Consider the following 57,671-nt stretch of genomic DNA (forward strand, 5'->3'; position numbering starts at 1 on the left):
GAAACGCATAATAGCCTTGTGCATCTTCTTGGGAAATCGCTTCGAGCGTTTTGGTCAATTCGATAAGATCATTTGAAAATTCGATTGGTTCTTCTTTATTGAAATAGAGCTTCAACATAGGATCGACTTTTTCCATCGGAATGTAGTCATCCGGATCTTTCCCACAAAATTCAAATACTTCGCGATAGATTTCAGGCATCATCACGATCGTTGGCCCCACATCAAACGTGAACCCATCTTTTTTGATTTGGTTCATCTTACCACCAGGACCACTTTCTTTTTCGTACAATGTTACTTCATAGCCTAATTTTTGCAAGCGTACAGCTGCACTTAATCCCGCAACTCCTGCACCTGTTACAATGACTTTTTTCATGACATCCACCTACTCAATTCTTGTTCTATAAATTTTTATCATCTGATAAACTTTAGGATATCATTAAATTTGTTATGTCATAAAATAAAACGCTCAAATAACATATGTTACATTAAATTTTCTTCATTTTTCTTTGTTTTTAATTTATTTTTTATCATTTTTCACTCAGTATTATTTACGCGTGAAATATACGATCTAGATAGCCATTGTCAGCTAACCCCGAATAAACAGCCTTCAAAAGCCAATTCATTAAAAAAGCTATGACATCCGAAAATATTTTCATATTTTTAGATGTCACAGCTTTTTTGGTTGATTACTTTTATCACAACCTCAACTGTTTATTCAGTTTTATGTTGAAATTCATCTAATCGTGCACGAACTTCATCCGTAGATTTCGTGTTCATCAATTGCACACGTAAATCGTTGGCTCCTGGAAATCCTTTGACGTAGATTTTGAAGAAACGATGTAAGCCTGTGATCGAACGTGGGATCTCTTGTGCATAATGGTCTTGTAAATCTAGTTGTAAGCGCAGTAAGTCAATAAGTTCTTCTGCTGAATGCTCTCTTGGTTCTTTTTCAAAGGCAAATGGATTTTTAAAAATACCTCGGCCGATCATGATGCCATCTACACCATATTTTTCCGCTAATTCAAGCCCTGTTTGGCGGTCAGGGATGTCACCATTGATCGTCAACTTCGTTTGTGGGGCAATTTGATCACGCAAGGCAACGACTTCAGGAATCAGTTCCCAATGTGCCGCAACTTTACTCATTTCTTTGCGTGTTCGCAAATGAACAGAAAGATTCGCGATATCTTGCTTTAGTAAATGACTGATCCAATCAACCATTTCAGCTTGCTCTGTGTACCCAATACGTGTTTTTACACTTACAGGTAAACCTCCAGCTTTTGCAGCTTCGATCAATTCTGCAGCAACTTCAGGGCGTAGGATCAAGCCACTACCTTTTCCACGCTCTGCCACATTCGGTACCGGACAACCCATATTGAGGTCTATTCCTTTAAAACCCATTTCAGCTAGTTGAATACTCATCTCTCTGAAAAATTCCGGTTTATCCCCCCAGATATGTGCCACCATCGGCTGTTCATCTTCAGTAAATGTCAAACGTCCTTTAACACTCTCTTTGCCATCCGGATGACAAAAACTATCTGAATTAGTAAATTCGGTGAAATACACATCCGGCGCGCCGGCTTTTTGGACAACATGGCGAAAAACCACATCTGTCACATCTTCCATCGGTGCTAATACAAAAAAGGGCGTAGGTAGTTCAGCCCAAAAATTATTCTTCATCAAGTACACTCCATTTCGCTATATACAAAGTTCCATCAAAAAACATTGTTGCCATTATACAAGGAAAAAGAAAAAGAAGCAAAGTAGAGGTTGTGAAAGGAGCGATCAGCACTAAGGCATAAGACAGGAAAATCGAAAATGGTTGTTTCATTTTTGATTTTTCTGGCTTATGTCCGAAGTGTTGCTCCTTGAACACCGTTTATCTTAGGTTATGAGAAAGCCGGTCAGCTCCGAATAGTAAGGCGGAAATTGGGAAATAGCTTCTCATATTTTTCAATTTTCGCCTTACTATTGAAGGAGTTGGCTTACCTCGTTCGTTTAGCTTCTTAACCCTCTACCTTTATTAATCAAGTACCAACACGTTGAATACAGCACTACGATGAACAGTACAAGGATCGCAATCGAAATGACGATTGGCACATCTGTGGTGCCTAAGAAACCATAACGGAAACTTGAGATCATATAAACAATTGGATTTACTTTCGAGATGGCTTGCCAAATCGGTGGCAACATCGAAATTGAATAAAACACCCCGCCAAGATAAGTCAAAGGTTGTAACACAAACGTTGGTACAATAGACACATCATCATAAGATTGGGCGAAAATCCCATTGATCAAACCAGCAAGCGAGAATAAGATAGCGGTCATCAATAGTGTTAATACAACGATCGTCCATGAATAGACATGTAATGGTACAAAAAATAGAGAAATCATTGTGACTAATGCACCGACCAAGACACTCCGTCCCAACCCACCGATCACAAATCCCCAGATGATGACATGTGTTGGGACAGGGGCAACTAAAATCTCTTCGATATTCTTTTGGAATTTTTGTGAAAAGAACGAAGAAGAAACATTTGAATAAGAGCTTGTGATGGCGGACATCATGATCAATCCTGGAACAATAAATTCCATGTAGGAGAAACCACCCATATCACCGATTCGGCCACCGATCATTTTCCCAAAGATGATAAAATACAAAGACGTAGTGATCACTGGTGGTACTAGCGTTTGTACCCAGATACGCATATAGCGATTGGTTTCTTTGATTGCTAAACTTTTTAATGCAGTAAAATAAAGATTAAACATTTTTCTTCGTTGCCTCCATATGATAAGTTTCTTCCGTAATTTTCAAGAAAAGTTCTTCTAAGCGATTGGATTTATTGCGCATAGACAGGACTTTGATCCCTTGCGCACTTAACTGTTCAAAGATCCCATTCACTCCTTGATCACGCTCCACTTCAACCGCAAGTGTGCGTTCATCTTCTAAGATACTTGTATAGCCAATGATCTCTGGCTTTTTATCATAAGGTGCTAAGTCAAAGATAAACGTTTCAAATTGTAATTTGGAAAGCAAGGCTTTCATAGAGGTATTCTCAATCAGTTCACCCGATTGGATGATTCCAATATTTCGACAAAGCATTTCTGCTTCTTCCAAATAATGAGTCGTCAAAATGATCGTTGTTCCTGCGTTATTCAATTCACGTAGAAATTCCCACATTTCTCGTCTTAATTCAATATCGACACCCGCTGTGGGTTCATCTAGAATCAATAATTTGGGTTCGTGCATCAATGCACGGGCAATCATCAATCGTCGCTTCATCCCACCTGAAAGCATCCGCGCACGAACATTGCGTTTCTCCCACAAATTAGATTGTTTAAGGTATTTTTCACTACGTTTCAATGCTTCATTACGGGACACGCCATAGTAACCCGCCTGATTCACGACGATTTGTTGCACCGTTTCAAACGGATTGAAATTGAATTCTTGGGGCACTAAGCCGATTTGTTGTTTTGCTCGTACTAAATCTGTATCCAGATCATAGCCAAATACTTTCACTTTTCCCGATGTCTTATTCACTAATGAAGTGATAATCCCGATCGTTGTTGATTTCCCTGCGCCATTTGGTCCCAGTAGTGCATAAAAATCGCCTTCTTCAACCGTCAGATCGATGCCTCGGAGTGCTTCCACACCTGTCCCATATATTTTTCTTAACTCATTTATCTCAAGAGCATATGTCATTTTTTACTAACTCTCCTTATTTTGTCTGATTTACTATTTTAGCATGTAAAGAGGTTGTGAGAAAGCCGTTAAGCTCCGAATAGTAAGGCGGAAATTGAGAAAATAGTTTCTCATATTTTTTCAATTTTTGACTTACTATTGAAGGAGTTGGCTTTCGAACACCGTTTATCTAGGTTGTGAGAAAGCCGTTAAGCTCCATGCAATAAGATGAAAATGAAAAAACCACAAGTCCTTCCAGAAAATAATTCTGTCGTCTCTGTGGTTTTCACTATCAATGATGGTTTTTAACTAAATACTTTCAGTTTGGGCTTATTTCTTACTCCACTACCCGCCATTGACGATGTTGATCAAAAAAGGCAGCTTCTGCTTGAGCCTCTTTCACGATTGCTGTAGGATACTTCAACACATCTAACAAGGCGATGGCATTTCTTGTCTTTGCAGGCCCTTGTTTTAATTTAAAGTCAAAGCTGATTCCTTTTTCAGGAGTTACTTGCTCTTCAAAATGGACATTGGCACAATCTTTTTTCAAGATCTCAGTCAGTTCGATATCGTGTGTTGCGACAAAGGCTAAAGAAGGGTAGTCGCTCAACCAATTCACGATAGCTGCCGAAGACGCGATCCGTTCAATGGTGTTTGTCCCTTTCAAGATCTCATCGACAAAGCAATAGCAACGTTCTTTGGTTTCCACTTGCTGTAATAAGCGCTTGATCGATTTGATTTCTGAAACAAAGTAACTATCGCCTTCAAATAAATTATCTTCGATCGCCATCGAGGTCAAGACATGACCGGGTTGGATCGTGAAAGATTCGGCTAAAGTAGTTTGGATCGTTTGCGCTAAGATACAGTTGATGGCAATACTTTTGACGTACGTCGATTTTCCTGAAGCATTCGAGCCAGTGACCAATGTGTTCTGTTGCCAATCGATTGGATTGACGACTGCCTCTGCAATCAGAGGATGATACGTATCCTCTGCCATGATCCCGCCTTCTGCAAAGACTGGTTGACAAGAATAGGGCATGTAAGTGCGATAATTCAACACTGCCGCAGCTACTTCTAACTCTCCTAGTAATTGCCATAATTGAATCGCTTGTTCCGTTTTCTTTTCCAATCGACTAATGACAAAATGATACGAAATAAATGGCAACATGAACATCATATTCAAGTAGTCAAAAAACAACTCCGCTTCTGAGCCATTTTTCACTCGAAATGAAAAACCGAACTTAGGGATTTCTTTTAAAGGCTGAACATTTTTTTGTAACTCTGCTTGTAACGGTGTGGCAAACGTGGCAATTTTTTTCGCCGCAGAAATCGTAGAAACAAGATAGCCCATACTATTAAGTTCTGTTTCGAGCGTTTGCTTTTTTATCAAGTAATAAACCGTATTGAATAACACACTAATGATCGCGATATAAATGCCGATCACTTGTCCAAGTAAAAACAAGCCTAAACCAATGAGTGGTAACATGCCTAAAAAGGCAAATAGCCCAATATGACCAATTCTTTTGCTTTTGCCATCTGCTAAGTATTGTTTGGCAAAATTCCGGTCTTTTTTTCCAACTCGTGCAAATTGATATTGGATTTCTTCTCTCAACTTAGGATTTTCTTGGTAGAAAGTAATCAACTTTTCTAGACGCTGATCTTGTCCAAAATCAAAATTACGCAGTCGCTGATAAAGCGCTTCTGAACCCACACTTGAATACGTATGATTGACCGTTTCGAATACTTCAAACATATCTAGGTCATACCAAGTCAAGTCATCGACTTCACTGTCCCACGTACGAAACTTTTTTTCTGTCTGCCAAGCTTCTTTTAAGCTCTCTTCCTTATCAAATCGTACTTGATAGGGAAGCTTCCCCCATTTGTAACGGACATCTGCTCTTAATTTCTTTCGCGAATTGATTTCTAAGACAATTAAGATTCCAATGATGCCGACGATCAGGAGCATGATAAATTCTGTTTGACTCATAAATTTTCTCCAATCTATTGAATACTTTAAGTATAGCACTGATTGGAAACATAAATGGAGTTATAAAAAAACTATCCTTCTTTTTCGCCGTATTCATGTTGATTCTAGACACCAACTGATTCCATCGAAAAGTACCTTTTGATTTCCTTCATGTTGCAATCCTTCTGAAAAATGTGCAGGAGTCATACAAAAAACTTTACCTTTGCCATACAGATGTCGCCAAGCGGCGATTGATTCACCATAGTGAGAATAGCTGTGCATCAGAACTTCCGTTTCTCCTATAGCTACTTCAGTGAAATAGTGTTCGTCCCATATTTTGTAAGACTTACCGTTTGGTTCTCGATAGGTTACTTCTGTAGGTTTGGGATGATGAAGGAAGCGCCCCCGCAACATCTCACTAAAAGCAGAGTGGATCGGGTAGCTAGAAAGTCCTGAATGATAGGCAATCAGGCTTCCGCCACTCGCTACATACTCGGTGATCAACTGATCATATGTTTCATTTAACCAAAAAGCGTCATTTGTTTCGGGTGCTAACCGATTTTCCTTTGAAAGGAGGAATAAATCAGGTTGCTCATGTAATGCTTTGGTTAGTTGCTCGATCGTCCGATCAGTCATCTTTAGTTCTTGTGGGAAGTGCTTAGAGATCCCCTGAAAATAGTTGGCTAACGGATCATGCGGATGGTAAGAATCGCCTAACAACGTGATCATTTTTTTCACTAGGAACACACTCCTTTCACTTAGGTACTCGTTTATTATTTTTCATACATGTGACAAATTTCCTTTGTACATTCGTATACTTTACGATAACGCGCATACACCTTTTGGTAAACTTCCACTTGCTGCGGGTTCGGTTGCACAGGGGATTGGTAGGAAACAAAAACACTTGCACATTCGTTCAAATCAGTAAACCAGCCACAGCCTACTGCTGCTAACATAGCGGCACCAAGCCCAGGTCCTTGTTTGGTGGTTAAAGTAACGATTGGTCGATTGAAAATGTCCGCTTGCATTTGGAGCCACGTCTGATTTTTTGCGCCGCCACCGACTGATACGATTGTTTCGATTTTTTGTTGTGTCATCTCTTCCATGATCTCTTGGGAGTCCTTTAGAGAGAAGGTGATCCCTTCTAGCACGCTACGGGTAAAATGTTTCAACTCGTGTTGCGTATCTATCCCAATAAAGCTTCCTCTGATTTGGCTATCACTGTAAGGCGTCCGTTCCCCTACGATATAAGGAGTGAACAATAAGCCATTACTGCCTGCATCAACGCTTCCGATTTCTGATAGCAACTCGCTGAATGAACGATCAGGAGCAAAGCGCTGTTTGAACCAACTCAAGCTGTCGCCAGCTGCTAAGGTCACACCCATGGAATACGCGGCGCCTGAGGCATGTTGGAAGAGATGAAGCTTTCCTTGATAGTCTCTGTCCACATTCTTTTCGTATCGTAGGAATACTCCGCTTGTACCGATGGAACATAGTCCCAGACCTTCTTCTAAAATACCAGCGCCAACAGCGCCACAGGCATTGTCGGCACCGCCTGCGATTACTTTGACTGGCTTGGTAAAGCCGTATCTTTCTTTTCATTCCTCTCTCAATGTCCCCACCACTTCAGTAGAAGCCACTAAAGAAGGTAAGATGGCTGGGTCGATCCCAAATACTTCTAAGATTTCTTCGTCCCACTGCTTCGTTTCTTGATTCAGCAGTAGCGTTCCAGCCGCATCTGAATCGTCCATATGATACGAACCGGTCAACCAGAAACGCAAATAATCTTTCGGTAATTGTATGTGTTTAACCTTTTCCCAACTCGCTGGTTCGTGTTCTTGAACCCATAAGATTTTCGGTAGTGTAAATCCTTCTAAGGCTTTGTTTTTCGTGTGCTGTAACAACTTATCCCCCATTATTTCAGTGATTCGTTGACATTGTGCTGTCGTACGAACATCATTCCATAAAATAGCTGGTCTTACAACTTGATCTGCTTCATCCAAAAGAACTAAGCTGTGCATCTGTCCAGAAAAACTGATGCCTGCCAATTCCTCTTTAAGATCAGTCACTTCCTCTAATAATTCTTTCAATATTTGATCTGCTGCTTTGAGCCAATCCGCCGGTTGTTGCTCGCTATACCCCATCTGCGGATTGCTCATAGGGTAAGAAGCAACTGCTTCTGCCACTAACTTTCCTTTTCGATCAAACACTAGGCCCTTCAAGGCACTTGTTCCTAGATCTAAACCTAATACATACATGAATCGTTCCCCTTTCCGACAAAAACAAGCGAAAGAAACAGTCCGTTCCATCAAGACACCGCCTGTTCCTTTCCACTGATTACATACGCTTTTTATTCTGTTTCTTCTGTACTTTCTACCGAAGAATCTTCTACTGAGTCTGTTTTCACTTTACTTTTTTCTTTTCCATAATCTTCTAACTCTTCCGCTAACACATAGTTGACATCGATCGGAATCGTTGCGTCAATTGTTTCACCGTCGATTGCTTTCACTAAATTCTCGATCACTTGATAACCGATTTGGTACGCATCTTGGTCAACAATCGCTGTGATTCGTTCGTCCGCTACTCCGCTTAACCAAGTGTCCGTATAATCAAATCCATAATGAAGCACTTGTCCTGCTTTTCCTTGAGATTCTAACGCACTCATCACACCAACATTCGGCCCTTCTGAACCTAATGAAAAGACAGTGACTAAGTCTCTATTCGCCGCAATGTAGCCTTCTAATTGTTTTTTAGATTCTGATGGTTGATCATTGTCTTGAATCGTCGCTAAAAACTTAAAGTTCTCAGCATCTTTTCCATAGATCTCTGCAAAACCTTCTTTCAGTCCTTTTTCACGATCGATCATAGTTGGTTGTGCGACGTCCACACAAACGATTGCGATCGAACCGCCGGTAATGCCTTTTGCCTTCATTTCTTCAGCAGCACGTAACCCTAATTCTTTTCCAGCTGAGACATTGTCCGTACCGACGTAAGCTGTTCGATCTTCTGGATTTTCTAAATCGGCATCAAAGGTGATGACTGGAATATTTTTATCCATGGCTGCTTTGATTGGATCAACAAACGCTTTTTTCTCAATCGGTGCAATGGCGATTCCTGCTACGTTTTTGGCAACTGCTTCTCTGATAAAGCCGATATGTTTCTCTTTCTTACTTGGTTCAGCAGAAGGAGATGTTTTCGTGACCAATGTATAGCCCAATTCTTGTGCCGCATCTTCTGCTCCTTTTTTCATGGGGTTCCAATAAGCTCCGGTGTCTACGATTGGAATGAAATACAAGGTCTTTTCACTATCTGCATCCGCAGAATCACTCGTACTACATCCTGTACCAACTAATAATAACGCAACGAACATACTGATGACCCAAAATGATTTTTTTAACATGGTCTTTTCACTCCTTAGGTTGTAATTATGACTGGCGACTTGCTCGACGTTTCAAATAATCAATGATGATTGCTAAAATAATGACTAGACCGGTCACTGTATCTTGTAAAAATGAATTTACCCCCATCAATGTCAAGCCATTTTTAAATACTTGTAAGGTTAAGATACCTGCTACCGCTCCACCAATCGTGCCGATGCCACCGCTAAATGATGTACCACCCATGATAGCTGCCGCCATTGCGAACAAGTCTAAGCCATTCGCATCTTTGGAAGCGCCACCATTTAAATTTGAAACAATTAACAAACCAGCAATGGCTGCTAACATTCCTTCAATCATAAACATCTTGATGATATGTTTATCCGTATCGATACCGGATAATCTGGCTGCTTCTTGATTTGACCCTACCACATAGGTATATCTTCCTAGACGCGTATTTTTCATTATAAAAGCAAATACAATAATGATAATTAAAAAAATCAAGGCATTGCTTTTGAACATATCCGTGCCGATCGGCGTTTTCGCTAACCGATTGAACCACTCGTTTTCGGAACCGATAAATTGTTCGTCCGTGAAAAAGCCGAGCATCCCTTTGATGACATAACTTGTTCCTAACGTCAAAATAAATGAAGGCAAATCAAATTTCTTGATCAACAAAGCGTTCACCGCGCCTAACATTGCCCCTGTCAATAATGCCAGAAGCACAACGATTGGCGCAGGTATTCCTTGATTTGCCGCATATAAACCGAGCATTCCTGACGCCATTCCGACATAACCAATTGATAGATCCACATAGCCACAAATCAAAATCATCGCATAAGCAACAGTTAAAATGCCTACCGGTGGAATTTGTTGGAAGAAATTTTCAATATTGAATGTGCTTAAAAAATTCGCATTTGCAATTGAAAAATATAGGACTAAAGCAATTAACACTAAATAAACAGAGTAGTTCATAAAAAGTGACTTGATCGTTAACTTGTTTCGTTTTTCCATCGTTCTCTCCTTTGTTTACATATCCTCTAACTGAAGAATCGTTAATGCTCATTAAGCGTAGCATAGGTCATAATCAATTCTTGCGCCTCATCTTTTCTGCCCTGATACTCAGCGACGACGACTTCTCCTGTAATCTCACCTTCCCGAAAAACATGGATTCGATCGCAGATCCCTAATAATTCAGGGATTTCCGAAGAGACGATCAAAATCGTTTTCCCTTGGCGTGCCAACTCATTGATGATCGTATAGATTTCTGATTTTGCCCCCACATCAATACCTTTTGTCGGTTCATCAAAAATATATACTTGATTTGTTGTATTCAACCATTTTGCTAAAACGACTTTTTGCTGATTCCCACCAGAGAGACTGGCAACTGGACGCGCAATATCGCTGATCTTGATCTTCACGTCTTGTACAAACTGATGAGCCGTTTGATTAAGTGATTCATGTTTTAATACAAATCCACCTAGGTTCGTTATCGTGATATTGTCTTGGATCGAGAGACCAAGAAACAAGCCTTGATGTTTACGGTCTTCCGTTAGTAGTCCAATTCCTTGACGAATCGCATCCACCGGTGACTTGATCACTACCGGCTGGTTCGCCAATTTGATTTCACCAGATTTTGCTCGATCTGCACCGAAAATCAATCGCATCGTTTCGGTTCGACCACTTCCTACTAACCCCGCAAAGCCCAATACTTCCCCTCGTCTTGCCTGGAAGCTAACATTTTTCACCCGCCCAAAAGAATCAGAAAGATTCAAAACTTGTAAGTAAGTTTCTCCTAATTGGGTAGGTTGTTTCGGATACAGATCGTTGATTTCTCGCCCAACTAAGCGAGCGATGATCGCTTCTTCAGACAAGTTTTTCACTTCATCGGTCAAGATATATTCCCCGTCGCGCATGATCGTGATTCGTTCACCTAATTCAAAGATCTCTTTCATCCGATGAGAGATGTAAATACTTGATACACCTTTTTCCTTCAATCTGCGAATGATAATAAACAAAACTTCGACATCTTTTTCAGACAAAGAAGTCGTCGGCTCATCAAAAATGATCACTTTGGCATTCAAACTAAGCGCTCTGGCAATTTCAACTAATTGTTTATTGGCAGTAGACAGCGAAGCAACCAGTGTAGTAGGAGAAATCGCAGATCCCACTAGATTCAGCCATTGTTGCGTGTCTTCATATAATTTTTTGAAGTCAACAATTCCTAGCGCCTTATTCTTATAGGGCAAACGACCAATAAAAATATTTTCTGCCACAGACAAATCTTCTGCTAGATTCAATTCTTGATGAACAAAGGCAATCCCTAATTCTTGTGCGAAGTCAGGAGTCATTTTAGGGATTTCTTTCCCTTCAAATATGATTTCTCCTTCGTCCTTATCAATCAATCCCGCAAGAATGTTCATTAAAGTAGACTTACCGGCTCCGTTTTCTCCCATAAAAGCATGGATCTCGCCTTTATTTATCTCAAGTCTTGCTTTTTTCAAGACGTGGACAGGGCCAAAACTTTTTTCAATATTAGACATTGAAAATAAACGTTCTTTTTCCATGAAAGATCTCCCCTCTTACTCCTGAAGCGACCACACTGTCCTATTCACTTTGCTTTTCCCGATAATCAAAATAATCAAAAACAGCTGGCAAATCATATCCTGAGTAATCGATGTTGACCATTCCCACAAACGCACCCGTAAAAAATCCACCATGGGTTTGGTTGACATATTCATCGGATAGTACTTTTGCGTCTAACTGGATCGCTAATTCGATCCATGTTTTTCCGTCAAACGAATAAGCATATGTGTAAGTTTCTCTTCTGACGATCGTTTTGAAATAAACAACTGTTACATCCTCTGGAATTGGAATGACCTGTTCCTGCAAATAACTTTTGAATACGCCTTGATTATTCTCAGTGAGTTCAATGACACGACCTTTTTCTTCATGCCAAGTCACTTGGATCATTGACCAATGTTGCGAATTGTAATAATTCGTCAGCCCTGCCATTTGCTGGAAGGTCGTTGGCGAATAGCTCAATGCAGTTTCTGCTTCAAACTCAAATGCTTGCCAACGTCTAGCAACTAGGGAGTTTCCATGTGTATTGGCTAAACTTCCGGCACCTCGTAATGTCAGCTTTCCATCTTTCAAGATGCCGATGTCCTTCGTAAAAGGAACACGTACTGTTTGAAATTGTGGTGGCAGTTCGCTTTGTTCGAAGTTAGTCCTTTCTGGCAGTTTTTCATAAGGGTGAGGTGTCACTCCTTTAGGTGCTTCCACCTCCATGCTCCCTTGTTTTCCACCAACAATTTCTGGCCACAATTCTTTAGACCATGTCACTTTTTGGATCGCTGTTTCTCTGCCTAATGTACACCAGCCACGAGGATCATGGATGGATTCATTTTTGTGATGCCACGGTCGACCAGTCAAATGGGCAAAATACCATTCGCCTTCTGGTGTATCGACTAATGCACCATGCCCGCATTTTTGCAGTGGATTTTCTGGAGAGTCATAGGCAGTTAAAAAGGTCTCTGCTTGGCTTTCAAAAGCTTCTTCTAAAGTTTTTGACCGTGCCACTACTTCTTGGTGCGTATAGACGGTACCACCTTCTGCACAAAACAAATAATAATAACCAAATAACTTATACAGATGTGGGCCTTCCACTAATTTCACGTCAGTACCTTTCCAAATGATCTTACCTGTTTCCGGCAGTAGACGTTGCTCTTCTACTGAATATTCGGTGCATTTGATCCCATTAAATGGATGATGGTATTCGCGATGATCCCATTCCATTTGAACTAGGTATTTGCGGCCATCGTCATCATGGAAAAGAGAAGCATCGAAGCCGACACCGTTCAACCGGATCGGTTGACTCCATGGACCAGTGATCTCTTCTGCGGTAGTCAAATAATTTGTACAATCTTTGAACGCTCCATTGACCACTTTGACATCGGTATAAACTAACCAAAATTTCCCATCCGCATAAGAGAGATCGGGCGCCCAAATCCCTCCTGAATCTTCATTGCCCTTCATATCTAACATCTCGACAGAAGCCAATGGATGTGCCACTAAACGCCAATTCATCAAGTCCTGCGACTCATAGATCTGAACGCCTGGAAACCATTCAAACGTTGAGTTGGCAATGTAATATGTTTCTCCCACACGCACAATAGACGGATCAGCATGAAAACCTGTTAATACTGGATTTTTAATTTTCATCGTACACCTCACTCTATTTTTTTAGGAGAATCCCTTTCAACCATCCAAAGGAGTCAGTGACATCTATCCTTAGCTAACTGAATGAGACTCTCCATAAGTTGGATTAAACTAAATAATCATTCAAACAAGATTTGACATATTCGATATGGCTTGATTCCAGCTCGATATCTTTCAACTTCAATGCATAGTCAGTCAAACTTTCCAAATCTTCCTTGTCGTTGACAATGGATTCCCCAATGCCTTCTTGGAACGTAGCATAGCGTTTCTCTTTTAAGGTATCGAAGAAGCGATCCTCTTTTAATTTCGCTGCTGCCTTCAGCCCTCTAGCAAAGGTATCCATCCCTGCGATATGTGCTAAGAATAGATCTTCCATGGCAAAACTGGAACGACGGACTTTCGAATCAAAATTGATTCCTCCTGGTGCGATACCGCCATTTTCTAAGACACCATACATGGCCAATGTGACATCATAGACGTTCGTTGGGAACTCATCAGTATCCCAACCAAGCAACACATCTCCTTGATTCGCATCTAGGGAACCTAACGCGTTGTTGATCCGTGCTACTTCGATCTCATGTTCAAACGTATGCCCAGCTAACGTAGCATGATTGGCCTCTAGATTCAGTTTGAATTTCTCTTGTAAACCATATTTTTGAATAAATTGTAAAGCCGTTGCGGCATCAAAATCATATTGATGTTTACTTGGCTCCATTGGTTTTGGTTCAATCAAGAATTGTGGCGTATGACCGATTTTTTCACTATACGCGATCGCCATTTTGAACAAACGTGCAATATTATCTTGTTCAAACGCCATATCCGTATTCAACAACGTTTCATACCCTTCACGACCACCCCAGAATACATAATTTTGACCGTTGAGTTTTTTTGATATGTCTAAGCCTTTTTTGACTTGAGCAGCAGCATAGGCAAAGACATCCGCATGATTCGTTGAAGCTGCCCCATTCACGTAGCGTGGGTGGCTGAACATATTTGCAGTATTCCAAAGTAGTTTGATTCCCGTACGCTCCATCTGTTCCTTGATCAAATCTGTGATTTCATCTAAGTTTGCATAGAATTCTTCTAAACTATTCCCTTCAGGCGCGATATCGACATCATGGAAACAAAAATATTCGACACCTAATTTTTCTAAAATCTCAAAAAAGGCCGCTACTCGATTTTTTGCGGTTTCCATTTCAGTCGCACCTATCCACGTTCTTTGATTGACTGGTGAGCCGAATGGATCACTGCCATCTTGTGTCATGGTATGCCAGTAAGCAACAGCAAATCGTAAATGCTCCTTCATCGTTTGACCGGCAACTACCTCTTCTGGATTGAAATGGCGAAAAGCAAAGGGATTGGTTGTCGTTGTTCCTTCATATTGGATTTTTTCTATTTGTGGAAAATAGCTCATATCATATTCCTCCTAATTTATTCATTCTTTATTAGTTAGTTCATCTAACAAACTAACTTAACAAGCATATAGTATACGCTTTCATAATTATAGTCAAGTTATTTTTTTATTATTATCAAAGCATTTATATTCGAATGAAGTTAATTTATTTACTTTACAAAACGAAATAGCTATAGATAAATAACTAGAAAAATAATGAGATTACCAGTATACTTTAGAACGTATCCTCATTACATAATGAATAGGAAGTGATTTACTTTGAAAAATCCAACGTATACTCGACGGAGCCCAAATGAGTCTCTCTGTTTAGAATTGATTATGAATCAACCAGCTCTTTCTCGTGCAGAGCTTTCAGCCATAACTGGACTAACCAAAGCAACTGTGTCCTCCATTGTGAAAAAATTGATCGATGATCAACTAGTCATCGAGACCGGCATTGGAGAATCTAGTAATGTCGGTGGACGTAAACCGATCATTCTTCAATATAACGGAAAAGCTGGGCTCTCTATTTCCATTGACATCGGCTATAATTACATCCATGGTCTTCTTACTTATCTAGATGGGGAAGAGATCCAACATATCCAAAAAAAGCCAATCACATTAGATGAGGAAGCCATCCATCTATATCTTTCAGAAATCTTCACGTTATTTGAACAACATCTTCCGACGACAGAATATGGGATTATTGGGGTAGCAATTGCCGTGCATGGCCCTGTCTACCAAGGTGAGCCAATTTTTGGCCCTCATTACAATTTCGATCACATTCCTTTTCGTAAAATAGCTGAAAAACTGAGAAACTATCCTGTCTATTTAGAAAATGAAGCAAATCTTGCAGCTTTAGGTGAGTATAGCTTTACCTCAGATTCGGAAAATCTTGTCAGTATCAATATGCACAGCGGCATTGGTGCAGGAATCGTCAAAAATGGGAATTTAGAGGTTGGTGCACATGGTTTTGCTGGTGAAATCGGTCATCAGATCATCGTGATGGACGGTAAGGAATGTCGCTGTGGCAATCGAGGTTGTTTGGAAATGTACGCTGCCAACAAAGTCTGCTACGATCGATTTGCTCAGAAAAAAAAGTTGGACTATGTCAATGCCATCATCCTTCGAGAATATGTTCAAAACCAAGATCGTGATGCATTACAGGTCGTGGAGGAAAATATCAACTACTTGACGATCGGTATCAACAACTTGATCGCCCATTATGACCCATCGATCATTATTTTGAATAGCTCACTTTATCGCGAAATACCTGATATGATCGAACAATTAAAAGGGAATCTGCACAATCATTTTTCGAATCAATTAGTCGTCCGCAACAGTTCCTTGAACGAAAAAGCGACACTTCTAGGAGGATTGGTCTTAAATCTCCAACACTTTTTAGAAATCAAACACCTGAAATTAAAATAATCATGAATCAATAAAAAAATCTGCCAAACCGGAAATCATTGAATTCCAGTTTGGCAGATTTTATCTAAATAAAGTACTCGTATCTTTAACTTGAAATTTTAAATAGTAAAAGAACAAAAATACCTTCTACAATTGATCAAACACTTCAACAACATGTTCCACTGTAAACTGATAATTTTGGATGATCGTTTCCCCAGGTGCGCTCGCGCCGAAACGATCAATCGCAATGATTGCCCCTGCTGTCCCTGTATAGCGCTCCCAGCCAAATGAAGCAGCCATTTCGATAGAAACACGCTTCGTCACTGCTTTTGGCAAGACGCTTTCTTGATATTCCGCGGATTGTTGTTCAAACAAATCAAAACTTGGCATAGAAACCACTGAGACATCTTTTCCTTGTTCCGCCAATACTTTTTGCGCTTTAACAGCTAGATCCACTTCTGAACCTGTCGCTATCAAGATTCCTTCTGGTTGTTCCCCTTTAGCCGGAGACAAGACATAAGCACCTTTTTTAACCATATCATCCGCCACTTCTTTCGTTGTTGGAAGAACTGGTAGATTTTGACGACTCAAGACTAAGATCGTTGGTGTATCTGTAGATTCCATCGCAACTTTCCACGCCGCACGAGTTTCGTTCCCGTCCGCCGGACGTAAGACATGGACACCTGGCATACTTCTAACCGAAGCCAATTGTTCCACTGGCTCATGCGTCGGGCCATCTTCACCAACTGCTACAGAGTCATGGGTCAAGACATAAATGACTGGCGTGTTTTGGATCGCTGCTAAACGCACAGCTGGTCGCAAGTAATCCACAAAGACAAAGAATGTTCCCCCATAGATCCTGGTACCGCCATGCAATTGGATCCCGTTCATCGCTGATGCCATCGCAAACTCACGAACACCAAACCAAATGTTGCGGCCTTCATAGTGTTCAGGCGTGAAGTCTTTGTCTGCTGTGACCATCGTATTGTTTGATCCGGATAGATCGGCAGAACCACCCCAGAAACTTGGGATCGCTTTTGATAATGCTTGGATGACTTCTTTACTTGAGACACGACTGGCTTGGCTTTCGCCTTCATCGTATGTTGGAAGCTCTGCATCCCAATTCTCTGGTAATTTCCCAGCAAAGGCATCTTCGAATTGTTGCGCTAATTCTGGATACGCTGCTTTGTATGCTGCGAACATCTCACGCCAAGCATTTTCAGCTTTTTCACCTTCTTCAACCATCGTTTGACGGAAGCGTTCCACCACTTCTTCTGGTACGGTAAAGTCAGGGTATTCCCAACCATAGATCTCTTTGGCTTTTTGAATGCCTTCTAAGCCAAGTGGTGCGCCGTGGACCGCAGAAGTTCCTTGGTTTGGTGCACCAAATCCGATGACCGTTTTCACTTCGATCAATGTCGGTTTGTCTGTTTCGGCTTTCGCTTCTTCAATTGCTTTTGAGATGGCTTCTAAATCATTGCCGTCTTTGACCAAGAGATGTTGCCAACCGTAAGCTTCATACCGTGCGCCAACATTTTCAGTGAAGGCTTTTGAGGTTGGTCCATCTAAAGAAATATCGTTTGAATCGTATAAAACGATCAATTTACCAAGTTTCATATGACCAGCCATCGAACTTGCTTCTTGAGACACGCCTTCCATCAAGTCGCCATCGCCACATAACGCATAGGTATAATGATCAACGACGTTGAATTGATCTTTGTTATAGGTCGCAGCTAGATGCGCTTCTGCCATTGCCATCCCCACAGCCATCGCGATCCCCTGACCGAGAGGACCAGTCGTTGCTTCGACGCCGTCCGTATGGTTGACCTCAGGGTGTCCCGGTGTTTTTGAATCCCATTGACGGAATTGTTTCAAGTCATCAATCGTCACTTGGTACCCTGCTAAGTGCAACAAGCTGTACAACATCGCTGAACCATGTCCCACAGATAAGACAAAACGGTCACGGTCTGCCCAGTTTTTAGAAGTTTTCGGATTCACTTTCAAGTGTTTCGTCCAAAGGGCATAAGCCATTGGCGCGGCACCCATTGGTAACCCCGGATGTCCTGAATTTGCTTTTTGTACTGCATCAACACTCAATGTACGGATCGTATTCACACCAAGCTGATCTACTTTATCAAACAATATAATTCCTCCTTGTTCATTCCTATAAAATAATGTCCATTCTTTAAATTTCACTTTGAAAATAAGACAGAAGAATCAAAAATGAATGAGGCATTCTCGATTTTCCTGTCTTATTACTCGATGGTGACCGACTTTCTCACGACCTCTGATAAACGGTGTTCAAGGAGCAACACTTCGGTCATAAGTCAGAAACATCAAAAATGAAAAAGCCATTTTCGATGTTCCTGACTTATGCCTTAGTGCTGAACGCTCCTTTCACAACCTCTTTTTACCCGATCGTTTTCCCAGTCATTTCTTCATAATCGGTTTTCATGATTTCCCATGACTTTTCGATTTTTTCATCTAAACCAAACAAGCCACTACGACCAACGATATAAATATCTGGTCCTGCTGCATCGATTCGTTTGAAGGATTTACGGTTAGAAGAGCCGTCCATTTCAATCACATAATTATACCCTTTTTCTTCGCGGAGTTCGCGTAAAGCAACGATCTTATCCAGTGTACTTTCAATAAACCGTTGTCCAGCAAATCCTGGATCGATCGTCATGATCGTGATTTTATCGACCAATTCGATGTATGGGAAGATCGCTTCGATCGGTGTTTCTGGGTTCAAAACGACGCCAGCTTTTAACCCTGCATCATGGATTTGATCGATCAAACGAAAGGCTAAACCATCTAATAATTCGGCGTGCATACAGATCCATTCACACTTTTGCTCGATTAATTGATTCACCCAAAAACTTTGATCCTTGACCATTAAGTGCGCAGACATTGGTAGATTACTGATTTTACGTACCTCATCAATGAACCATGGAGATAATGTGATATTTGGTACATAATGACCATCCATGATATCGATATGGTAAGAATCGACATGATCATTTAAAAATTCGATTTGTTCTTTGAACTTATCTAAGTCCATCGTCATCAATGAAGGTGAAAATTCCACTTTTCCCATTTATTTGTTCCCTCCTTGAAAGCTTTCCCAGTCCGCCATGAATTGAGCAATCCCTTTATCTGTCAACGGATGGCTCCACAACGTCTGGTACAATGATGGCGGTACAGTAGCAATATGTGCACCAACTAAACTTGCTTTTTCCACATGTTCCGAATTGCGAACACTTGCTGCAATAATTTCTGTAGAAAACCCGTAAGTATCAAGTACTTCACGTAGTTTTGCGACAAGCTCGATCCCGCTCGTTCCGGTATCATCTAATCGTCCTAAAAATGGTGAAATAAATGTCGCACCTGCTTTTGCTGCTAGCAACCCTTGTGCCACAGAGAAAATCAATGTGACATTGGTCTTGATCCCCAATTTAGATAATTCGTTCGTCGCTTTCAATCCTTCTTCTGTCATAGGGATCTTGATCACAATGTTTTCCGCCCATTGGACGATTTCTTTCGCTTCTGCGACCATACCGTCTGCTTCCAAACTAGTCACTTCTGCTGAGACAGGACCGTCAACGATCGAACAGATTTCTTTGATGACTTCTTCAAACACGCGTCCTTCTTTGGCAATGATCGTCGGATTAGTTGTCACCCCATCGACTAAACCTAGCGCATTGATTTTTTTGATTGCTGTTACATCTGCTGTATCTAGAAAAAATTTCATCGATTTTGCCCCTCTTTTTTACGCACTTATTTTAAAAAATCTGAATATCATCTAAACTGATATCTTCTTCCTCTTTCTCTACTACTAAATCCATTTCTTCTTCCGGCACGTTCTTTTTGATCACAGCTAAAACGACGGCTGTAACTAAGACGTTCACTAAGATCGCGATCACACCTGCCCATGGTCGAGACATCGTTGGGATCATCAAGACACCACCGAAAGGAACCGTTGCATCCGCACCTAAGATCATCGTTGTTGCACCACCAGCAAATCCACCGATAGCTGTTGCGACTACGCCACGTACGATATCGTTCATAACTAAAGGAATCACACCTTCAACGATATTGATGACACCCATTGGTACGGCTGATTTCAATGTTTCTACTTCCACTTTTGTATAGATATTCTTGCGGAACATTTTGGCGATAAAATAAGCTAACCCGAAACCGATCGGTGTGGCTGTATTCACCAATTGCAATGCGGTGATTGGGCCATTCAACCCTTCCGCTTGCATCGTCAAAACAAAGGCAAATACGGTTTTGTTGATTGGACCACCGTAGTCGATCCCACTTAATAAGCCGATCACACCACCAAAAATCAATAAGGAAGAATTGCCTAATCCATCTAAGAAATTCGTTAATAATAGCGTTAATGCTGCGATTGGCGCGCCAATGATATACACCATGACCAAGCCACCAACAATTGAAGCAATAAATGGAATAATCAATGTTGGCATCAATCCTTTTGCCCATTTTGGTACTTTGACATGTTTTAAAATACCTAAAACCAGATACCCTGCTAAGTAACCACCTAAAATCCCACCGATAAAACCAGCACCAATTGCATTTGCTGTTAAACCAATAATGAAACCTGGTGCGATCCCTGGTTTAGCTGCAATAGAATAAGAAATCCCAGTAGCGATCACAACTGGTAATAATCCTAAACCAGCACCACCCATCGTTGCTAATGCATCCCAAATCGAAAACTCTCCTTGTACAAGTGTTCCTTGACTTGTTCCGCCAAATGCCATGCCGATTGCAATTAAGAATCCGGCACCGCATACGATTGGAATCAAATATGAAATCGCTGTCAATAAATGTCCTTTTAAATTTAACTTTTTAATTGCCTCCATTTTTTTGTCTCCCCCATTCTGGTAATTATTGTTGTACGACTACTTCTTCTACTTTTTCAATCAACTTACTCGGTGATTTTACAGCAACTTCTGTCGGTACTTGTACGATTCGTTTTCCTTCAAAACGTTCACGACCACTGATTTTGACATCTACAGCTAAAATCACGACATCTGCTTGACTGATTTGCTCTGCCGTCAATTCATTTTCGATCCCGATCGTTCCTTGTGTTTCTACATGGATCTCATGCCCTGCCTTTTTTGCGGCATTCTCCAACTTTTCTTGCGCAATGTACGTATGAGCGATACCCACCGTACATGCTGCTACTCCAACGATTTTCATTTTTTTCTTCCTCCTCACTCTCTAGCCAAATGCAGCAACTACTTCATCGATTTCTCTTGCAGCAATTAAACGTTCCACCACTTCATCATTTCCTAACTTACGGGCAAATAAGGACAACAATTTTAAATGTTTTTGCGCGCCCTCCGTATCGTCTCCGACTGCAAACAAGATGATCCCTTTCACGCCCTTACCATCTAATGTTTCCCAAGGGATTTCATTTTCGGTCACCCCGATCGCCACACCGACCTTCTTCACATACGCACTTTTTCCATGTGGAATAGCGATATAATTACCGATCCCTGTTTGACCTTGCGCTTCTCGCAAATAAATATCTTTCACAAATGCTTCGACATCCGTAATGTATTCTTGTTCATATAAGCGATTGGCTAATTCATACAAGACCTCATCTTTCGTTTTTCCGTTTAAGTTCGTTTTGATGATTGTTGGATCAATGATTTCTTTGATCTCCATTTTCCTCACTCCTCATTAGTTACTGACAACTTCCATTGCTTTTTCGATTAATTTGTTTGGTGATTTTACCGCGATCTCTGTTGGTACTTGGATGATTTTCTTTCCTTCGAAACGTTCCCGTCCACTGATCTTGACATCCACTGCTAGAATCACGATATCGGCTTGATCGATGGCTTCTTGTGGCAATTCATTTTCAATGCCGATCGTTCCTTGGGTTTCGACATGGATCTCATGACCCGCTTTTTTCGCTGCATTCTCTAATTTTTCTTGTGCAATATACGTATGGGCAATACCCACTGTACATGCTGCTACTCCAACGATTTTCATTATTGGTTCCTCCAATTTTTGATAGTATTTTTATCGTTCTGTGAAATTACCTGCTTTCAATTCATCTAGATAGTCAGGATCAGCCAGTTTTCGCATAAAATCAGCAAGCTGTCGTTTAACTGCCAGTGTTTCGTTTTCTGCTAGTAAGACAACGATGATCAATTCCACTTGTAAGATTCGTTCCGACCATTCAGTAATTGGCTGTTGGGGACGAATCACCCAGACCTGTGTTTTGGCTAACGCTGGATGTTCAAGATGAGGTAAAATCACGCCTTCCTCAATTTGGATATCTCCTACCGCTTCTCGTTGAAACAATGCCTGTTGGATCGCTTGTGCCTCTTCTTTTGAAGCAGGAAAGACATGTTGACTGACCCATTCATAGGTTTCTGCCTTTGACGTTAATGCAATCTGATCGAATGTTTCCACGAAATTATCTATCATGATAAATATCCTCGATTTTCTTTTGGATTCTTGACTGATCATCAGCGGTCAACATCGCACTAACGATCAGAGATTGAACAGGAAACGCTTCTTTCAACCCAACTGTCGTTAAAATCAACTCGATTCCTGGCGTCTTTTCTAACACCGATTGGTAATTTTTAGTACTGATCACATCTACGATTTCTAATTCCGGGAATTTTTTGGCTAACTTCACTTTCAATAATTCAGAAGTCCCTACGCCAGTTGTACACATGATCAGTGTTTGGATCGGAAATTGGTGCGTCTCGATGATTCGTGCAAAATACAAGGTGATAAACCCGATCTCATCAGGCGTGATTGTTGGTAGCTGAAACGTTTGACTCACCTGTTCAGACACTTCAGCGACAGCATTAAAAATCGTTTCATACGTTAATTGGATTTGATCCAACAAACTATTTTTCACTCTGATTTGATGACGCAATCGATTGATCAAGGGTTTGATATGATTAGCAAGATCTGTAAAAATCATCTCATTCGCTACATTGAGATTCAGCTTCTCACCAACTTGGTACAAATAATAAGAAGTAATCTCCAACACTTCTTCTGTAAACGTTTGCGTTTTAGCTTGGTTATTATCCGTTCTGGAAGAAAGTAAATATTGATAGAGATAGTAGATCTCACTTACTGGTAATTTCGTTTTCAAATACACTTCCACTTGGCGGATCACTTCGATGGCAATATCGCGAATCAAAGATTCATTATCTAAAACTTGTAATTGTTCCATCGTTAATTTTTCTCCAGTAGCTTGATAATTCGTTTTTCTTGCGCGGCGTACCGCAATGTATAGATGGGAGAAAATATTGATATTATATGGGTAAGGAATCGTGCCATTTAATTTCTTTTCAATCAGCTTGATCTGTTCGATGACAAAATTCGCATCGTAACGATTAAACGCAAATTCATCCGATAGAGCGATTTCATCAATATCGAAAATATTCAATCGTTGAATCAACTCAGTGATCGCTCGACGGATATTCTCTTCCTTTCCTTCGATGGCTAATGTCCGATTTTTGCGAATCAATTGCAGATCATACGCTGAAATCCGTTCCGCAATGATTTTTTCATCATTCGCGATCGCTGAATCACCAACATAATAGGTTTGATACAAATCAATGACTTTTAGTGCTTTAGGCGAGGATAATAATAATTCTTCCATCACATTATTTTGCCGTTCTGACGGTAGAACTTCCACAGAAGACACAATTGTTTGGTTCGTCTGTGCAATATATTTTTCATAATCAAGTTTGTACCCCCGACCCTTTTCAGACAAAATCAGTGGCCCATTCGGAAACTCATCATTTATTTTTTTAACCAAGCGGTAGACCGTCTTGGTAGAGGTACTCATTAACTCTGCCAACACTTCAGCAGTAACATAATCTCTTTGCTTTGATAAAAGAAGCGTTAATTTATTCCCTCGATCCATTTGACTAGTCATAGCTCTATCCCCCCTGTATCTTTATCATAAGCGATTTTTTTTATTCTGCTTCACTACATAATGTCCCTTGCAGCGGACAAAATGTATTCGGTTACACAAGGTTGTGAAAGAAGCGGTCAGCACTGAGTAATAAGACAGAAAAATCGAAAATGGCTTTTTCATTTTTGATTTTTTTGGCTTATTATTGAAGTGTTGCTTCTTGAACACCGTTTATCAGGTTGTGAGAAAGCCGTTCAGCTCCGAATAGTAAGGCGGAACGTGGGAAAATAGCTTTCCATATTTTTTCACGTTTCGACTTACTATTGAAGGAGCTGGATTTCGAACACCGTTTATCAGGTTGTGAAAGGATCGGTCAGCACTAAGGCATAAGTCAGGAACATCGAAAATGGCTCTTTCATTTTTGATGTTTCTGGCTTATGACCGAAGTGTTGCTCCTTGAACACCGTTTATCTAAGTTGTGAGAAAAGCGTTTTGATCTGAGCAGTAAGATGGGAAATCAGAAAATAGCTTTTCATATTTTTTGATTTTTCAGCTTACTGTTGAAGGTCAGCTTTTTTAAAAACTAAATAGTTACATTTTTTGATACTAAAGATAACTATATGAAAACATAACATTTTGATCATCAATTTTAAAGCGAACATCAAAAATATCCTTTTGAAATATTTTTGATAAGAGATTTTATTCCCCTCAATTGTCTTGATTTACTCGTGATTCCAACTTAAACCACTTGAACAACCTCACAGCCTTAAAATAACTATCACTATTAAATAAGATAACTTTCTTACCACAGCCATGATTAACAAATAAGTTAAACAAGTAGACACACAAATCACGTAATGTCTTTACTATCGGATAAACAAACTGTTACAGAGATAGCTTCCATGAAAATAAGGCGACATCCACAAAAATTCCAATGATTTTCGTGGATATCACCTTATTTATTGAGATTAAAACCTTCCGTCCCACCTCAATTTTTTGATTGTTAAATATAGATTTTTTTGAGAATCATCGCTTCCAATAGTAGTAGGAAACGGTATTTCTCATCAATTTGCTGGTACATCATTCAATGACCAATTAATGGTCGCTTGGTAAAGTTTTCCTACCGCTATTTTATCGCCATCGACCTTCAACTGCACATCTTCATAATTTAACTCCCAAGCACCTTGACCAGTTCCAGTCGCTGCATCCATGACAGAAACCGCAGCACCATCTTCTTGTAATGTAAAGTCAAGCGCTTGAGGTGCTTTTGCAGTATTCCCTGTCGTTGTGTTTAGAGTGCCTGCATGAAAACTGATACTTGCACCTTTTAAGAATGTACCGAACGGTGCCGTCTCCAAATCAGCCATTGTATCACTCGTAAATTGTTGTGACATTGATGCTGTAACGTGCCAACCTTTGTTTGTATATGATTCATCGGTGACTTTTAAACCCGTCTGTGTCTCACTGGCGTATGAGTGAGTTCCCGATTTCAATGTCTGTGTGCCAAACTCAACGGTTGGTACTTCATCAAGCGTTGGCATAGCTGGCGGCGCTGTGACATTTAGAGTAAAAGCTACCGTGCCTGCTTGGTAGTACTTATTCGCATCAGCGGCCAAAGCCTCACTCAAACTTCCATACGTGTTTCCATCAGGTGCTGTCACATCTTTGATTGTGACACCAGCAGGAAGTTCAGGTAACTGCTCACTAGGATCTTTGATGACTCCACCGGTGACACCTGTTTCAGTCGGAATCACAGGTAGATCAGGCACATTCGGTCTCGTACCATCCACATATTTATAGGAAAAACTAGCTGACGCAGCATCGCTAGCTAAATAGATAGTAAAATAATTCGCCCAGGGATTGTTGGCTATATCATCAAATGTTGAATTTGCGGCAACCGCTGAAGCAATATCCGGGTATGTCTTCCCACCTTGACCGTCAGGAGCCACGACGTGATCCAATTTGTACCCTGCTGGTACGCTTAACTTAGGTACCGTTGGGAATGTCGCACCATACTTATCGGTGAACGATGGCGGACTAGCCATAGGTAACTCTACCGCAGAGCCTGCTGTAAACGACAGAGTGGACGAAGGATGGCCACCAGGCAATCCCGTAATCGGGTCCGTTACGACCCCAGTTCCTGGTGTATCTTTTAGATAATAGGTTCTGAAATCCACTTTCTCATCAATAGGCGTATAATAAACATTGATTCCATTGGGATTAGCTTTGACATATTCGTCATAATTAGCAACCGTGATTGAACCCCCACTCAAAAAACTATACCCAGTAAAGGTTGGCGCCTGATAAGTAAAATTGTCCGAGGCGTTTGCTGAACCATTTGTTACACCAATCTTGTCACCCACATTCGCAGTGATTGTAGCTGCTTCTACCTTTTTGATTGGTTCATTCGTCGTTGCATCAATAAAATTCACTGGGAATGTGACTGTACCACGAGTCGCTATAAATGAAGCTCCTTTGGAAGCATTCCCACCTTGGATCACTCCAGTATTGTTACCTGTGATCGCCACGCTACCAAATGAAATGTTTTTTCTAATGGTGATTGTTCTTGAAATAGTTTTTGCACCGTATGCGCCATTATTGTTATAGCCAATGTCTGGCGTAGAAGTAAGCGACAGCTTGCCAGTATAAGTGCCATTTTTATTATCTACAATATCCGACCAATTCAGTGTTTGCGTTTCAGAACTCCAACGAGTCGTTCCAGACCCTTGGAATTGTAAGGGTGCAGACGCTTCTACCCATGGAATAGTAGAGGAACTTGATTGCTCGATGACACCATTTGCATCTGTTTTCCGAATCTCGATTTTATCCTGACCTTTATTGGTACCCGTTGGCCCATCAAATGCACTGTTGTACCAAATATCACGACCGACAAAAAAGCTATCTTTTAAGCCAACGATCCCTAACTTCTGTCCCGTTGCATTTGGTGCATTTTGCTTGATCATATCGTTATTTACCGGAGTTAAAAAGAAGCCCGAAGCATCCCCCATTTTCCAGATATCTGCTTTATCATACCAATAGGGCGTTTTGATTGTTAAAGGTTTAGAAAAATCAAGTGTTGCTCTGATCGATTGATACACCCATGAATTTTTAACTGACTTGGCCAACCATAAATAATTGTTTCCCGAAGGATCCCATTGCCACCACTTGCTATCCCCTGCTAACATCGTCCAGTTATTCGGATTTTGTTGAAAGGTGCTATCCAAAGTATGATTGCCAGTATCTGTATTTTTTCCGGGCGTCAATGTACTGGAAATAACTGTTGCCGCTTCAACTTGATCTCCAAAATAGTTGCTCAAAAAGGGCAATAGAGCAACGATACCGAACCCGCTAATAATTGTTGATATGATTGTTTTCTTTTTATTCATCCATTTTCTCTTCTTTCTTTTGAGGTGGTTGCGCACTTATAAGAAAAAGTACACCGTATCTTGTTGAAGACAGCACTTCTATTTTCACAGTCTATACATAATAAATAATTTTTTCTCGATTTATAGTAGCAAAAAAAGTAACAGCTATTGTTATGATTGTTTTGTAAAAAAATGAAAAAAATTCATGGTTATTCTCACGAACACTTTTCAATTAGAAAAAAGCATAAGAACGTTTTACAGCTATCTACGTTTTTTTAGTCATTTAATTTATTTAGTAGGTTTTCTCGTAATATATAGATATAATATTGAATAAGAAACGTTCCATTTTAATTTGTTCCAAACACAGTGGAGGTGAAGTCATGAGAGAATATTTTTTTAATTATAAAGAAAATGAAATTATCCAGTTTTTCCAATACTGTTATATAAATAAAAAAGACTATTATCCCAAAAAAAGTATTCAAGAAGCACTGAACATTTCAGAATACCGTTACAAAGCAATCGGCCACCGAGTAGAAGAAATAAAAGCACAGTATCCAACTTTTGACTTCAACTATGATAAACATGGCTTATCCATCCGTTTTTCAAAAGAATTTTTATTACTTAAAGTCTATATTCTGCTGTTTAAAGAAACTGTAGGATTTAAATTCTTACTCTCTATTTATAGAGAAGAATTTCAAAATTTATCCCATTTTTCTGAATCCGTTCATATGCACCAGCAAAGTGTGCTACCTAAACTGAAACCTGTACGAACGCTATTAGGTGAACATTCCCTTGAATATTTGTTGTTTAAGAAAAAAATCAGTGGGGAGGAATACCGTGTCCGTCATTTTTTCTTTGAACTCTTCTGGCATTTGCATGATGAAAGAGAGCCGATCATCCCTGAATATCCTGAAAGCTTCCAAGCACTTGCGACAATGATCCACGAATATTTACCCATGCATTCTCGCGAAGATATCCGTAAACTCTACTTATTTATGAAAATCACGCAACACCGAATAAATAATGGGCATACGATCACTAGCTTACCCACCACGATCAAAGAAGTTAGAAATCCTTTGATCACTTATGACGTTTTCAAACAACAACTACAATCAAAAGAAATAGCCGGTCGTTTTTTCAAAAAAACATTGAATGAAACAGAGCTCAATTACCTTTACTATGTGTTCACTGTCGTGCCGACTTATACTTATCATGAAAAGGACGAGTTGCCATCTTTTCGCGACTTTTATACAGAGGATTATCAAGAGCTCGAACGATCGATTTTTGATCAGCTATTTCAACAAACGGAACGACGATTGACAGGCCCACAGGAAAGTTTTCTCTCTCTCAACATGATTTATCGAGTGACCTATTTTCTCAGTTATGGAAGTGATAGCTACGTGCCGCCTTACTCTGACTTGGAGTACTTCTATTATGACGATCCAACAAAAGAGCATTATTTTAAAATCGTAGACAAGATTATTCCTCAACTTCCCTTAAAAGAAGAACAATGGCAACGGATCTTCAATAGCAAGTCCTTCCGTTTCTCGTTGTTCCAACTAGTATCGTGGGTCCTTGAAGAACAGCTAGATTCAGTGAGAGTAGCCATACTGACTAAATACGGTAAGCTCCATAAAACAGAACTTGTCCGTTACTTAACAAAACTGAATCCTAGACCCATCGACGTGGTGGAATACGATGAATGGCCCGAAATCATCTTTTGTGATTTTCCGTTAAAAGAAGGACAGGAAATCAATCCAAAAGCAGAAATTTATTTTATCGGTGTCAAACCAACTCCACTCCAGTGGCTCGAAATAGTGAACTTCGTTGATAATTTCCGTACGAAAAAACAATTTGGTCATTTAATCAAGGAATAAGCAGCAAAAATCCAAAAATATGAGAAGCTATTTTCGGTTTTTGCTGCTTATTCCTCGGAGTTGTGCGCTTCTGTCACACCCTCCTACTCTAGCTAAAATCTTGATGTTCAAAAATGACGATCAATTAACTGCTTATCAAACGAAAGGGCAGTAACGTTGATAATTTTTTGGAGAGTACTCAGTTACGTACGCCAGACGAAAATCAAGAATAACATAGCAACAAGAACTATAAGCAAAAGCGGCAGGATAAATTCAATAAGATATTGTTTATCCTTCGCTTGTTTGACGACTTCTGCCTCTTGTTCAAATGGTTCGATCAGTGCTTTTTCTTCATGCACTTTTTTGGCTTCTACGAATATACGGTAAGGTGTTTGCTCTTCTTGTCTACAAGTAACTAGAAAAAGAATCTCTGCGCCTCTATCAGCTAATTTGTCCACTTCTGTTTCTTTGATCAACGATGTTTTTTCCACCTTGTATTGATAGTAATCATTTAGATACTGGATATAAATCGAATCACCTTTCTTCAATTCTTCGATTCGAGCAAAAAGTAGCTGATAAGCGCCTGCGTGATGACCGATTAGTGTCAGTGAACCCAACTCTGGTTCACGCTGAGGAAACAAACTAACTACTCCATCAATCAGATGGTCTGTTGTCAAACCAAGAAATATCGGTTGTGAAATCTCTACTTTAGGAATAACGATTTGACCGATAGCAACGTCGCTTGTTTTTTGCGTCGCTCCAATGACATCTTGGATATTCAATGCTTTGACCTCTTCTGGTGGTGGAACATTTTCTGGCACCTGGTAGCGGATCGCTGTGCGCGCCAATTGTGAATGAGTCGCTATCAGAAAATATTTGGAGAAAGGAACAGCAACCAGGCTTACAGCAAGTAGTACTAAGATGCTGATCAGTATCTTCAATCTTTGACTGTTTGAACGACCTCTCCTTTTCCTCCAATCAGCCATCATAGTTCCCTTGATCCATCGAATATTTGATCCCTTCAAGAGATTTCTGTGTCAAGTGCGCGCTTTGTAATTTATCGGCTAGACCACCGTTCATCCACCCTTTTAGATCTTCCGTTCCTTTAAAGAAACTTGCTTTAAAACAAACTTTTATCATCAAACATCATCCCTGTTTTTATCGATTCATTCTTACTAGTAGCGCTTGATCTCTTTGGTGACGTAGCTTTCCCCGTCTAACCGTCCCATACCAAAGAGCATTTTTCCAGACAAAGCTGCTAGCATTATCCCCGTATTTGTTTTTCCCACTCTTGCGTCTTCACCCATTCCAGCGGTCGATTTGCTTCTCTTATTTAGGACCACACGCTCCACCGGATGAAAAAAATCCTCTTTTTTCACTACTTTTGTCTTATTCTCATGTTTCTTTGTAGATTCCTCTTGAGCTCGTGGCGCTTTTTTCTCTGCTTTTTCTTCTTTAGAAGAAGGCGTTGTTTCTTCATCTGGAAGCGACACACGTTCCGGATTTTTAGGAGAAACAGACTCTGAAGGATTGATTGGATTAAGTATCTCTTCCTCCGTTGCAGCAATCGTACGATCTCCATGAATAATAAGAGCAAAAAATAAACTGGCATAAAGATAGCTTTTACTAAATCTACGAAGAGATATTTTCTGAATTTTTCTCATGATTCTTCCCACACTTCTGTATTTTTACACTTACGATCAAATCACCTAATTTTTCCCAATCAGAAGCTGTAGGAGGAGATAACCAAATCACTTGATGTCGCTTACTTTGCAACTTCAACATATCTGAAATACAAATATCCGCTGTTTCCTCTGATTCTCCTACAAAAGATTCAATATTCAACTTACCAAAAGCCTCCACTTGTTCTTGAATGTAGCGGCTGTAACTTTCTCCAAAAGAAAAATCAATGGCGATCCTCACTTTTGGTGAAAGAAGTTCAATCGGTAAAGTTGCCAAAAAAAGAAAAATATATTCTTTTGCTAACTCATGGTAATTTGCTCGAACTGTCTCTGCACACCATTCCAACTCCAATAATTCTTGCACGATTCGATAAGCGAGCGCTTCAGCTAACTGATAGTTTTCTTTGATAAACGAAAAATGTTGAATCATTGAATTTTCAAAGTTTGTACGCTTCTGAAAAATCAGCTTGTTATGGATCAGCGAAAGCTCATCGATTACCTCACGCGTTTCACCCCATGAAACAACGTCTTGAAATTCTGCAATGACACTGCTGATCACTTTTTCATTGAGAGAGGTAATCACTTCTGTTTCTATCAGTCTACAAGACGACGACAAATTCTCACTGCCGATAAAATACAAAAGTTCGTAAATCTCTGCTTCTTGCAAATGTTGAAAATACGGACTTAAAACCGTCATGATCTTTTGTACCAGTCCTTCATTCTGCACAGTAGATACAGTTATTTCTCCTTGATGGCCAAAATAGTTGCGCACCTTCAAAACAAATAAGCGATATAATAGCTTTACCTGTTGTGAATTTGAAAGATCCTCTTCAAGAAAGTGCGTGATTTGGCGAAGCTGGTTGATGATTTCACTTAATTCTTCTTTCATGCTTTCAGTAAAAGGATAGGCATTTACTCCGTATAGCGTGTAATAATAGCCATATAAAAACGATTGAATATCTCTTTCTTTACCGATAAACTGACAACCGCTAGAAATCTCTATTGCAAAAATCTTCAACAGCTCATTTACTTTTGACATGATCTTATAAACCGTTGCTCTGGAAGCATATAATACGTCTTCTAAATCAAAGGTATTTTCCACTTGTTCCATAAGTACAGCCTTTATCAAAGGAGTCAAGGTACTTCGACTCGCATAACAACTGATCAAACAAGAGATATTCGCAAATGTTTTCCGCGTATATTTCACAGTTTTCGGTTTTACTCCGGTTTCTATGAGGAACTGATCCGTCAAATCAAACTCTTTCAAATCCTCTTGGACATCTTTTATACAACTTTCAAGCTCATATCTATTCATCTTCAGTTCCTCCATCACAGTCGCTTGTAACAGAGGAATAGAAGCATTGGCATCTAAATAAAAGAGTAATTTCAGTCTGCCTATTGATTTTTTATCTAGAAATTCCAACATCATTTTGTATCACCATTTTCTAATTGACAGCATTGATTTACGGCAATGAGATTTTATCTTCTTCGTCTTCTTCCTTCTTTTTGCGTCGTTTCCATAAAATAAAGAATAAGATGAAGGCAAGCAACGCTAGAAGGATGCCCCCAATCAAGAAGTAAATCCAAGTATTATCTTTTTCGATCGTCACATCTTTTGCATTTAATTCTTTCGCTTTTTCAGCAGTAATCGTAAAATCTTTTTCAAAATGCCATTTGTAGAGATAATGAACGTCCGTTTCTTTGCCTTCTTGATCTTTTTCTGTTTGGACATACTCTCCACTAGGATCTTTTTGCCCATACACATCCATGGCTAAATGGTACGTCCCCGCCTTCATCGGTTTGGATGGATTACCACTATCCAACATCCCTTGATTACTGATTGCAATAGGGTAATCAAAGTTGGTATTTGGCGCCATTTGCATCATTTCTTTGACTGAAGTGAACGTCATACTTGGATCATCGATGTTGGTAACTGTTGCGTCCACTTTCATTTGATTCAAATAACCCATTTCTGAATTTTGAAGATTCGTATTGATGACATTCCGAGCATTGACTTGAGAAGGAGTCACATGATTCAAAGTTAATGAGGGCGCAACTTTTGTTTTTGTTTGTTGCAGCAATAGTGCTTCTACGTAACTAAATTCGTTTTTTAGAGAAACCCCTTTTTTATCTTTTGAAGAAGAGTCCGTTTCAGAAGATTTTTGCTTGAACGTCAAGCCACCCGCGATTACACCATCAAATGTTTCAGATGGCATCGTTACCTCGATGGCTACGTCTGTTTGAGAGTTTGGCTGTAAGACTACTTCCTTCGGCATCTTTACATGATCCGCTAAATCAAACTTTAACGTTTTATCTATTTTGTTTTCACTTGGACTGTATTCCACTACACCATTGATATTGGTCGTTGCACTTGCTACATTTGCTTCAACCGTCACCACTTTATCTGTTGAATTGTCCAGTAATACATGGATTGTCTGTTTCTGTCCAGGTGTCATCAATAAATCAAAATAAGAGACCTCTTCTGCTTGGTTTTCCGGTAAGATGGGTGTCATTGAGAATTGAAACTCATTTGCCTTGACGACTTTACTACCTATCACCATCGTCATTACCATTACGAACGTCATTAAATAAAATTTTGCCCTTTTCACCATTGCTGTTCTCTCCTTAATTTCTATAAATAGAAAAGCTGTGTCAAAAGCTTGCCCAACATTCGGATAAGCCTTTGACACATTCTCTTCTTTTTGAAGCTGAATTTTTCCAACAATGCCTTGTTCAAAAAGTGATAAGGACAACGAAAAAAGTGGGGGGATTCTCGAGTTCATCGTTCACTTTCCAAAGTCGAACATTTCTGGTTTAACATGTGTGTGTGTAAATTTGTTAGTTAGCTGGTGTATCACTTAATGACCAAGTCATTGTTGCTTTATAGTCACTTGCTAACTTTGTTGACGCACCTGGAACTTCTAATTTTACAGATGAATCTTTTGTTGTATCTGAACCAAAGTCTACTAAGCTTGTTCCAGCACCATTTCCATCAGTTGCTCCCATAACTACGTCTGATTGTACATTTGGATCTAACGTTGTAATTGCTTTTACTTTATCAGCAGGTGTTTTAGATGCTGAAACAATCGATGCATTAGTCAAATAAACTTTAGCGCCCTCTAAAATCTCACCTGCTTTACCAGCAGTAGCCGCATCTGTTGAAGCAAAATCACTTACTTTGACTGTTAAACCCCATCCAGCTAATGAACCACGATTATCGGTTACTTGAACGTAGTTTGGTCCAGTTTTGGCATTTCCAGCTGCATCTTTGTATTTTTGAGCGGCTGCATTGTAAACTTTGTCTACAGATGTGATCTCTTGTGTACCAAAATCAAATGATGAAGCAAAGTCAATCGATAATGGTCCTGGCGTACCTGGAACGACTGGGATAGTTGGATCAGGATTTTCAGGAATGACCGGCTGAGTTGGGTTCAATGGATCAATTGGGTCAGTTACACTAGCTGATGGAGTATATTTGATTGAACCATACGCACCATATGATGCTACTTCGTCTGCTGATACTGTTGTAGCCACGCCAGTTGCGATCATTGTTGCTAGTAAAGCTGTAGTATATAATGTGATTTTTTTCATGTGAATTTTCTCCTTTAAGTTGACGATATTGTTATTTGTTTGTTGGCAGATCTGAAAGAATCCAGACCAAATTTGTTTGATAGCTCACTGGATCTTTAGGTGTCGCTCCAGGAACAAACAATTGAATGGCAGAAGTAAAGGTTGTATTTACTTCCTCTCCTTCAATTATTTCCTTTTTTTCGAATAAATCTGTCATATCTCCCCAGCGTGTAACCCATGTTCCAGCGCCTTGATCAATCTCAGCGCTAGTGATCATACTTTCTTGATTCGGAACCATTCCTAGTACTTCATAAGCAGTAGGTTGCGGGGAATTGCTGTTACTTACCAGCTTGGGTTTCAGAAAAAACAAGGTTGCCCCAGTTAGTTCTTTGTATTGTGTAGCCTCTTCTGCACGGAACTGGTGGGTTTCTTTTACCTTTAGCGTCCAGCCAGCCAATGTTCCACGATTATCTGTCACTTGAACAAAGTTCGGTGTGATCAAGCTAGGATCATTGAAGTACCTTTGCGCTTGCGCAGCATAATACTCGTCTTTATTGGAAATCTTATTTATCCCAAAATCCAAACTACTAGCAAAATCAATCGATAACGCGCCTCCGGTCCCAGGCTCAGGTCTAGAGCCATCAGGATTCATCGGATCAACTGGAATCTCTGGATTGGTAGGATCTACAGGAAGTGTCGGTTCTTTTGATGATCGGAATTTTACCGCATCATACCCTCCTATATCATCGTGCTGCTCTGCATAAACCATTTGACAGCATAGAGCAATAAACAATGTGGAAAGTACGCTTGCTAATAAAAACTTCTTCATCTAATCCTCCTTCCTTAGAAAATATCTGAATGTATTTAGTTTGCTGGAGTGTCGGATAGTGTCCAATTAAGATTAGTCGTATAAGTCCCCGCTTTTTTCACTGTTGCACCTGGTACACATAACGTAATTGGTGATTTTGTTGCTACAGCATCTCCAGTTGTCGCTGTTGAATCATAATCAGTTGGTTTACCTAGACCATAGATCCAAGTACCCATCCCTTGATTTTTATCCGCAGATACAATCACTGTAGCCGCAGTAGAAACATTGTACATACCTGTATTTACTTCTTCAGGATAAATCGATGAATCCGTTCCTTTTTCTGTGTTCACATGACCACCACTAAAGGCTAGTTGTGCGCCTGTCAAGTAATCCCCCACTTCAGCGCTACCTTCATCGGTCACCGTTGGATCGACAGTATCTAAATGGAACTGTGAATCTGTCGCAACTGACAATGTCCATCCCGCAAAATTCCCACGTGTATCAGTTACCTGTACATAGTTCTCAGCAGTCTTTCCACTAGCAAATGCTTGAGGATGTGCATAATAAGTCTCTTCTTTTGATGAAATGGATTGTTTACCAAAAGCTAAAGATGAAGCAAAGTCAATTGATAATGGGCCACCTGTACCAGGTCCCGGAGGATTTGTCGGATCAGTTGGATCAATCGGTACTACCGGAATGCTTGTATCTGGATCTTCCGGATCAACCGGAGGTGTAACGGTCGTTCCTTGTTTGAATTCGACTGAAGATTTTGAATCATACTGTCCAGCAGTAGCTGCACCGACCAGCGTTGTGCCATATGTAGAAATGATCCCAACGCCAACAATAATTGCTAAAGAATATTTTTTAATATTTTTCATTTTTGATTTTTATATTCCTTTCTTTTTTGGTTAATTAATATTTTTATTTAATCTCAATTTCAGGTATAAAATGATGCTTGCTACTATCGTGATCAAAGATAAAAGATACATCCCCTCGTTAGAAGCATCACCAGCAGCCGGTATTTTCGTTTGTTCATCAGGAGATGTCGAAAGAATTTGTTTCTCATCTTCTGTTAAATCATTCGAATCAGGGAAAGTCTTCTTTTCATATTTACCATAAAAGCCTGTCTCCCCATAACTTCCATAATGTTGACTATCTGCTCGACCAATGGTTACGTTACTAGTCAGTAATAGCAAAATCAAAACCAAAGAAGCGACTCTTTTTCGTCTCCCTATAAACAGCTTCTTCTACCTCCTTTTTTAGAACTGCGTTTATCATACCTTCCTCTATTTTTCACTTCATCTTATTTTTATTTCAGTTCCTGAAAAAAAATTAAACAACAAGATACACTCGTGAAAATCCTTGGAAAAATATACAACATTTTATCGATCCATTCTTATATAAAATTTGAAAAAAAATATAAAATAACCATTTTAGTTGTATAATCAAGTTAATAACTATAGTTTTTTTATAAATTAAATAATTTTAAAACACTTATAAACAAAGCTTAATTGGTATTGTCCAATTTCATATTATTAAAAAAGCAGTGAGTATAGATTAGAAAAAATAATTAAAATAATGAAAAAAAGAATGGAAAAATTAATTTTTATCAACTGTATAGATAACTGTTGATAGAAAAAAATTCTTCCATTAAATGATGTTTTTTGTGGGAAATGGTGGGGATTTGTGAATGAGTGATTTTTGTTTATGAGTCGTAAAAAATAGAAACATAGGTACGGTATTTGTTTGCTATGATATTCTAAAAAAGGAACTATGTCCACTTTCAATAGTCATTAACTTTTGTTTTTATCATAAGCTATACCATTATTTAACTCATTAAAAATACCGTTCGTTATATTAACTATAAAAATATTATTCACACATTAGTATCTAATTTGATACCTGTACCCTATATATGTAACCGCTATCCAACGAACGACCAAGTAAAAATATTGATACCATTTGGGAGGAAAGAATAGTGTTAGATAAGGATTTTCTTTTTGAAAAATATCAAGAAAAAATACATTGCGTGCAAACGAGACACGAACCTTTAACCACATTGAAAGAACTAGTTAATGTAACAGAGGCCCCTATTTCCATTATTTATAAAGAACATCTTGAAATGTTAAAGCTCAATGTCCTTCACTCGATCTATGATCGAAAAGAAAAAACGATCGAATTTCAGCTATTTTATGTAGCAGACAATTCAAAAAGCAACATCTATTATCAGTCTTATGCAAAAAATCCAATCACACTCCCTGGATTAAAGAAAGAAACAATTTATATTATCTTCGAGGAGTCACTCGGGATTATGGAAACAAATTGCAATTTATTAGCTATCGACTTTAGAATACAACAAGGGATCGAACAAGAACATTTAGATACTAGAGATATTTATTTTTTAGACTATGTTTCAAACTTTGAGAATCGCTCTCTTTTTGAATGATTTAAAGAATAAAAAACCAGAGCATACCTAGCACTATAAAGGTTCTTGTGTACGTTAAAATATTACTCGGCACTACTCGAATGTTTTATAACTGACATGAATCCGTAACCATCCCGATTACGAGACTTAACTTTTTCTGACGCGATTTGCTTCAAACGTCTATTCGTTGTCGTGATATACATCTACTGCTTTCCTTTATACTCAAGAATCTTAGTTAGGATATTCAGCAGATCATTACTAAAAGAAAGTCTTTTCAACTCATGATAATAGAATTCTTTCACCGCCATTTCAGCTCATTTGGCGGTGAAAAACAAATGATGGCGGAGCAATCCGATAAATATAGCCTACATTCTTTAACTTGACTAAATCTTTTTTGCAGTCGCTTCCTTCTGCTTCGATTGATTCTCGATGAAATTTTCCCAATTTGAACTCACCAACTTTACTTATATAAGAGCCCCCCCCCAAAAAAAAACGCTTCGCAAAGTAAATTGCGAAACGCCTTGAAATGTTGATATAAAGATATATTAACGTTTTGAGAACTGTGAAGCTTTACGGGCTTTCTTAAGACCTAGTTCGATTATTTGAACCTTAAATATTCTTTAAAAACCTTTTAGTATCAATGTTTCGGATGATTTTCAGCTACAAATATTTCATTGATTTTCAGAATAATTGAACACATTGGTGTCAATTTTTTTACAAAAACATGCGAACCGAAATAGAATACTCGCTTATTTAGCGTGACTTAAAATAATTATTGAAATTATATATCTTTTAGCTTATCAATATAGAAATTTTTAGATTTGAGTGTATCAGCTTTGATATCATTTATAATTAATTTTAAAAGCGAATTACAGATCGTTCTTAGCTTACTAATTTCGTATATTCCCAATTTATCTATTTCAGATTTTTTAAAATCAAACGGATGAATTATATAGTCGTTAAAATAGAGTTCAGTTATTTTATTTATAGTGTCGTTTTCTATGTTAGGAAACCTTAAGATATCCCAGTACTGAACAGCAAAACTCCCACCTTGTCCACCTACTGATAATTTATCCATTATACCTCTTTTTTTCATATAATTTAGAAACGTACTTATTAAAATAGTATTTTTCAAATTTACATTTCCTTTATCGAGTGGAGTTATAATTATTCCGTGAATATTAGTTGTAAATCTTAAAGAATTGTCACATATTGCAAATGTTTTGCCTACATTTCCCTCAGCTGAAAACAGAATATCATTCTCCTCTAAAAACCAAACTTTCCCAGCTGCTCCTAAAAAGACAGTTTTATCAATATATCCATAGTCAGAGATATCACTAGGATATATTAGCAAAGAATAATTAGGTTGAAATACTTCCGTTTTTATTGATCTTCCTAAATCTCTTTTTTGTAGTGATGGACCTCGTTTAATTCTATATCCCAATTCTTCCAAAGTCTTATTACCAGCAGGAAATTGTTCAATTTTGCTAAAGAAGCTCTGCACCTCTTCAGAATAAAAACCTGCATCAATTCTTTTAGCCGATAACAGATTAGAAGCTTTTATAAAAGGTTTTTCTACAAAAATTGTTTCTAATTCTTTATCAAAAATACTAAAAATTTCTTCTTGGATTTTTTGAGCTCGTCTTTCGGAAAAAATAATGTTTTTTGTCAAGTTTTCAATTATCTGTATGACCCAATAATCATCTTCTTCAGGAAATGGTATATAACATTCTAATAAATTAGAACCTGAGTGTCTTATGGTTGAACCTTTTGGAGTTATTGAATCTAATTGAATATTAAAATAGCTATCCTTTAAAAAAGAAAGTAAATAGTATTTATTAATGTTACTTTTCACGTTCAATTTTATCATACCTGATGATAGTAGACATGAACAATTATCATCATTAAAGAAAATAGCACTATCTCCGATATTAGCATCTGTAGCGACAATTACATCATCATCTTGCAACAATTGATTTTCATTGTAAGATATTTTATTTTCATTTAAAAAAAACGATTTTTGAACTTGAACAGTATAATTTAATTTATCAATACAACTATTACGTACGAATTTTACATTAGAAACTAGATCTTTAAGATAAGAAGACCCTCCTGGCTCTGTTCCTCTAACAAAAGGAATAGTTTCCAATAAATCTTGAATTTTAATTGTACGTTTAGCCCGGACACCAATTTTTTTATAATTATTCGGAGATAAATTTGTTTTGCCCTTTACTATATCACTTATCTTTATCTCTTTAGGAATTATAATATCTTCCATTATATCACCTCAATCCAGAAAACAATCTCTCAATTCATCTTCTTGTAGCATACACCATTCACGAAATTCATCAATAATTTTAGTGAAATCTTCATTTAAAACATTTTCACCAGTTTCAGTATCTATAATAGTTTCAAATGTTTGTGGATTTAATTTATAATCATTTTCAAATATTACATTTCTACTTGCGGTTCTTTTGGTATATCCAACGTTTTTAACTTCTCTAACAAAAACAGAATAATCATCATTTTTTAAATGTTCTATGGTATTTCTACCTATATTCCTCGGCTTATATCCAATAATTATTGTCGTATTTACACCCGTCTCAGCAAATATATTTGCTGGTAAATCAACGAGTGCTACTATACGAATTTGATTTAATAGCCATTCTCTCGCAAACTCAAAGCTTTTATTTGACGCAATACTGTTACTCAAAACTATACCAAATCGTCCACCATGTTTTATTGAGCGCACAGCATTTTCAAGAAATACAACCCCTAGATCTAGTCCATCTTTAGGATTAGTTTCTATATATTTATCATAGGTCTCATAAAATTTAGCTACACGTAAATCATCATATTTCTTAAAGTCCAGATTTCTGCCCTTGCCAAATGGAGGATTTGTTAATATAACATCATATTTCATCAACTCTGTTCCATCTGGTCTGTTATCCCAATTTCCACTTAGATTATAATCAGGGTTCAAAGCTATAATATCTCCACTAGTGGTTAATTTATGATCGATTGATCCTTTATCTTCTGCATAGAATATATTGGCATTCCCATCACCATTCAGGAGCATGTTAAGCTGCGCTAAAACTGTCATATTATAATCATTATCCAGACCATACAAGTTATTATCATTTAATCTCAAATCAGAATTTGCATAGCTAACTGATAAGAAGTCCGCAATCCCACAACAGGGATCACAAATTGTATCGCTGCGTTTAGGATTAACCATATCTACTAGAAAATTTATTATTGGTATCGGGGTTAGAAATTGTGCATTTTCTTCTTTTTTGAATCTAGTTGCGAAATTATAAAATACTAATTGATATAAATCACCACGGGCAGATTTAGTAAATGCATAACGCTGAAATTCTCTCACTATAGTTTGAGCTACACGTACATGACGTGTATTCGTCCACGTTATCTTTTCTTCAGCTAGAATATTTTTATACTGTCTTTTAGCATTAGTAAAAATAATCTTTAACCTATTAATAAATGTTTGAACTTCGGGATCAGAAATATTACCTCCTACCATTTCTTCATCCGGTGAAATATGAAAGTTTAATACTTGACCATATTTATCCGATTCGTGTTCGTCAAAAATCTTTACAGCAAGCAATTGAATTAACAACATATAACCTTCTTCGTTAAACAAACTATCTTCTGTTAACTGCCGTAAAATATTGTTCAAAGATTTTCTTAGATTTTCATCAGAGATTTTATCAACAATATCGAGATCTTCTATCTTCAAATTTTTCTTTTCAAGATCAACTCCGTTTACTTTTTTGTCCAGTTCAGCAAAACTTGGTATCATATAATATGGATCAGTTAATTCTAACTGATATTGTTCTAAAATACGTTGGCTATTGAGGAAATTCTTACTATTGTCATATCTTGTAATAATACCCGTTTGGTCTTTCTTGAAAAGATATAGTCTACCTTCATTGTAGTAAACTCCCATCACAAAAGAAGAATCTGATTCTTTAATTGTTGCTTTAATTTGAGAATTAAATACTTGGTCAATTGTTTTATCATTTTCTCTTTTAAATTCAATCATTACAACTGCTTTTTTACGTAGTTTATTTAAAGCATCTTGGTTTTTATTCATTCTGTATTCTTGATATAAAGCAAGCCAATCATTATCGTCAAAGATTACAGCATCAATTTTTATAGGTTGTGAATTTTTATTTCCTTTAGGGAAATATATTTCCGTTCCAATTAAATCTCTTTTATACAAACCTGAATCAATCAAGCCATATACAAATTCCCATTTATAAAATTGCTCATTTGGTTTACCGTGAATATCTTTAATCTCAATATTATCTTTAAAGCTCCCATCTTCTGTTACTAAAGAACGTTGAAGAAAACGCTTTGATAAATTTTCATTTCTAAATTTTAATCGTGATTCTGCAAAAGTTCCCATAAATCGAACGCCTCATTTTCTTTAATCTTAGTAATTAATATATTCTAATAATGTATTCACTCTTTACTTTTCTTGACTTCTTTCCATATTTTCCAAAGCGTATTCGCATGCTTGAATAACAAAACTCGAAAATGTTGCATCATTTTCTACAATTACTTCTTCAATTTTTTCTATAAGTGGTACAGGGAATCTAATCGTCTTGTTTTCTGTTTCTTTACGGTTAGGTTTAATTTTGAAATTACTCAATTAGCATTACCTCCTGACCTGATTAATTGTAATTTATTTTGCACAATAAATATGCATTGCATTTAGCATTGCGGAAAAACACTTATTATTGTTGGAATGACTACAATGGAAAGACAGAGAACTTGAAAGGAAAACAACGATGAAGAAAAAGCAAATCGCATTAGTAGTTGGAATTAGTTTAATATTATCGAGCTCATGTTCTACAAATAAGGATATCCGATATAAGACTTCATCAACTAGTGAACACTTACTAGAAGCTACTAGTAAATCAATTCAATCTACAATTGAATCAACACAATCAGAGAACATATCAGAAAAAAACTGATAACAACACAATTTGATGCATTACCAATAATGAAAAAAGCGTTTCACAAACTAAGTTGCGAAACGCTTGAAACGTCGATATATAGCGAATATTAACGTTTTGAGAATTGAGAAGCTTTACGAGCTTTCTTAAGACCTGGTTTTTTACGTTCAACCATACGTGCGTCACGTGTAAGTAACCCAGCGCGTTTAAGAGCTAAACGGAAGTCAGGATCAACTTCTAGTAATGCACGAGCGATTCCGTGACGGATAGCTCCTGATTGTCCCGCGTATCCTCCACCGTTTACGTTAACAAATACGTCATATGCGCCTTTTGTTTCAGTAACGCCGAAAGGTTGATTGATAACTTCACGCAAGTCAGCATGTGGAATATATTCTTCAACATCTTTTTTGTTGATAGTAATTTTACCAGTTCCTGGTACTAAGCGTACGCGAGCAACTGCATTTTTACGACGGCCTGTGCCGATATATTGAACTTGTGCCAATGAAATTCCCTCCTATTAGATTAAGTTTGTGATGTCTAAAACTTCTGGTTGTTGTGCTGCATGTGGATGTTCTGCTCCACCGTATACATTCAATTTTGTAAATTGTTTGCGGCCTAAAGTATTTTTAGGTAGCATGCCTTTTACAGAAGTTTCGATCAAACGACGAGAATTTTTAGCACGCAATTCACCAGCTGAGATTGATTTCAATCCTCCTGGGTAGTTGCTGTGACGGTAATAAATTTTATCAGTCGCTTTTTTACCTGTTAATTTCACTTTATCTGCATTGATAACAATGACGAAATCGCCAGTATCCAAATGAGGGGTGAAAGTTGGTTTATTTTTTCCACGTAGTACAGATGCAACAACTGTTGAAAGACGTCCCAATGGAACATCAGTTGCGTCTACTACATACCATTTACGTTCTACTTCGCCTGGTTTGGCCATATATGTTGTACGCACGTTAGTTTCCTCCAATTTAAGTTCTGATGTTTGACATACACTTCGAGTTTCCGGGGCTCTTTGTGGGGCAAACAATACCATTTAACATATTACCTGCAAATACAGATAATGTCAACGTTTTTCTGTGCTTCTGAAAAATTTAATTTCCTTTTCATTTTTATCTTTTCATCGTTTTAGTTTCTTTTAGACTAAGAAATCCACTTTGTATAAAAAGTTGTGTATTTACATTATTTTTGAATATTATTTTCATTTTATTTATTTTTATGTATATTTATTAAATTTATTGATTGCTTTTTTATTTTTATGGTGTTATCATTTGAAACATCTATTTTGAAAACACTTAAAAATAAAGGGGCGATTTTATGAAAGAAAAAATTATATTGGCTTACTCAGGTGGATTAGATACCTCTGTTGCAATCAAATGGTTGGCAAAAGATTATGAGGTGATTGCTTGTTGCCTAGATATCGGTGAAGGCAAAGATACAGCTTTTATTAAAGAAAAAGCACTTCAAGTTGGCGCAATTGCGTCTTATGCCATCGATGCCAAAGAGGAATTTGCTCAAGAATTTGCATTGATCGCGCTACAAGGTCATACGTTTTACGAGCAGTCTTACCCACTGGTTTCTGCGCTTTCTCGCCCCTTGATCGCAAAAAAATTAGTGGAATTAGCTCGAAAATCTGGTGCAACGACGATTGCTCATGGCTGTACAGGAAAAGGCAATGACCAAGTTCGTTTTGAAGTAACAATCAATGCCTTGGCACCTGAAATGAAAATCATTGCACCGGTTCGTCAATGGCAATGGTCTCGAGAAGAAGAAATCGCCTATGCGAAAGAAAATGATGTGCCGATCCCAGCAGATTTGGAGAATCCATATTCTATCGACCAAAACTTGTGGGGACGTGCTTGTGAGTGTGGTGTGTTAGAGGACCCTTGGGCGACTCCGCCAGCAGGTGCTTATGATATTACGACAGCCTTAGAGTATACACCAGATCAGCCGGATATTATTGAACTCACTTTTGAACAAGGCGTACCAGTTGTTTTGAATCAAGAAAGTTTACCTTTATCCGAATTGATCTTATCTTTGAATCAATTAGCCGGCAAGCATGGAATCGGACGGATTGATCATGTGGAGAATCGTCTGGTAGGGATCAAATCGCGGGAAGTGTATGAATGCCCTGGAGCGATCACTTTGATGCAGGCACACAAAGAGCTGGAAGATTTGACCTTCGTTCGTGAATTAGCACATTTCAAACCAATGATCGAGCAACAGTTGAGCCAAATGATTTATGATGGTCTCTGGTTCAATCCATTGACCGATGCGTTGATCTCTTTCTTGAAAGCAACCCAGACTGCAGTCAATGGGACGGTCCGCGTCAAACTTTTCAAAGGAAATGTCATCGTTGAAGGACGTAAATCAGCCAATAGTCTGTATAACGAAGAACTAGCAACGTATACTTCAGCGGATACCTTCGATCAACAAGCTGCTGTCGGTTTTATCAAGCTTTGGGGTCTGCCATCGAAAGTCTATGCGGAAGTTCAAACGAAGCAACAAACAGCCGTAGGATCAGAGTAGCGAGTAAAGCAATCAAAAGAAAAGTAAGGTAAAAGCTGAGTGCGAACTCAAACAGGACCTTTTACCTTCTTTTCTTTCATTCAAAACATAGGAGGAATCACATGGATAAACTTTGGGGTGGACGGTTTCAAGGAAAAAGTGAACAATGGATCGATGCATTCGGCGCCTCGATCTCCTTTGATCAAAAATTAGCTGAACAAGATATTTTAGGTAGTCTCGCTCATGTGAAAATGTTGGTCCATACTGGGATTTTGTCCGAGGAAGAAGCGCAACAGATCATCACTGGTTTGGAAAAACTGCAAACACGCTTAACGAATGGCACTTTGCATTTTTCGGTGGAAAATGAAGACATCCACTTGAATATTGAAAAATGCCTGCATGAGGAAATCGGACCTGTTGCCGGGAAACTACATACTGCTCGTAGCCGTAATGACCAAGTCGCAACAGACATGCACTTGTATCTAAAAGAAACGGTACTTGAACTGATCGACAAACTTCATTCGTTGCGCCAAACGTTCGTGGAAAAAGCAGCGGAGCATACGGCTACGATCATGCCAGGATATACTCATCTGCAACACGCCCAACCGATTTCCTTTGGCCATCATCTCTTAGCGTACTATCAGATGTTTACTCGTGACCATGAACGCTTCACAGAAAGCCTGAAACGAATCGATATTTCCCCATTAGGCAGTGCGGCATTAGCAGGTACGACATTCCCTATCGATCGTTCATTCACCGCGTCTGAATTAGGCTTTTCTGCTGTCTATGCAAACAGTCTTGATGCCGTCAGTGATCGTGATTTTATTCTAGAGTTTTTAAGTAATGCTTCATTATTGATGATGCACTTGTCTCGTTTTTGCGAAGAAATCATTTTTTGGTGTAGTTATGAATGTCAATATGTTGAACTTTCAGATACTTTTTCAACAGGCAGTTCGATCATGCCCCAAAAGAAAAACCCAGATATGGCAGAATTGATTCGTGGAAAAACAGGTCGTGTGTATGGCAATTTATTTGGTTTACTCACGTTGATGAAGGGCTTGCCCTTAGCCTATAACAAAGATTTCCAAGAGGATAAAGAAGGCATGTTCGATACGAGCGAAACGATTTTAGCTAGTCTCTCGATCATGGAAGGCATGGTCAAAACCATGGAAGTGAACAAAGCCCGAATGTATGCGGCCACACAAAAAGACTTCTCTAATGCGACTGAATTAGCTGATTATTTAGCAGCAAAAGGTTTACCTTTCCGTCAGGCACATGAAATTGTCGGCAAACTCGTCTTACAATGTACACAACAAGGTTGTTCATTACAAGACATCCCACTAACAGAATTCCAAGCAATCAGCCCGCTGATCAAAGCCGATATTTACGACACCTTACTTCCGGAAACTGCCGTAAAACGTCGCAATTCATTAGGTGGTACAGGTTTTGACCAAGTAGAAAGACAAATTGAACAAGCACTACATCAGTTGAAAATAGACAAGAACTAAAAGAACATCTTGCGACAATGTTTCCACACGTTGTCTCAAGATGTTCTTTTTTAGTTTACATTTTTCAAAAATATGTAAAAAAAGTTCAATCTTTCAAGAATAAACATGTCATACTTTAGTTTAAAAAACTTTTTCATACAGAAAGGAAAAACTATTATGCATTTCTTCCCCTTTGTCGATCCCAACCGTCGACCACAAGCAGAGATCAAAAAAATGACAGAAGAACTTACACAAAAATTTCATGCAATCGATCCAGATTTGACTTTGATACATAATGATAACTTTATTGATTATGGTCCAGAGGTCTTTCCACAACTTTCGTCGATTTACTGGGATCCTCGTGTGCCAAATCATCCGATGGAACATTTTGTGTATTCGGAGTATCGATTGAAATATCAATTTTATACGCTCTATTGTTTTACACCTTATGACGAACAAATTGATGAACATTACGGAAAAGTAAATCATTCGGATCGAAAAACGCTACAAGCAATTGACGATTTGATATTAACTGTTATTCACACTTATCAAGCAAAAAACTTATCTTACTGGAAGGATTTATTTCCAGAAGAACAATTCCAACAAACAATCGCATCTCATTATCAAAGAACTTCACAGATGATCGGTGAAGGTAGAAAAAGTAGTCGACTAATCACCTTCACTGACCCTAAGCATCGACCTTTGGCCGCTGTAGAAAAGAATACGGAATTTCTAGAAACTCAGTTAAATCAATTAGATTCTCGACTAACTGTGACCCATGATGATTCATTTATTGATTTTGGTCCAAGTGATGGATATTTTCTTGCTGAGTATCCTTATGATCCAGAGGAAGACGACCTAGACGACGATAGACGTGGTCTATCGGAGGAAGAATATGAGATTTGCTATGAAGATATTCCTCTATTTGGTTGTTCTCCCTATAACATAAGCTTTGGTATATATGGAGATTTTTACAGTAAATGGATGTTGAATATTGATTATCTTGATTTAAGAGAGCGATTGAATAACCCTACTTTAGCTATTATTCATCAATATCAGTTACATAATCTATATTACTGGCGTGATCATTATTCCACTGAAAAATTCCAATCTGAAGCCCTTGATTCCAAAGAACGCGGGCTACGACAAATCCACTCCTGAATATTCAAAAGGGTGTACTTAATGCTCAGTCAATTACAAAAAAATGACAGAAAGACTCTTGTAAAAAAATAATACCTTATCTATAGACTTAATTTAATTATTTCACAAAATATTTTTTTATTTTCGTTTAAAAATTTGCTAAAAACCCTCTAGATTAAGCTTTCTATAATAGCCTTAATATTTTATATAGTAGGTACCATAAATACACAAAAAAATTATTTAAGTGTGAACAGTTCTAAATTATCTGAAAAAGACTAATAACTCAATTTTTTTTAGAGTTATTAGTCTTTATTATTTTGTTGTAAATTATAAATATTTTCTAATCTCTTAACTCTAATTTATAATTGGATACGCTGTCACAACGTTTACCTTTCCATTTGCTTTTACATTCACATGTATTTTTATTTCAAAATTACCACTGCTTTCCTTTTCAATATAATCTTGTGGACCTGGAACATTTGTGACATTTTTCTCTACAATCCTTTCAACCTCACTAGTAATTTTTTCTGCATCCTAGTTATCTGGAAAAACGGTAGATCCTGCTCTCTTGAAATCTTTCCCATAACTCACATCGGATTTAAAAGGTTTTCCTTCCACCACCGTTCCTGTCGGTTTATAAACTACCCCACTTTCCGGATTATAAAAATCAGGATGTCGCGAATGAGCACCTGATATAGTCAATTTTCCATCTTTCCCCGGTCTTCCCTCTCCCGCCACATGTCGCAAGGCTTTACGGTTATAGTATTCGGTGGTTGGTAACTTCTCTACCAAGGCTTCATTTGGACAGCCTTTGGTGATTAGAGCCTTTTCCGCTTCCAATACGCGAGCGGCTTCGGCTTCTTCGACTTCAATTGCTGCTAGGATAACTTCTTCGGATTCAACTGCTTGTAAGACAGAAATCATTTCAGACCATGGTAAGCACATGGCGATGAGCAAGATATCCACTGGTTCGAGCTTCAATTGGGACTGCTTGATGACCCAGTCGGTATTTTCGTAATTTGGTAAGTGCTTCAATAAACTACCACCGACTTCAGAAATCGCTGCAATAGTGGTGTCATCTAAACTCTTTGGCAAAGAATTCGTGCGTTCTTCATCAAACAAGCCATCGGCTAACGCATAGTAGTTGCAATAGACACCGAAAAAGCTTTGCACTTTGCGTATCGTATAGATGACTTCTTGGTTAAAGCCGATGTCGATTTGGTCTAAGGGAACAATTTCTTGCGTTCCCCGATACACAAACTCACCTTCCCGATCAATGACAACTTCTTTTTCATTGGCTTTCGCTGCAATCCGGAATAGATTAGTCTGAAACGTATCAGGTAATTGATCAATCAGCGCATTCCGTTCATCGATCATCTGACGCGTGATTTCTTTTCCGGTTTCATTGACGGAGTCAACATCTGTTGGTGCGACTGCCCCAAATTGGACGGACGAGTATTCTTTGACCACTTCCAGAGCTTTTTCAGGTGTGGAAATTTCTGCTAAAAATGTGTCGAAATCCGTTTCTAAAGGAATCGTGATGCCATGAACATCATATTGTGTATATAATTGTTGACGATGATCATAGGCGGTATAGCTCATGGTCACATTGACATAGGGCGTTCCTGGACCATTATATGGAGAAAAATTGATTTGTTTCAGGGCGCCGATCCGCGGAGGTAATTTTTCATTGCCCGGTAAGTATTCATTCAGTGAAGTATCTGGATAAACTAACAGACTTTGATTGTTTGTGCTTTTCGGCACGAATAATCTGCTCACACCGTCTGTACCAGTTCGCATCTCATATCCAGATAAGTCGGGGGTCGTTTCTATGTATTCGAGAAACTGATTTTGGACTGTAATCCAACTAGCCAGCTCGATTTTTGTTGTCGGGTAAATGTCAATCGGGTTTTCTGGGGAATCAATCGCATCATCGAGTAAGCTCATCGACTGCCTTAGGATACTTGTCGAAGTCAAACGGTACAATTGGCTGACTGCTGTTTCTTGGCTAGATTCTTTTAAGTAAGGTCGAGTAAATTCCGCAAAAGCGACGGCTTGGATGATCGGTGCAATTTTTGAACGAGAAAACCGAGTACTGAGGGGTAACGTACTTGGTCCTTCCATCAGATCCAAATAGTCCGCTAAGACTAAATTATCAAGCACTTTATGTTCGGCAGTCAGGGTGTCGGTGAAGCCTCGGAGTGTTGCCCATTCGCTCCACGATTTCTCCTCTTTTGCCTGCGACGTACCACTTAAATCAATCGTTTCAGCCGGACGCGAGATCGCTTCTTTGAAGGATCGATCACTCGCAAAGGCTAAGAGTGTCGGTTGGAAAACCGACGACAACAACATTACAACCATCAACAACGAGAACCATTTCTTTTTCCCATTCTCAGAAAATAAATTTCTGCTGTAATTAATAGAAAAAATAACACCCTGTCGAAACACGTCTCAAAGGATGTGTGTCAACAGGGTGTCTCTTATAGTTGTGATTCGCTTGTTTATGCGTCAATTCCTGGTGCTTTACCTAGATGTGCTTGTATCATCCAGATGCGTTTTTCTGTTGCTGCTTTAAAATCAATGAAGATATCTTGTGTTGGATCGTCGCCTTCTTCACCAGCAGCTTCAATTCCTTTTTGGAAAAGATCTGCTAAATAGCGGTAACCTGCGACTAATGTTTCTAAACGTTCTTCCATCGTGCGATCCCAACGACCAACTTCATCAGGGATTTTTGTGTTGTCTGCAAATTCACGTAACGTTGAATAAGGTGAACCATCTAATGTGATCAAACGTTCTGAGATTTCATCTAATTGTTCATTCAAGTCGTCCATGAAGCTGTCCATCATTGGATGCAATGTCAAGAATCCAGGACCTCTCATATACCAATGAGTTTGGTGGACGATCACCGACATTTGGCTTAAATCTGCTACTAATTGATTCAATACTTCTTTTGTTTGTTGAAATTTCATGTAATTCTGCCTCCTCGCATTTGCCTATATTAAAATCATAGTAAACTTTGAGGGAAAAGTACACTAAAATCCTTTAGATGAGAACGATTTTCATCCCCAGAGTAATGCTTTTTTTAAATAGCAAAAAATCCGCCAACCAAATAGAAAATATAACTAATGTCATCATTTACGATTCGCCTTCTTCATCTATCATCTCTATTGATAGATCCTCTCGTAGTTCCGCAAATAACTGAGAATAGCGGCTTAATTCTTGTTGTGTCGAAACAAACAAAGGATATATTTTGTTGTATATGCGGCTGGCTTTTTTCTGAACAGCCACTTGTTGTGCTAATTCAATATATGCGGAAGCTTCACCTAATGTTTCGATTCTGCCCTGACTCTGCCAACCTAATATGACTGCCCCTAACGCTGAGGCTTCTTTAACTTTTGGAAAACGGATAGGTTGTCCCAATACATCTGCCATGATCTGCCGAAATAACACTGATTGAGCAAAGCCACCAGTTGCACGTAACTCAATCACTTGATCGGGTGGACAGATACCTCGCAAAATTCGTTTGAGATTAAAACAAACCCCTTCCAGGACCGCTCGCATCATGTCTTTTTCTGTATGCCATCGTTGCAGACCAATAAAACTTCCAAATGCCTCCGCATCCCACAAAGGTGCTCGTTCACCCAATAAATACGGTTGAAAAATCAGCCCATTGGCGCCAGGCGGGACAAAAGCGATTTCTGAAAGGACTGCTTGATACGGATCTTCTCCTTGTTCCTTAGCTCGTTGAACGACATCTTGCATCAATGTATGGACCGCCCAATCAAAGATCCCTGCGCCATTACTTGTTGCTCCTCCGATGACCCAGTGTGTTTGATCCAAAACGTAACAAAAGGTTTCCATTGTTGGATGGAGCTTTGGGCGATTCGAAATAAATCGTAATGCGCCACTGGTACCGACAGTCAGCGCTGCCGTCGTCTCACCAAATGCACCTAAGCCTAAATTGGATAATGGCCCATCGGCTCCACCTAAAATAAATGGAATTTCTTGATCAAAATGAAATCTCGTACGAGCTTGTTCTGTTAATTTCGTGAACTGGGTAGTCGCAGGTGCTACTCTCGGTAATTGCTCTTCTTGTATCCCTAACTCTTCAAGAATAGGCTCTGACCATTGGAACCGGTGGATATCGAAGTACCCTGTGCCAGAAGCAGTACTATAATCACTGACTAATTCAGCAAACAGCTCATAAAAAAGATAGTCTTTGATCCCTACAAAATAAGCCGCTTGCTCAAATAAATCAGGAAATTCGTTTTTCAACCAATTGATTTTGATCAGTGGCGACATTGGATGGATCGGCGTACCCGTTCGTTCATAGATCACTCGACCTTTTTTAGTTGCTTTTAATTTTTCTGCTTCATTGACAGCACGAGTGTCTGCCCAAGTAAACATACGAGTTAAAGGTTTTTTATTTTTATCTAATAAAATCAAGCTGTGCATGGCTGTTGAAAATGAAATGAATTGGATTGTCTGTGCTGGCAATTGTTGGATCACTTCATTGATGACCGTATACACTGCATGGACGATCACTTCCTGATCTTGTTCAGCCATCCCTTGGATTTCTTGGATCAGCGGGTAATGAAAGTAGGCTGTAGCTACTTCTTCTGCTTGTTCATTGAATGCAACTGCTTTCGTTTGCGTAGTACCGATATCGACCCCGACTGCAATCATTATTTTTTCCACCTCTCTTCTCCTTTTTTGCGTATCTTAATCAAAAGGAGGTTGGTCTGATGTTTCTTTATTTTATCATTGGTTGTTGCTTTGGTTCTTTTTTGTGCTTGGTCGCACAACGCGTTCCTCAAGACCTTTCTATTATTTCCCCTCGTTCACATTGTGTCAACTGTCACCAAACATTGCGTTGGTATGAGTTGATTCCATTACTTTCGATCCTCATGCAACGATTTCGTTGCCGCTCTTGTCAGACCAAACTTTCACCCATGTATCCACTGGCCGAGTTGATCAGCGGTACGCTATTTATGTATGCAGGATGCTATTCGCCAGATACAGTTCATTTGATTTGGCTATTCACTGCTTTTTTATTTTCGTTGATGGATATTTTTTACCTTGCGATCGACACTCGCATTCTTTACTTCTCATGGACTTTCTTATGGGCCTACTGGGTGCTGACTGAGCAGTTTCACTTAGAAACCAGCTTTGCGTTCGGCTTGATCAGTTACGGTTTGCTGCGTTATGGGCAAGCTTATTTAGGGGCAGGTGATACGTTACTCTTACTTAGTTGGAGTGGTGGGTTAGCCTCCACACATTTTCTCATGCTTATGTTTATCGCCAGTTGTCTTGGTTTAAGTTATTTTTGTGTCACTGCTTTACTCCATAAGAAAAGAAAGCATCTCCCTTTTGTTCCTTTTCTGAGTATTGCCTTATGGTTGGTCCTCTATTTCCGCTAGTACACAAAAAAGAAGAAGCATCTAGAACAAAATGTCCGACCTTCCTCTTTTCTTATTACTTAAAATTCATATTTTCTAGTAACTTATACTGCTAGTCTTTCCAGTTTTTTCTAAGGAATCCCGCCCGACCAGAGCCTTCACGATACAACTGATAATGGATCTTGTTTTTCTTGTAGTAATCTTGATGATACTCCTCTGCGGGATAAAAGGTCGTACGAGGTTCGATCTTTGTGACGATCGGTTGATCGAAACGGCCACTTGCTTGTAACTGTTGTTTTGAGTTTTCTGCGGCTTCACGTTCTGCTTCATCACTATAATAAATGACCGGACGATAAGAGTCCCCACGATCAGCAAACTGCCCTAAAGCATCTGTCGGATCGGTCTGTTGCCAATAAATCTCGACCAATTGTGCATAGGTGATGATTTCAGGATCATATTCGATTTCTACCGCTTCAGTATGACCTGTTGTTCCAGTCGTCACTTGTTCGTAGGTTGGATTTGGTACATGTCCTCCAGTATAACCGGAAGTAACGGAGAGGATACCTGATTGTGTTTCAAACGGTTTGACCATACACCAAAAACAGCCACCTGCAAATACAGCTTTTTTCACTGCCATTTCTTATCAGCTCCTTTGGTTTTATCATACTCGTTTTCATTGAAATAAATAGTAATATGCTTGTTTTACCCCCTACCGGTATTTTTAGCCTATTTTTATTGTTTTTCTTTTATTATTTGAAAACTTGTGGATAAATTTTGGTACACATAATAATTATCCCCTGTGGATATCTATTGCCATTTCTTTTATCCACAGATCCCTTTTACTTTCTTGATTCTAGTTTATCCACAAAAAAAAGGTCAAGTCCCTCAAACAGGAACTTGACCTTCTTTATGTGAACTCATGGTTTATCGTGTTTGCTCGTTCATCGCATCTTCAGCAGCCATTTGTGCTTCGATGTCAGAAATGCTATACACGTTTTCACTTGCAACGCCAACTTCTTTTGGTTCCATGTTGCGGTAACGTGGCATACCAGTACCAGCTGGAATGATCTTACCGATGATAACATTTTCTTTCAAACCAAGAAGTGGATCTTTTTTGCCTCGGATCGCAGCATCAGTCAAGACACGAGTTGTTTCTTGGAAGGATGCAGCTGATAAGAAGCTGTTTGTTTCTAATGATGCTTTTGTGATACCTAGCAAGACTGGACGAGATGTCGCAGGAACGCCACCAGCAACTAACGTATTGTAGTTTTGGTCTTTGAAGTCTGCGATATCTAACAGTGTACCTGGCAAGATTTCTGTATCGCCTGGGTCCATGACGCGCACTTTACGAAGCATTTGGCGAACCATTACTTCGATATGTTTGTCGCCGATTTCTACCCCTTGCATACGGTAAACGCGTTGTACTTCACGTAATAGATAGTTTTCAACAGATAGAACGTCACGTACTTGCAACAATTGTTTTGGATCGATTGATCCTTCTGTCAATGGTGCACCACGATGGATCATATCGCCTTCAGCGACTTTCATACGTGCAGTGTAAGGCACTGTATACGTACGTGTATCTGTTTTCCCTTTGATTGTTACTTCTTTGGTACGTGTAGCAGGATCTTCAGAGATATCGATGACATCCCCTGTTACTTCAGTGATCACTGCTTGCCCTTTCGGATTACGTGCTTCAAAGATTTCTTGGACACGAGGAAGACCTTGAGTGATATCATCTCCGGCAACCCCACCCGTATGGAACGTACGCATTGTTAACTGAGTACCTGGTTCACCGATTGATTGAGCGGCGATCGTACCAACTGCTTCTCCGACTTCAACGTCAGAACCAGTTGCCAAGTTACGTCCGTAACAATGTTTGCAGACACCATGTTTTGTGTTACATGTGAAGACCGAACGGATCGTTACAGTTTCAACACCTGCATCAACGATTTGTTTTGCAACATCTTCAGAGATCAATTGATTTCCGGCGATGATCATTTCGTTGGTTTCAGGATGACGAACTTCTTTACGAGTGTAACGTCCAATCAAACGATCTTCAAGAGATTCGATGATTTCATTTCCTTCACGGATTGCTTGGATCTCAAGACCGCGGTCAGTGCCACAATCTTCTTCACGAATGATGACATCTTGGGCAACGTCAACTAAACGACGTGTCAAGTAACCAGAATCGGCTGTCTTCAAGGCTGTATCGGTCATTCCTTTACGAGCCCCGTGAGTTGAGATAAACATTTCCAAGACAGAAAGTCCTTCGCGGAAGTTCGAAATGATCGGCAATTCCATGATACGTCCATTCGGTGCGGCCATCAATCCACGCATACCAGCAAGCTGAGTAAAGTTGGAGATGTTACCACGGGCACCAGAATCTGACATCATGAAGATTGGGTTTTTCGCTTCCAAACCTTCCATCAGTTTTTGTTGGATGCTGTCTTTCGCAGAGTTCCAAACAGCGATTACTCGTTCATAACGCTCGTCGTCAGTGATCAAACCACGACGGAATTGCTTCGTGATCGACTCTACTTGTTTATGTGCTTCGTCAATGATCACTTGTTTTTCATTCAAGACACTGATGTCGGCAATCCCTACAGTGATACCTGCATGTGTTGAATGTTTGTATCCTAAGTCTTTCATACGGTCAAGCATCTTAGATGTTTCAGTTACTTTGAAACGTTTGAAGACTTCGGCGATGATGTTTCCTAAGTTTTTCTTCTTGAATGGTAAAACTAGTTCTTGTTCTTTGATGTGAGCAGGAATATCTGTTCCAGCTTCAACAAAGTATTTGTCCGGTGTTTGGACAGTCAAGTTGAAGTCAGTTGGTTCATTCAAGTAAGGGAATTCTGGTGGCATGATCTCGTTGAAGATGATCTTACCAACAGTCGTGATCATCGTGCGTTCTTTCTGCCATTCTGTAAATGGTTTGTCCCCTAATGTCGTTGGGTTCACACCAATACGTGAATGTAAATGAACGTAGCCATTACGCCATGCGATGACTGCTTCGTTTTGGTCTCTAAAGACCATTCCTTCGCCTTCACGACCTTCTTCTTCCATTGTTAGGTAGTAGTTTCCTAAAACCATATCCTGAGAAGGTGTAACAACTGGTTTACCATCTTTTGGATTCAAGATGTTTTGAGCAGCTAACATCAGCATACGTGCTTCTGCTTGTGCTTCTTCGTTCAACGGTACGTGAACGGCCATTTGGTCTCCATCGAAATCGGCATTGTATGCTTCACATACCAATGGATGCAAACGGATCGCACGACCTTGGACAAGAACTGGTTCAAATGCTTGGATACCTAATCTGTGAAGCGTAGGTGCCCGGTTCAATAGAACTGGATGTTCTTTAATGACGTCTTCTAAGACATCCCAAACTTCATCTTCTTGACGTTCGATTTTGCGTTTCGCATTTTTGATGTTTGAAGCAAGTTCACGTTGAACTAATTCGCGCATCACGAATGGTTTGAACAATTCGATCGCCATTTCTTTTGGTAATCCACATTGGTACATTTTCAAGAAAGGACCTACGACGATAACTGAACGACCAGAGTAGTCGACACGTTTACCAAGTAAGTTTTGACGGAAACGACCTTGTTTCCCTTTCAACATATGAGAAAGAGATTTCAATGGGCGGTTACCTGGTCCTGTAACAGGACGGCCACGACGACCGTTATCGATCAACGCATCTACCGCTTCTTGTAACATCCGTTTTTCATTTTGAACGATGATTCCTGGTGCATTCAAGTCTAACAAACGTTTCAAACGATTGTTACGGTTGATCACACGACGATATAGATCGTTCAAGTCACTTGTTGCAAAACGTCCACCTTCTAATTGGACCATTGGTCGTAGATCTGGTGGGATGACAGGGATAACGTCCATGACCATCCAGCTTGGTTCATTGCCAGAAGCACGGAATGCTTCTAAAATGTCCAAACGACGGATCGCGCGTGTACGTTTTTGTCCTTGTGCAGATTTCAACTCTTCTTTCAACTCAGCCGCTTCGCCATCCAAATCAACGTTATCAAGTAATTGTTTGATTGCTTCCGCGCCCATTGCTGCTTGGAATTCTTGTCCATATTGTTCACGTTTTTCGCGGTATTCGCGTTCAGTCAACAATTGTTTTTTCTCTAAGCTTGTGTTTCCTGGTTCAATGACAACATATGAGGCAAAGTAAATGATTTCTTCTAATGCGCGTGGGCTCATGTCTAATACAAGACCCATACGAGAAGGAATACCTTTGAAATACCAGATATGTGAAACAGGTGCTGCTAATTCGATATGACCCATACGTTCACGACGAACTTTTGAACGAGTCACTTCCACACCGCAGCGATCACAAACGATTCCTTTATAACGGATACGTTTATATTTTCCGCAGGCACATTCCCAGTCTTTTGTAGGACCAAAAATCCGCTCACAGAACAACCCTTCGCGCTCAGGTTTTAAGGTACGATAGTTAAT

48 protein-coding genes and 1 pseudogene (2 of these 49 cut by a window edge) are annotated in these 57,671 nt (G+C 39.1%); 7 read left to right on the forward strand and 42 right to left on the reverse strand.

Going from position 1 to position 57,671, the window contains the following annotated elements; translation table 11 throughout:
* The 12 genes and pseudogenes from IGK77_RS14265 to xylA all read right to left on the reverse strand — a co-directional run.
* Window positions 1–373, reverse strand: partial view of a phytoene desaturase family protein gene (locus IGK77_RS14265; RefSeq protein WP_074801476.1) — the start only. It extends 1,118 nt beyond the left edge of the window; only the first 373 of its 1,491 coding nucleotides appear in the window; its start codon is at window positions 371–373; its stop codon lies beyond the left edge, outside the window.
* Between the two features lie 338 nt (window positions 374–711).
* Complete coding sequence (locus IGK77_RS14270; protein WP_071866503.1) at window positions 712–1,677, reverse strand: tRNA dihydrouridine synthase; 966 nt, start codon at window positions 1,675–1,677, stop codon at window positions 712–714.
* 318 nt (window positions 1,678–1,995) lie between these two features.
* Window positions 1,996–2,766, reverse strand: coding sequence for an ABC transporter permease (locus IGK77_RS14275; RefSeq protein ID WP_071866502.1), 771 nt, complete (start codon window positions 2,764–2,766; stop codon window positions 1,996–1,998).
* Window positions 2,759–3,700, reverse strand: a complete 942-nt coding sequence (locus IGK77_RS14280) for an ABC transporter ATP-binding protein (RefSeq protein ID WP_034688663.1) — start codon at window positions 3,698–3,700, stop codon at window positions 2,759–2,761. The genes IGK77_RS14275 and IGK77_RS14280 overlap by 8 nt, the downstream gene beginning before the upstream one ends.
* Before the next feature lie 316 nt (window positions 3,701–4,016).
* A complete protein-coding gene (locus tag IGK77_RS14285) occupies window positions 4,017–5,666 on the reverse strand; it encodes a MutS-related protein (RefSeq protein ID WP_074801479.1) in 1,650 nt (549 codons plus the stop codon).
* A 93-nt stretch (window positions 5,667–5,759) separates the two neighbouring features.
* On the reverse strand, window positions 5,760–6,374 hold the full coding sequence (locus tag IGK77_RS14290; RefSeq protein WP_256209303.1) for a ThuA domain-containing protein: 615 nt from the start codon (window positions 6,372–6,374) through the stop codon (window positions 5,760–5,762).
* A gap of 44 nt (window positions 6,375–6,418) precedes the next feature.
* Window positions 6,419–7,903: pseudogene (gene xylB, locus IGK77_RS14295) on the reverse strand (xylulokinase).
* Window positions 7,904–7,995: 92 nt separating this feature from the next.
* Window positions 7,996–9,045, reverse strand: coding sequence for a sugar ABC transporter substrate-binding protein (locus IGK77_RS14300; protein ID WP_074801488.1), 1,050 nt, complete (start codon window positions 9,043–9,045; stop codon window positions 7,996–7,998).
* A 25-nt stretch (window positions 9,046–9,070) separates the two neighbouring features.
* Window positions 9,071–10,036 (reverse strand): ABC transporter permease, encoded by a 966-nt coding sequence (locus IGK77_RS14305; protein ID WP_074801491.1) that lies wholly within the window; start codon window positions 10,034–10,036, stop codon window positions 9,071–9,073.
* Window positions 10,037–10,077: 41 nt separating this feature from the next.
* A complete protein-coding gene (locus IGK77_RS14310) occupies window positions 10,078–11,589 on the reverse strand; it encodes a sugar ABC transporter ATP-binding protein (protein ID WP_071866497.1) in 1,512 nt (503 codons plus the stop codon).
* Window positions 11,590–11,629: 40 nt separating this feature from the next.
* Entirely contained in the window at window positions 11,630–13,246 is a 1,617-nt protein-coding gene (locus tag IGK77_RS14315) for a glycoside hydrolase family 43 protein (RefSeq protein ID WP_074801494.1), read from the reverse strand.
* 103 nt (window positions 13,247–13,349) lie between these two features.
* On the reverse strand, window positions 13,350–14,657 hold the full coding sequence (gene xylA / locus IGK77_RS14320) for a xylose isomerase (protein ID WP_074801497.1): 1,308 nt from the start codon (window positions 14,655–14,657) through the stop codon (window positions 13,350–13,352).
* Window positions 14,658–14,915: 258 nt separating this feature from the next.
* Here xylA and IGK77_RS14325 point away from each other — a divergent pair, with 258 nt between their 5' ends.
* Window positions 14,916–16,067, forward strand: a complete 1,152-nt coding sequence (locus IGK77_RS14325; protein WP_071866494.1) for an ROK family transcriptional regulator — start codon at window positions 14,916–14,918, stop codon at window positions 16,065–16,067.
* Window positions 16,068–16,193: 126 nt separating this feature from the next.
* On the opposite strand, the gene tkt is transcribed toward IGK77_RS14325, so the two are convergent.
* The 10 genes from tkt to IGK77_RS14375 all read right to left on the reverse strand — a co-directional run bounded on the left by tkt (window position 16,194) and on the right by IGK77_RS14375 (window position 27,350).
* Entirely contained in the window at window positions 16,194–18,188 is a 1,995-nt protein-coding gene (gene tkt / locus IGK77_RS14330; protein ID WP_438713228.1) for a transketolase, read from the reverse strand.
* Window positions 18,189–18,456: 268 nt separating this feature from the next.
* Window positions 18,457–19,146 (reverse strand): D-allulose 6-phosphate 3-epimerase, encoded by a 690-nt coding sequence (gene alsE / locus IGK77_RS14335; RefSeq protein ID WP_074800902.1) that lies wholly within the window; start codon window positions 19,144–19,146, stop codon window positions 18,457–18,459.
* On the reverse strand, window positions 19,147–19,800 hold the full coding sequence (gene fsa, locus IGK77_RS14340) for a fructose-6-phosphate aldolase (protein WP_074800904.1): 654 nt from the start codon (window positions 19,798–19,800) through the stop codon (window positions 19,147–19,149).
* 31 nt (window positions 19,801–19,831) lie between these two features.
* Entirely contained in the window at window positions 19,832–20,932 is a 1,101-nt protein-coding gene (locus IGK77_RS14345) for a PTS fructose transporter subunit IIC (protein ID WP_010734015.1), read from the reverse strand.
* A 25-nt stretch (window positions 20,933–20,957) separates the two neighbouring features.
* On the reverse strand, window positions 20,958–21,272 hold the full coding sequence (locus IGK77_RS14350; protein ID WP_010734014.1) for a PTS fructose transporter subunit IIB: 315 nt from the start codon (window positions 21,270–21,272) through the stop codon (window positions 20,958–20,960).
* A 21-nt stretch (window positions 21,273–21,293) separates the two neighbouring features.
* Complete coding sequence (locus IGK77_RS14355) at window positions 21,294–21,743, reverse strand: fructose PTS transporter subunit IIA (protein ID WP_071867927.1); 450 nt, start codon at window positions 21,741–21,743, stop codon at window positions 21,294–21,296.
* 15 nt (window positions 21,744–21,758) lie between these two features.
* On the reverse strand, window positions 21,759–22,070 hold the full coding sequence (locus tag IGK77_RS14360) for a PTS fructose transporter subunit IIB (protein WP_019722933.1): 312 nt from the start codon (window positions 22,068–22,070) through the stop codon (window positions 21,759–21,761).
* Window positions 22,071–22,100: 30 nt separating this feature from the next.
* Window positions 22,101–22,511, reverse strand: a complete 411-nt coding sequence (locus tag IGK77_RS14365) for a PTS sugar transporter subunit IIA (protein WP_074800907.1) — start codon at window positions 22,509–22,511, stop codon at window positions 22,101–22,103.
* Entirely contained in the window at window positions 22,501–23,985 is a 1,485-nt protein-coding gene (locus IGK77_RS14370) for a BglG family transcription antiterminator (RefSeq protein WP_074800910.1), read from the reverse strand. Before IGK77_RS14370 ends, IGK77_RS14365 begins: the two co-directional genes overlap by 11 nt.
* Before the next feature lie 1,043 nt (window positions 23,986–25,028).
* On the reverse strand, window positions 25,029–27,350 hold the full coding sequence (locus tag IGK77_RS14375; protein WP_074800912.1) for a WxL domain-containing protein: 2,322 nt from the start codon (window positions 27,348–27,350) through the stop codon (window positions 25,029–25,031).
* 359 nt (window positions 27,351–27,709) lie between these two features.
* Between IGK77_RS14375 and IGK77_RS14380 the strand changes: the two genes are divergently transcribed.
* Window positions 27,710–29,206, forward strand: a complete 1,497-nt coding sequence (locus IGK77_RS14380; RefSeq protein WP_074800915.1) for a helix-turn-helix domain-containing protein — start codon at window positions 27,710–27,712, stop codon at window positions 29,204–29,206.
* Between the two features lie 182 nt (window positions 29,207–29,388).
* Here IGK77_RS14380 and IGK77_RS14385 read toward each other — a convergent pair whose 3' ends face one another.
* The 9 genes from IGK77_RS14385 to IGK77_RS14425 form a co-directional block, all read right to left on the reverse strand.
* Complete coding sequence (locus tag IGK77_RS14385) at window positions 29,389–30,171, reverse strand: class A sortase (RefSeq protein ID WP_074800919.1); 783 nt, start codon at window positions 30,169–30,171, stop codon at window positions 29,389–29,391.
* Window positions 30,164–30,325 carry a hypothetical protein gene (locus tag IGK77_RS14390; RefSeq protein ID WP_177187685.1) on the reverse strand — a complete coding sequence of 54 codons (162 nt, stop codon included), beginning with the start codon at window positions 30,323–30,325 and terminating at the stop codon, window positions 30,164–30,166. The genes IGK77_RS14385 and IGK77_RS14390 overlap by 8 nt, the downstream gene beginning before the upstream one ends.
* Before the next feature lie 35 nt (window positions 30,326–30,360).
* Window positions 30,361–30,849, reverse strand: a complete 489-nt coding sequence (locus IGK77_RS14395) for a hypothetical protein (protein ID WP_074800921.1) — start codon at window positions 30,847–30,849, stop codon at window positions 30,361–30,363.
* A complete protein-coding gene (locus IGK77_RS14400) occupies window positions 30,818–32,182 on the reverse strand; it encodes a helix-turn-helix domain-containing protein (RefSeq protein WP_177187686.1) in 1,365 nt (454 codons plus the stop codon). The genes IGK77_RS14395 and IGK77_RS14400 overlap by 32 nt, the downstream gene beginning before the upstream one ends.
* A 148-nt stretch (window positions 32,183–32,330) precedes the next feature.
* On the reverse strand, window positions 32,331–33,479 hold the full coding sequence (locus IGK77_RS14405) for a DUF916 and DUF3324 domain-containing protein (protein WP_438713229.1): 1,149 nt from the start codon (window positions 33,477–33,479) through the stop codon (window positions 32,331–32,333).
* Window positions 33,480–33,705: 226 nt separating this feature from the next.
* A complete protein-coding gene (locus tag IGK77_RS14410; protein ID WP_019722943.1) occupies window positions 33,706–34,458 on the reverse strand; it encodes a WxL domain-containing protein in 753 nt (250 codons plus the stop codon).
* Window positions 34,459–34,489: 31 nt separating this feature from the next.
* Window positions 34,490–35,266, reverse strand: coding sequence for a WxL domain-containing protein (locus tag IGK77_RS14415; RefSeq protein WP_074800928.1), 777 nt, complete (start codon window positions 35,264–35,266; stop codon window positions 34,490–34,492).
* A 35-nt stretch (window positions 35,267–35,301) separates the two neighbouring features.
* Entirely contained in the window at window positions 35,302–36,123 is an 822-nt protein-coding gene (locus IGK77_RS14420) for a WxL domain-containing protein (RefSeq protein WP_074800930.1), read from the reverse strand.
* Between the two features lie 30 nt (window positions 36,124–36,153).
* Entirely contained in the window at window positions 36,154–36,453 is a 300-nt protein-coding gene (locus IGK77_RS14425) for a hypothetical protein (RefSeq protein ID WP_074800932.1), read from the reverse strand.
* 770 nt (window positions 36,454–37,223) lie between these two features.
* Here IGK77_RS14425 and IGK77_RS14430 point away from each other — a divergent pair.
* Entirely contained in the window at window positions 37,224–37,691 is a 468-nt protein-coding gene (locus IGK77_RS14430; protein ID WP_081355939.1) for a hypothetical protein, read from the forward strand.
* A gap of 288 nt (window positions 37,692–37,979) precedes the next feature.
* On the opposite strand, the gene IGK77_RS14435 is transcribed toward IGK77_RS14430, so the two are convergent.
* The 6 genes from IGK77_RS14435 to rplM all read right to left on the reverse strand — a co-directional run bounded on the left by IGK77_RS14435 (window position 37,980) and on the right by rplM (window position 43,598).
* A complete protein-coding gene (locus IGK77_RS14435; protein WP_256209294.1) occupies window positions 37,980–38,114 on the reverse strand; it encodes a hypothetical protein in 135 nt (44 codons plus the stop codon).
* Window positions 38,115–38,451: 337 nt separating this feature from the next.
* Window positions 38,452–39,948: a hypothetical protein gene (locus IGK77_RS14440; protein ID WP_074800935.1), complete on the reverse strand. Its 1,497-nt coding sequence runs from the start codon at window positions 39,946–39,948 to the stop codon at window positions 38,452–38,454.
* A gap of 9 nt (window positions 39,949–39,957) precedes the next feature.
* Complete coding sequence (locus tag IGK77_RS14445; protein WP_074800937.1) at window positions 39,958–42,099, reverse strand: HsdM family class I SAM-dependent methyltransferase; 2,142 nt, start codon at window positions 42,097–42,099, stop codon at window positions 39,958–39,960.
* Window positions 42,100–42,162: 63 nt separating this feature from the next.
* Window positions 42,163–42,345 carry a YlcI/YnfO family protein gene (locus tag IGK77_RS14450; protein WP_074800940.1) on the reverse strand — a complete coding sequence of 61 codons (183 nt, stop codon included), beginning with the start codon at window positions 42,343–42,345 and terminating at the stop codon, window positions 42,163–42,165.
* A gap of 416 nt (window positions 42,346–42,761) precedes the next feature.
* Window positions 42,762–43,154 (reverse strand): 30S ribosomal protein S9, encoded by a 393-nt coding sequence (gene rpsI, locus IGK77_RS14455; protein ID WP_010733940.1) that lies wholly within the window; start codon window positions 43,152–43,154, stop codon window positions 42,762–42,764.
* Window positions 43,155–43,169: 15 nt separating this feature from the next.
* On the reverse strand, window positions 43,170–43,598 hold the full coding sequence (gene rplM, locus IGK77_RS14460; protein ID WP_153830627.1) for a 50S ribosomal protein L13: 429 nt from the start codon (window positions 43,596–43,598) through the stop codon (window positions 43,170–43,172).
* Between the two features lie 377 nt (window positions 43,599–43,975).
* On the opposite strand from rplM, the gene IGK77_RS14465 reads away from it, so the two are divergent.
* The 3 genes from IGK77_RS14465 (at window position 43,976) to IGK77_RS14475 (ending at window position 47,814) form a co-directional block, all read left to right on the forward strand.
* Window positions 43,976–45,187 (forward strand): argininosuccinate synthase, encoded by a 1,212-nt coding sequence (locus tag IGK77_RS14465; protein ID WP_074800980.1) that lies wholly within the window; start codon window positions 43,976–43,978, stop codon window positions 45,185–45,187.
* 101 nt (window positions 45,188–45,288) lie between these two features.
* Entirely contained in the window at window positions 45,289–46,674 is a 1,386-nt protein-coding gene (gene argH, locus IGK77_RS14470) for an argininosuccinate lyase (RefSeq protein ID WP_074800982.1), read from the forward strand.
* A 156-nt stretch (window positions 46,675–46,830) separates the two neighbouring features.
* Complete coding sequence (locus IGK77_RS14475) at window positions 46,831–47,814, forward strand: hypothetical protein (RefSeq protein ID WP_074800984.1); 984 nt, start codon at window positions 46,831–46,833, stop codon at window positions 47,812–47,814.
* 513 nt (window positions 47,815–48,327) lie between these two features.
* Here IGK77_RS14475 and IGK77_RS14480 read toward each other — a convergent pair.
* The 3 genes from IGK77_RS14480 to IGK77_RS14490 form a co-directional block, all read right to left on the reverse strand.
* Complete coding sequence (locus IGK77_RS14480; protein WP_256209295.1) at window positions 48,328–50,154, reverse strand: EndoU domain-containing protein; 1,827 nt, start codon at window positions 50,152–50,154, stop codon at window positions 48,328–48,330.
* A gap of 140 nt (window positions 50,155–50,294) precedes the next feature.
* Window positions 50,295–50,762, reverse strand: coding sequence for a Dps family protein (locus tag IGK77_RS14485; RefSeq protein WP_062805959.1), 468 nt, complete (start codon window positions 50,760–50,762; stop codon window positions 50,295–50,297).
* Between the two features lie 166 nt (window positions 50,763–50,928).
* On the reverse strand, window positions 50,929–52,482 hold the full coding sequence (locus IGK77_RS14490; RefSeq protein WP_074801024.1) for a gluconokinase: 1,554 nt from the start codon (window positions 52,480–52,482) through the stop codon (window positions 50,929–50,931).
* 56 nt (window positions 52,483–52,538) lie between these two features.
* Between IGK77_RS14490 and IGK77_RS14495 the strand changes: the two genes are divergently transcribed.
* Window positions 52,539–53,213 (forward strand): prepilin peptidase, encoded by a 675-nt coding sequence (locus IGK77_RS14495; RefSeq protein ID WP_071867570.1) that lies wholly within the window; start codon window positions 52,539–52,541, stop codon window positions 53,211–53,213.
* Window positions 53,214–53,304: 91 nt separating this feature from the next.
* Here the strand turns inward: IGK77_RS14495 and msrA are convergent, their stop codons facing one another.
* Complete coding sequence (msrA, locus tag IGK77_RS14500) at window positions 53,305–53,829, reverse strand: peptide-methionine (S)-S-oxide reductase MsrA (protein ID WP_074800986.1); 525 nt, start codon at window positions 53,827–53,829, stop codon at window positions 53,305–53,307.
* 287 nt (window positions 53,830–54,116) lie between these two features.
* Window positions 54,117–57,671, reverse strand: partial view of a DNA-directed RNA polymerase subunit beta' gene (gene rpoC / locus IGK77_RS14505; protein ID WP_019722521.1) — the 3' portion only. It continues 99 nt past the right edge of the window; only the last 3,555 of its 3,654 coding nucleotides appear in the window; its start codon lies off the right edge, out of view; the stop codon is at window positions 54,117–54,119.

This window comes from Enterococcus sp. DIV0806c (genome assembly GCF_051710905.1).
In the GTDB taxonomy this organism is placed as follows: Bacteria; Bacillota; Bacilli; order Lactobacillales; family Enterococcaceae; genus Enterococcus_B; species Enterococcus_B mundtii.

Coding starts and splice junctions, on each gene's coding strand:
- IGK77_RS14270 (WP_071866503.1), bottom strand. CDS start 1,677: ATGAAGAATAATTTTTGGGCTGAACTACCTACGCCCTTTTTTGTATTA.
- IGK77_RS14275 (WP_071866502.1), bottom strand. CDS start 2,766: ATGTTTAATCTTTATTTTACTGCATTAAAAAGTTTAGCAATCAAAGAA.
- IGK77_RS14280 (WP_034688663.1), bottom strand. CDS start 3,700: ATGACATATGCTCTTGAGATAAATGAGTTAAGAAAAATATATGGGACA.
- IGK77_RS14285 (WP_074801479.1), bottom strand. CDS start 5,666: ATGAGTCAAACAGAATTTATCATGCTCCTGATCGTCGGCATCATTGGA.
- IGK77_RS14290 (WP_256209303.1), bottom strand. CDS start 6,374: ATGATCACGTTGTTAGGCGATTCTTACCATCCGCATGATCCGTTAGCC.
- IGK77_RS14300 (WP_074801488.1), bottom strand. CDS start 9,045: ATGTTAAAAAAATCATTTTGGGTCATCAGTATGTTCGTTGCGTTATTA.
- IGK77_RS14305 (WP_074801491.1), bottom strand. CDS start 10,036: ATGGAAAAACGAAACAAGTTAACGATCAAGTCACTTTTTATGAACTAC.
- IGK77_RS14310 (WP_071866497.1), bottom strand. CDS start 11,589: ATGGAAAAAGAACGTTTATTTTCAATGTCTAATATTGAAAAAAGTTTT.
- IGK77_RS14315 (WP_074801494.1), bottom strand. CDS start 13,246: ATGAAAATTAAAAATCCAGTATTAACAGGTTTTCATGCTGATCCGTCT.
- xylA (WP_074801497.1), bottom strand. CDS start 14,657: ATGAGCTATTTTCCACAAATAGAAAAAATCCAATATGAAGGAACAACG.
- alsE (WP_074800902.1), bottom strand. CDS start 19,146: ATGGGAAAAGTGGAATTTTCACCTTCATTGATGACGATGGACTTAGAT.
- fsa (WP_074800904.1), bottom strand. CDS start 19,800: ATGAAATTTTTTCTAGATACAGCAGATGTAACAGCAATCAAAAAAATC.
- IGK77_RS14345 (WP_010734015.1), bottom strand. CDS start 20,932: ATGGAGGCAATTAAAAAGTTAAATTTAAAAGGACATTTATTGACAGCG.
- IGK77_RS14350 (WP_010734014.1), bottom strand. CDS start 21,272: ATGAAAATCGTTGGAGTAGCAGCATGTACGGTGGGTATCGCTCATACG.
- IGK77_RS14355 (WP_071867927.1), bottom strand. CDS start 21,743: ATGGAGATCAAAGAAATCATTGATCCAACAATCATCAAAACGAACTTA.
- IGK77_RS14360 (WP_019722933.1), bottom strand. CDS start 22,070: ATGAAAATCGTTGGAGTAGCAGCATGTACAGTGGGTATTGCCCATACG.
- IGK77_RS14365 (WP_074800907.1), bottom strand. CDS start 22,511: ATGATAGATAATTTCGTGGAAACATTCGATCAGATTGCATTAACGTCA.
- IGK77_RS14370 (WP_074800910.1), bottom strand. CDS start 23,985: ATGACTAGTCAAATGGATCGAGGGAATAAATTAACGCTTCTTTTATCA.
- IGK77_RS14375 (WP_074800912.1), bottom strand. CDS start 27,350: ATGAATAAAAAGAAAACAATCATATCAACAATTATTAGCGGGTTCGGT.
- IGK77_RS14380 (WP_074800915.1), top strand. CDS start 27,710: ATGAGAGAATATTTTTTTAATTATAAAGAAAATGAAATTATCCAGTTT.
- IGK77_RS14385 (WP_074800919.1), bottom strand. CDS start 30,171: ATGGCTGATTGGAGGAAAAGGAGAGGTCGTTCAAACAGTCAAAGATTG.
- IGK77_RS14390 (WP_177187685.1), bottom strand. CDS start 30,325: ATGATAAAAGTTTGTTTTAAAGCAAGTTTCTTTAAAGGAACGGAAGAT.
- IGK77_RS14395 (WP_074800921.1), bottom strand. CDS start 30,849: ATGAGAAAAATTCAGAAAATATCTCTTCGTAGATTTAGTAAAAGCTAT.
- IGK77_RS14400 (WP_177187686.1), bottom strand. CDS start 32,182: ATGAATAGATATGAGCTTGAAAGTTGTATAAAAGATGTCCAAGAGGAT.
- IGK77_RS14405 (WP_438713229.1), bottom strand. CDS start 33,479: ATGGTGAAAAGGGCAAAATTTTATTTAATGACGTTCGTAATGGTAATG.
- IGK77_RS14410 (WP_019722943.1), bottom strand. CDS start 34,458: ATGAAAAAAATCACATTATATACTACAGCTTTACTAGCAACAATGATC.
- IGK77_RS14415 (WP_074800928.1), bottom strand. CDS start 35,266: ATGAAGAAGTTTTTATTAGCAAGCGTACTTTCCACATTGTTTATTGCT.
- IGK77_RS14420 (WP_074800930.1), bottom strand. CDS start 36,123: ATGAAAAATATTAAAAAATATTCTTTAGCAATTATTGTTGGCGTTGGG.
- IGK77_RS14440 (WP_074800935.1), bottom strand. CDS start 39,948: ATGGAAGATATTATAATTCCTAAAGAGATAAAGATAAGTGATATAGTA.
- IGK77_RS14445 (WP_074800937.1), bottom strand. CDS start 42,099: ATGGGAACTTTTGCAGAATCACGATTAAAATTTAGAAATGAAAATTTA.
- rplM (WP_153830627.1), bottom strand. CDS start 43,598: ATGGCCAAACCAGGCGAAGTAGAACGTAAATGGTATGTAGTAGACGCA.
- IGK77_RS14465 (WP_074800980.1), top strand. CDS start 43,976: ATGAAAGAAAAAATTATATTGGCTTACTCAGGTGGATTAGATACCTCT.
- argH (WP_074800982.1), top strand. CDS start 45,289: ATGGATAAACTTTGGGGTGGACGGTTTCAAGGAAAAAGTGAACAATGG.
- IGK77_RS14475 (WP_074800984.1), top strand. CDS start 46,831: ATGCATTTCTTCCCCTTTGTCGATCCCAACCGTCGACCACAAGCAGAG.
- IGK77_RS14480 (WP_256209295.1), bottom strand. CDS start 50,154: ATGGTTGTAATGTTGTTGTCGTCGGTTTTCCAACCGACACTCTTAGCC.
- IGK77_RS14485 (WP_062805959.1), bottom strand. CDS start 50,762: ATGAAATTTCAACAAACAAAAGAAGTATTGAATCAATTAGTAGCAGAT.
- IGK77_RS14495 (WP_071867570.1), top strand. CDS start 52,539: ATGTTTCTTTATTTTATCATTGGTTGTTGCTTTGGTTCTTTTTTGTGC.
- msrA (WP_074800986.1), bottom strand. CDS start 53,829: ATGGCAGTGAAAAAAGCTGTATTTGCAGGTGGCTGTTTTTGGTGTATG.